This is a genomic window from Microlunatus sp. M237, from assembly GCF_056896895.1.
Genome location: NZ_JBXHBL010000001.1, coordinates 1016561 through 1073174 on the forward strand (window position 1 = coordinate 1016561; position 56614 = coordinate 1073174).

The following is a 56614-nucleotide window of genomic DNA, read 5'->3' on the forward strand; positions in this document are numbered from 1 at the left end:
TGGTCCTGGCGGCCGCGCCCGTCTGGATACGGCTGGGCTCCCGGATAGGGCTGGGCTCCCGAATAGGAAGGGCCCGCATACGGAGCTGCCGGATAGGGCTGTCTCGGATAGGAAGGGCCCGGATAGGAAGCGCCTGGATAGCCAGGTGCAGGACTGGGCGGCGTCGGCGCAACGGAGACCTCCGGCCGGCTCGGACGCCCGGACGGCGCCCCGGGCGGGTAGAACTGCGGCGGGCCGGACGGCACCGGAGGTGATGACATGAGACCAGCCTAGGTGGATCGATCGGAGCAACGACCACGCCGGCGGCCCAGCCGCAGCCGGCCGCCTCGGGAGCGGCCGGCGATGGTTCGGTCAGCGATGGTTCGATCAGCGATGGTCGGCGCCACCCGAAACCGGACCCAGCAGGACCCGGGCGACGGCGCTGCCCGAGGCCAGACCGCCGCCGGGCTGCAGGACCCACCGGACGTGCTCGACAACGAACAGCTCACCGGTGCCGAGGTCGACGGTCTCACCCGCGCGCGGGATCGGATCGAGCGCGGTGACCACCAGGTTCACCCGGCCGTCCCCGGTGGCGAACTGGACGCTGGTGTTCCGCTCGGTGACCACGAACGACCCGTGGATGGGCTGGCTCATCGGTTCTCCTCCCCTGCGCGACTGCACGACTGCGCGACTGCGCGACTGCGTGCCGCGTCGGGCGAGATTGTGTCACCGCCCGCTGCGGTGCAGATAGCGCAGGCACTCGCCATAGGACTCCACCACGCTGCAGATGCGGAACGGCAGCCCGACCCGGGCGCAGTGCGCCACGATGATCGGCTGGGCCAACGCCAGATGCGGCCGCGGCATGCTGGGGAACAGGTGGTGCTCCACCTGGTAGTTCAGACCACCGAGCATGAAGTCGACCAGCGGCCCGCCGGACACGTCACGTGAGGTGAGCACCTGCTTGCGGAGGTGGTCCAGCCGGGAGCCGGCCTCCGGCATCGCCATCCCCTTGTGGTTGGGAGCGAAAGCCGCGCCGAGGTTGAGACCGTAGAGACCGCGGTGGATCAGGACGAACAGCACCGCGAGCTGAGGACCGAGGCACGTCACCAGGACGCCGAGATACACAGCGAAGTGGACAACGAGCAGACCCGTCTCAAGGATCCGTGAGGCGAGTGGCCGGGACCGCAGCGAGCGGAAGCCGGCCATTGTCAGGTTCCAGCCCTCCAAGGTCAGCAGGGGGAAGAACAGCACCGCCTGATGCCGGGTGAACCAGCGGGCGAAGCCGGTCTTGCGCTGCGCCTGTGCCTCGGTCCAGGCGATCACCCCTTCGCCGACGTCCGGGTCGAGCCCTTCGTGGTTGGGGTTGGCGTGGTGTCGCAGGTGCTTGTCCTGCCACCAGCCGTAGCTGATGCCGACCAGCAGGTTGGCGCAGGCCAGGCCGATGACGCGGTTGGTCCGGCGCGAGTCGGAGATCTGCTGGTGCCCGGCGTCATGGCCGAGGAAGCTGATCTGGGCGGAGATCAGCGCGGCCGGCACTGCCAGCAGAAGCGCCCAGCTGGTTGCGCCGAGCAGGGTGAGTCCGGCCACCAGGGCGATCAGCGCCAACCCGATCAGTAGCCCGACGCGGCCGTAGTAGTCGAGTCGGCGCTCCAGCAGCCCGGCGGCTCGGATCTCGGCGGCCAACGGGCCGAAGTCGCTGGCGGCCCGGCCCGGTTGGGCGCTTGGTCGGCCTGAGGGGAGGGTGGGAAAAGTCATGACCTCAGCCTGTCGACGCGACCGGCCCGGCACACGCCGCCTCACACCCGTCTTCGGCCGGGGGGTATCCCCTCCCCCGAAGCGGGGTCAGCCGAAGTGAGTCCTCCCCTGCGGCGGCGCAGGCGACATCTCCGCATCCGCCGCGGTGAACGGCCGGCCGCCGCCGACGAGCTGGGTCAGCCGCGCGCCGTGCACCACCCGGTATGGGAAGGCCGAGCTGCCCGCCCGCCGGGCCAGCTCTTCGATCGGCAGCGGCGCGGACGAGCCCTGGATCAGCACGTTGCCGAAGCGTCGTCCCTTCAACGTGGCGGGCTCGGCGCTGAGCACGGTGTGCTCGAACACCGCAGCGACGCCGGCCAGCACCCGGCGACCGTAGTCGAACGGTGCCCGTTCGGTCAGGTTGATCAGGATCGCCCCCGTGTCGACCAGCACTCGGTGCACGTCGGCGAAGAACTCGACCGTCCCCAGCTCAGCGGGCACCCGGGCACCCTCGAACGCGTCAACGACGACCAGATCGGCGAAGTCGTCGCGCAGCTCCGCGATCCCGGAACGTCCGTCGATGCCGCGGACCTTGATGCCGCTGCGCTTGGGCAGCGGCACATGCTCGCGGACGAACTCGGTCAGCTCGGTGTCGGGCTCGAGCACGATCTGCGCGGACTGCGGCCGAGTGACGCTGACATAGCGCGGCAAAGTCATGGCGGCACCGCCGACGTGCACCACCCGCAGCCGTTGCCCGGCCGGGGCGTGCGCGTCGACGGCGTCGGCCATCCGTTGCACGTAGTCGAACTCAAGCCGCAGCGGGTCGTCGAGGTCGACGTACGACTGATCGGTGCGGCCCATCCGCAGGGTGTACGCCGAGGCGTACGCCCGGTCGGGGATGAGCCGCACCCCGTCGTCACCTGGGCGGAGCACCAGGTCGGTGTCTGACAACGGTCAGGCCTTGACCAGCTCCGGCGAGACGATGGTGATGCCGTCCGCTGCCGGATCGAGGTCGAACGCGACATGATCGCCCTCGGCGACCTCACCCGCCAACACCTTGCGAGCCAGCTGGTCCTCGATCGTCGACTGCACCAGACGGCGCAGCGGCCGGGCACCGTAGACGGGGTCGAACCCGGTCAGAGCCAACCAGTCACGGGCTGCCTGGCTGACCTCGACGTGGATCCGCCGCTCGGCCAGCCGGGCGTTGAGCCGATCCAGGTTGATATCGACGATCCGTGCCAGGTCGTTGGTGCCAAGCGGGTCGAACAAGACGATGTCGTCCAGCCGGTTGAGGAACTCGGGCTTGAACGCATTGCGCACCACGCCCATCACCGCGTTGCGCTTCATCTCCGCCTCCAGCGTCTGGTCGGCCAAGAACTGCGAACCGAGGTTGGACGTCAAGATCAAGATGACGTTGCGGAAGTCCACGGTACGGCCCTGGCCGTCGGTCAGCCGGCCGTCGTCGAGCACCTGAAGCAGGATGTCGAAGACCTCGCTGTGCGCCTTCTCCACCTCGTCCAGCAGCACCACGGAGTACGGCCGCCGCCGAACCGCCTCGGTCAGCTGGCCACCTTCCTCATAGCCGACGTAGCCGGGAGGGGCACCGACCAGGCGGGACACCGAGTGCTTCTCGGAGTACTCGCTCATGTCGATCCGAATCATGGCTCGCTCGTCGTCGAACAGGAACTCCGCCAGGGCCTTGGCCAGCTCAGTCTTGCCCACCCCGGTCGGGCCGAGGAACAGGAACGACCCGGTCGGTCGGTTGGGGTCGGAGATGCCGGCACGTGACCGGCGGACGGCGTCGGACACGGCGACCACGGCCTGCCGCTGACCGATCAGCCGCCGACCAAGGCCTTCCTCCATCTTCAGCAGCTTCTCGCTCTCGCCCTGCAGCAACCGACCGACCGGGATACCCGTCCAGTTGGCCACCACCTCGGCGATGTCGTTGGCGCCGACCTCCTCGGAGACCATCGACGCGGTCTCCGACTCGGCCTTGTCGGCCTGTGCCAGCTCCTGCTGCAGGGCCGGGATCTCACCGTAGGAGATCTCGCTGGCCCGGACCAGGTCGCCCTCGCGCAGGGCACGCTCGGCCTCGCTGCGCAGCTCGTCGATCTTCTTCCGCAGGTCGCCGACCCGGTTCAGGCCCTCCTTCTCGGCGGCCCAGCGCGATTCCAGCGACCGCAGCTCCTCCTGGGCGTCGGCCAGCTCGGCGCGCAGTCGGTTGAGCCGCTCGACGCTGCCTGGGTCCTGCTCCTTCTCCAGCGCCAGCTGCTGCATGGTCATCCGATCGACGTGGCGGCGCAGCTGGTCGATCTCCTCCGGTGAGGAGTCGATCTCCATCCGCAGCCGAGACGCCGCCTCGTCGATCAGGTCGATGGCCTTGTCCGGCAGCTGCCGGGAGGTGATGTAGCGGTTGGACAGCGAGGCTGCGGCGACCAGGGCGGTGTCGGTGATGGCGACCTTGTGGTGCGCCTCGTACCGCTCCCGGAGACCGCGCAGGATGGCGATGGTGTCCTCGACCGACGGCTCGCCGACGAAGACCTGCTGGAAGCGGCGCTCCAGCGCCGGGTCCTTCTCGATCCGCTCGCGGTATTCGTCCAGCGTGGTCGCGCCGATCATCCGCAGCTCGCCTCGGGCCAGCATCGGCTTCAGCATGTTGCCGGCGTCCATCGAGGAGTCGCCGCTGGCACCGGCGCCGACCACGGTGTGCAGCTCGTCGATGAAGGTGATGATCTGACCCTCCGCGTCGCGGATCTCGGTCAGCACGGCCTTCAGCCGCTCTTCGAACTCGCCGCGGTATTTCGCGCCCGCGACCATCGCCGGCAGGTCCAGCGAGATCAGCCGACGACCCTTCAGCGAGTCCGGGACATCACCCGCGACCAGCCGCTGGGCCAGTCCTTCGACCACCGCGGTCTTGCCCACTCCAGGTTCGCCGATCAGCACCGGGTTGTTCTTCGTCCGCCGGGCCAGCACCTGGATCACCCGACGGATCTCGGTGTCGCGGCCGATGACCGGGTCGAGCTTGCCCTCGCGGGCGCGCTCGGTGAGGTCGAGGCCGTACTCGTCGAGGGCAGAGGAGGTGGCCTCGGACTCCGCGCTGGTTACCCGCTTGTCGCCGCGGGCGGCGTTGAAGGCGTCGGTCAGGGCCTTGGCTGTCACGTTGAGACCGGTGAGCACCGTCTTCGCGTCGGAGTCCACGGTGGCCAGCGAGATGAGCAGGTGCTCGGTCGCGACGAATGCGTCGCCGAGCTGCTCGGCCCGGGTCTCGGCGTCGGCCAGCACCCGGGCGAGCGCACCGGAGAGGGTGGGCTGACTGACCGAGGAACCGCTGGCCGAGGGGAGCTTCGCGATGGCGCTCTGAGCGGCGGCGTCGACCGCGGCGGGATCGGCACCGATCGCACTGATCAGCGGGGCGACCGTGTTGCCGGGAACCATCAGCAGCGCGTGCAGCAGATGGGACGGCTCCGCGCTCGGGTTGCCGGCGGTGAGGGCGTTGCGCAGCGCCGCCGAGACGGCGTCGCGGCTCTTGGTGGTGAGTTTCTCTGCGTTCATGGTTGTCCTTGTGTGGTGCGTTGTCGGGCGAGATGTCGTTCGTCCGCCGCGGCCCACTCGGAAAAGTCCTGAGTGCCGCGGGTGAATGGGAAGTGGGGTCAGCCGGAGGCGCGGCTGGGCAGTGCTTTCGGCGCCCTCCAGACCTCGCCGCGGACAACATGAACCCCGCCGACGGGGTCTGCGGTGAAGACCCGGGCTCCGGGCGGCGCCGCCCGGCTCGCGGCCAGAAGGGCCATCAGGTCCTCGACCTGGGACCGGAGCTCGCGCAGCTCGTCCTCCATGGCCAGGATCCGGCGGATGCCCTCGAGGTTGATGCCCTCGTCCTGGGACAGCCGCTGGATCAGCCGGAGCCGAGCGATGTCACGGGCGGAGTAGCGCCGCCCCCGACCTGCTGTTCGCCGGGGCGACACCAGACCCATCCGGTCGTAGCTGCGCAGGGTCTGCGGGTGCATCCCGGCCAGCTGGGCAGCGACCGAGATGACGAAGACGGGGGCGTCCTCGTCGATCTGCGACGGAAGGTCGCCGAAAGCCATCACCAACGCCTCCTCAGGACCGCCCGGTCGACGCCTTGGTGAACAACCTGCTCCGCGGGTTCACCGTGCCGACCGTCTCGGCGTAATGGGCCAGGGCCGAACGTGCCTGGTCGGTGAGCGACTCCGGGACGACCACGTCGGTGGTGACCAGGAGATCACCCCTGGTGCCGTCGCGTCGGGCGACGCCCTTGCCCCGGACCCGGAAGGTACGCCCGTTCGGCGTACCGGCGGGAATCCTCAGCCTGACCGACGGGCCGTTGAGGGTGGGCACCTCGATCTCGGCCCCCAGGGCGGCTTCGGTGAAGGTCACCGGCACGTCCAACGTCAGGTTGTCGCCCTTGCGGCCGAAGACCGGGTGCGGACGGACCTGGACCGTCACGTAGAGGTCGCCGGCCGCGCCACCGTTCTCACCGGCGCTGCCCTTGCCCTTGAGCCGGATCCGCTGCCCGTCGGTCACACCGGCCGGGATGCGAACCTGCATGGTCTTGGTCGAGCGCGCGCGACCGGAGCCGCTGCAGACCGGGCAGGGGTCGTCGACCACCATGCCCCGGCCGCGGCAGTCCCGGCACGGTTCGGTGACGGCGAAGACGCCGCCCGAGGTCGAGGTCTGCATGCCACTGCCCTGGCAGGTCGGGCACACGTGCGGCACGGTCCCGGCCTTGGCGCCGGTGCCGTGGCACGCCGCACAGGCCGCCTCCGACACCATCTGCATGGCGACCGTGACTCCGTCGATGGCGTCGACGAAGTCGACGCTCACCTCGCCCTCGACGTCGCTGCCGCGGCGTGGGCCCCGACTGCTGCTGCGGGAGCGCGTGGGCCCGGTCGCGCCGTTGTTGAACAGCCCGCCGAACAGGTCCGAGAAGCTGCCCTCGCCCTGCTGGGCCTGCCGGAACAGATCGTCCACCGGGCTGCCGGCCTGCGCGCCGCCGCCTCGGGGGAAGCGGAACCCGCCTCCGCCGAAGAGGCGACGCGCGTCGTCGTACTCCTTGCGCTTGCTTTCGTTGGACAACACGTCGTTGGCCTCCGACACCTCCTTGAAGCGCTTCTCCGCCTCAGGGTTGCCGGGGTTCTGGTCCGGGTGGTTGGCCCGGGCCAGCTTCCGGTAGGCCTTCTTGATGTCCTCGGGCTTGGCGTCCTTGGGCACCCCCAGGACCTTGTAGTAGTCCTTCTCAATCCAGTCCTTGGTGCTCACGGACGCCTCCCCTCCACCTTCATCTCGTACGGTCCTTCACTGCAAGCCGGTCTTTCGTGTGCTGTCGTGCGGGCCGCGCCTGCCGTCAGGAGGCGCTGCCGTCGTCGGCGACCGGCTCGGTGCCCGACTCAGACCCGGGGCTCGACTCGGGCTGGGGGGCCGGCGCCTCGCTGGGCTCCGCCACCGCCACCCGCGCCGGACGCAGGATCTTCTCCTTGATCTTGTAGCCGGGCTGCAGGATCTCCACGCAGGTGGGACCGGCGATCCCCTCGGCGTGCGCGTGCAGCAGGGCCTCGTGGATATGTGGGTCGAAGGGGTCACCCTTCTCGCCGAAGGCCTCCAGGCCGTACCGGCCGGTCACCCGCTCGATCTCGTCGGCGACGGCCTTGAAGCCCGGGGTGAGCTCCTCGTGCAGCCGCGCCGACCGGAGGTCGTCGAGCACCGACAGGAGATCGCGAAGGACCCCTTCGACACCGGCGGTCCGGGCCACGTCGCGGTCCCGGTCGACTCGGCGCTTGTAGTTGACGTACTCGGCCTGGAGCCGCTGCAGGTCAGCGGTCCGCTCGGCCAGGGCAGTCCTCAGCTCGGTCACCTCGCTCGGCTCCACCGGCGCTGCGGTCTCCGCCTGCTCGGCCGGACCCGTTGCGCCCTCGGGGGCGGGAGCCGCCGTCGGCGACTCCCGCACCTCGTAGGTCTCAGGGTCGATCCGGCGCTTGTCCCGCACCGTCGGGCCCGTGGGTTCCTGGTCGTGATCGCTCACTTGGCCTCACTCGGCTTCTCGTCGTCCACGATCTCGGCGTCGACCACGTCGTCCTCGGAGGCCGAGGCACCGTTGGCATCGGCGCCGTCACCGGGCTGGCCGGCCTCGGTCGGAGCCTCGTTCTGGGCAGCGGCCGCCGCGTACATAGCCTGACCCAGCGCGGCACTGGTGGTGTTGAGCTTCTCGACCGCGCTCTTGACGGCGTCGTTGTCCTCACCCTCCAGAGCGGTCTTGACCTCGGCCAGGGACTCCTCGACCGGCGTCTTGACATCGTCACCGATCTTGTCGGCGTTGTCGCTGAGCAGCTTCTCCGTGCGGAAGACCAGGTTCTCGGCCTCGTTGCGGAGCTCGACGGCCTCGCGGCGCTTGCGGTCCTCCTCGGCGTGCGCCTCAGCCTCGCGCACCATCCGATCGATGTCGTCCTTGCCCAGGGCCGACCCGCCGGTGACGGTCATCGACTGCTCCTTGCCAGTGGCGAGGTCCTTGGCGTGCACGTGCACGATGCCGTTGGCGTCGATGTCGAAGGCGACCTCGACCTGCGGAACCCCGCGGGGTGCGGGCGGCAGGCCGGTCAGCTCGAAGTTGCCGAGCGACTTGTTGTCGCGGGCGAAGTCACGCTCACCCTGATAGACCTGGATCATCACCGATGGCTGGTTGTCGTCAGCGGTGGTGAACACCTCGGCCCGACGCGTCGGGATGGTGGTGTTCCGCTCGATGATCTTGGTCATCACGCCACCCTTGGTCTCGATGCCCAGGCTCAGCGGGGTGACGTCCAGCAGCAGGACGTCCTTCACCTCGCCCTTGAGCACGCCGGCCTGCAGGCTGGCGCCGAGGGCGACGACCTCATCCGGGTTGACACCCTTGTTGGGCTCCTTGCCGCCGGTCAGCTCCTTGACCAGGTCGACGACGGCGGGCATCCGGGTGGAGCCACCGACGAGGATGACGTGGTCGATGGCGCCGACGGAGATCTTGGCGTCAGAGACGACGGCGTTGAACGGGGTACGGCAGCGGTCGAGCAGGTCGGAGGTCATGCGCTGGAACTCCGACCGGGTCAGCCGCTCCTCCAGGTGCAACGGGCCGGACTCACCGAGGGTGATGTAGGGCAGGTTGATGGAGGTCTCGCTGGCCGAGCTCAGCTCGATCTTCGCCTTCTCGGCCGCTTCCTGCAGCCGCTGGCGGGCGATCTTGTCCTGGCTCAGGTCGGTGCCGTTCTTGTTCTTGAACTGCTTGACCAGCCAGTCGACGACGCGGGAGTCCCAGTCGTCACCACCGAGGCGGTTGTCACCCTTGGTGGCCTTCACCTCGAAGACGCCGTCACCGATCTCCAGCAGCGACACGTCAAAGGTGCCACCACCGAGGTCGAAAACGAGGATGGTCTGGTCGGTGCCGGCCTTGTCGAGGCCGTACGCGAGAGCTGCAGCGGTCGGCTCGTTGATGATGCGGTCGACCTGCAGACCCGCGATCTCGCCGGCCTCCTTGGTCGCCTGACGCTCGGCGTCGGAGAAGTACGCGGGCACCGTGATGACCGCGTTGGTGACCTGCTCACCCAGGTAGGCCTCGGCGTCGCGCTTCAGCTTCTGCAGCACGAACGCGCTGATCTGCTGCGGGCGGTAGTCCTTGTCGTCGATCTTCACCTTCCAGTCAGTGCCCATGTGGCGCTTGACGGAACGGATGGTCCGGTCGACGTTGGTGACGGCCTGGCGCTTCGCGACCTCGCCGACCAGCACCTCACCGCCCTTAGCGAAGGCAACGACCGAAGGAGTGGTACGCGCACCTTCGGCGTTGGGGATGACGGTGGGTTCTCCACCTTCGAGTACGGCGACGACTGAGTTGGTCGTTCCGAGGTCAATACCGACTGCACGAGCCATGTGTGGTTCCTCCGTGAGCTTGCTGGTGTGTTGTTCAAGTCCATGGTGCCCTCGGTGGTATCCACCTTGAGCGTCCTGTACTCAACTATGCCCCATGAGTCACCTGTTATCAACTTTGGGGTTGAGTCTTCTTGACTCAACTTTGCCGGACAGTCACAGCCCGTTCGGTGCCGCGGTTCTCTGCGGTGTCACGGCGTGGGGTCCCCGACGCCACCCGCTGGGGTGCGTAGCGTGGTCGCAGTTCCACCGCGGGCAGACCACAGGAGAAAAGACGTCATGGCCAAGTTCTTGCAGGTCTTTCGAGACCTCTGTCTGCTGATCGCCCGGATTGGTCTGGGTGGCATCCTGATCGCCCACGGGTACCGGCGCTGGCAGGGTCTGGGTATCGCCAGCCAGGTGGACTATCTGACCCAGTTCGGCACCCCGTACGCGGAGGTCGCGGTCTATGGCGCCATCGTGCTCGAGCTGGTCGGCGGCATCTTCCTCATCGTCGGGGCACTGACCCCGCTGGTGGCGCTCGCGGTCCTGGTCCAGCAGATCCTCACCATCTGCTACACGAACTACTACCGCGGCATCTACCTCACCACCGAGCAGGGCGCGTGGGTCGGCGGGTATGAGTACAACGTGGCGCTCGGCTTGCTGGCTCTGCTGTTCGTCGCCTTCGGCGCCGGCCGGGCGTCGATCGACCGGCTGTTCCGGCGGACCAAGTCCGAGGACGATCCGGCCGACGACCCGGCGCACGACCGGGCCAGCGCCAGCCGCGTCTGACCCTTCACAAGAACCGCACAGGTCCGCCATAGCCGCGACCGACACTGCGGTGCGACGCTAGGTGCATGCCCCGCACCGACACCTCGAAGACGCCGCTGACGCGGCCCGACGGGACTCCCATCCGGATCCTCGCCGTCGACGACGAGCCAAGCCTGACCGAGCTGCTCTCGATGGCCATGCGCTATGAAGGTTGGCAGGTCACCACCGCGGCGTCCGGCACCGAGGCTGTCAAAGCCGCGCGCGAGACCCGGCCGGACGCGATCGTGCTCGACATGATGCTGCCCGACTTCGACGGGCTGGAGGTGATGCGCCGTATCCGCAACGAGGATCCGGACGTACCCGTCATCTTCCTCACCGCCAAGGACGCCGTGGCGGATCGGATCAGCGGACTCACGGCCGGCGGCGACGACTACGTCACCAAGCCGTTCTCGCTCGAGGAGGTCATCGCGCGGCTGCGGGCACTGCTGCGGCGCACCGGCGCCGCCCTCACCAAGAGCGACTCGACCCTGGTGGTCGGAGACCTGACCCTGGACGAGGAAAGTCACGAGGTGACCCGCGGCGGCGTCCCGATCAATCTGACAGCTACTGAGTTCGAGCTGCTCCGCTATTTGATGCGCAACCCGCGCCGGGTGCTGAGCAAGGCACAGATCCTGGACCGGGTCTGGAACTACGACTTCGGGGGCCAGGCGAACGTGGTCGAGCTGTACATCTCGTATCTGCGGAAGAAGATCGACGCCGACCGGCCGCCCATGATCCACACCATGCGCGGGGCGGGGTACGTCCTCCGGCCGGCGGCGGAGTGAGTCCACCCCTGCCCTACCCCGCTCCCGCGCCGACCTCGGCGATGGGTGGCGGGACGCTGGGACGACGGCTGGTGCTGCGGGTCACAGCCCTGGTCGCCGTGGTCGCCATCCTGCTCAGCAGCGCCACCGCTCTGGCGACGTGGCAGCTGCTGATGAACCAGACCAACACCCAGCTGAACGCGGTCACCGACCGACTGCGCCGCTCGGGCGGCTCCAGCAGTCGCGGCCCCGGTGACGGACTGCTGCAACCCGGTCAGCCGATCGGGACCATCTACGCGGCATTCGCCGCTGACGGCACTCCGATCCAGTCCGGCATCCTGATCGAGCGGGGAAGCCCGCCGCAGCTGGGCGCGGCCGTGTCCGGGCAGCTGAGCGATGTGCCGGCCGATCAGAGGAAGCGTTCCATCCGACTGGAGCAACTGGGCCGCTACCGCGTGGTGGCATACCAGGGGCGGATCCAGACCAGCGGCACGATCTTCGATGGCACCGTCGTGGTCGGGGTGCCGTTGTCGGAGGTGGACAAGACGATGCTGGCCCTCGTCGGGCTCGAGTCGATCTTGTCGTTGCTCGCCATCGGCGCGACCGTGGCCGCGGTGACTCGGGTGGTGGAGCGGAGTCTGCGACCGCTCCGCCGGGTCGCCGCAACCGCCCAGCAGGTGTCCCAGCTGGAACTGGACCGCGGCGAGGTGGCGCTGGCGGTCCGGGTGCCGCCCTCGGATGCCGATCCCACTTCCGAGGTCGGTCAGGTCGGACAGGCCATCAACCACATGCTGAACAACGTCGCCGGCGCTCTGGCCGCGCGGCAGGCCAGTGAGATGAAGGTTCGCCAGTTCGTCGCCGACGCCTCGCACGAGCTGCGCAACCCGCTGGCCGCGATCCGGGGCTACGCGGAGCTGACCCGACGGAGCCGAGACGCGATGCCCCCCGACGCGGCGTACGCGATGTCGCGGGTGGAGGCGGAGGCGGATCGGATGTCCACCCTGGTCGAGGACCTGCTGCTACTGGCCCGGCTGGACGCGGGGCCCGCGCTCGACCGGCGACCGACCGACCTGACCGAGCTGGTCATCAACGCGGTCAACGACGCGCGGGCGGCCGGGCCGGACCACCACTGGTCCCTGCGGCTGCCCCCGGAACCGGTGGAGGCCGTGGTCGACCCGCACCCGATCTATCAGGTCGTCGCCAACCTGCTGGCGAACGCACGGACACACACCCCGCCGGGCACTCGGGTCGCGACCGGGCTCAGCGTCGGCGCCGGACAGGCCATCATCACCGTGACCGATGACGGCCCCGGCATCCCGGACGAGATCCAGCACCAGGTCTTCGAGCGGTTCACCCGGGCCGACACCAGCCGGGTTCGGGCCGCAGGCGGCAGCGAGGGCGGCAGCACCGGACTCGGGCTGGCCATCGTCGCCGCGGTGGTCGAGGCCCACGCCGGGACGGTACGCGTCTCCAGTCGACCCGGCCACACCGAGTTCACCGTCACCCTGCCGCAGGCGGCGAGCTCGGCCGCCGGCTGATCGGCCTCGGCCGCGCAGCGCGGGTGCGCCCACGCGCAGCGGGGTCGCACGGCAGCGCCGTACGACCCCGTCTGTTTCCTGCTAGCTCTCCCAGCAGACGCCGGGTGGCGTCAGCGGGTCCGACCCTCGGTGTCGGTGTCGATCTGCTCCTTGCGGACCTCGTCGGTGACCGTCTCGCTCTCGGTGACGGTCTCCTTGTCCAGCCGGACGCGCTCGACCGGCACGGCCTCCTTCTCCACCACCGGGCGCTCCTCATGCAGGACCACCTCGTGCTCCTCCTCGCTGATGGCCGGACCGTCCTCGGCTGCGCCTCGGTTGGCGTCGGTGATCGGCTCGCGCTCGATCCGGACTTCCTCGTGGCTGACCGGCACGGTCTGGGTCACCTGCTCGGTGACCACATACTTCTTCAACCGGGCCCGGCCGGCCTCGCGCCGCTCGGTGCCGACGTGGAGCTGCTCCTCGGAGCGGGTCATGGCCTCGTCGGTCGTCGGGCCGGAGGTGTCGTGCCCGACGGTGCCCCGGTCGTTGCCGACCGTGCGGTCACCGGTGCTGCCGTAGTCGACGTCGTCCTGGCCGATCCCAGACACGCCAGCCGTGCCCACCGTGGGATCGCCGGTGCCGCTGGTGGTCGTGCCGCTGGTGGTCGTGTCGTAGTCAGCGCCGCCGGTGGTTGCGATGCCGTAATGCGAATACAGCCGGTCCTCCTCCTCGGGGCTGAGCGAGCCGTCGGGATCGACACGGGGCGCATTCTTGACCCGATCCTTGTCGAAGGTGACGACGATGTCGTTGCCGCTCAAGCGGGCCCCCTCGAGCGGCACGAACGACTCGGAGGTGCCGAACAGTCCCGTCTTCACCGTCACCCAGGTCGGGTCGCCGGTGGTGTCGTCGACGTAGACCTGGCCAACTCCCCCGATCTTGTCGCCATGCTCGGTGAGGACCTTGCCGTTGTCGAGGTCAAGCGCCTGGATCTGGCTCGTCGTGATCGTCATACGATTACTCCCTTTGCGTCCGGTGGGACACAGCTCGTGACTGTGCTGCGCGGAACTGGTTGCGGTCAAGCCGTGGGTACCCACGCTGTTTACGCGGTAAACCTCGACACGCTCGAATCTTCGCCCGACCCGCACCAGGTGTGCGGCAGGTCACTTGATCCCGGTGGTGGCGATTCCCTTGATGAGGAACTTCTGGCCGAACAGGAAGGCGAGAAATACTGGCAGCAGGGAGACGATGGACATGGCGAACATGGCGCCCCAGTTGCTGCCGCCGGTGGAGTCGATGAACGAGCGCAGCGCCAGCGGCACGGTGAACATGTCCGGTGAGGTCAGATAGATCAGCGCCGAGAAGAAGTCGTTCCAGGTCCAGATGAAGGTGAAGATGGCCGTCGTCGCGAGCGCGGGCACCATCAGCGGCAGCATCACGTGCCAGAAGATCTTGGCGTGGCCGCAGCCGTCCAGGCGGGCCGCCTCGTCCAGCTCGCGGGGGATGCCGCGGATGAACTGCACCATCAAGAAGACGAAGAAGGCGTCAGTGGCCAAGAACTTCGGCAGCACCAGCGGAAGGAAGGTGTTCACCCAGCCCAGCTGTGAGAACAAGATGTATTGCGGCACCACCACGACGTGGAAGGGCAGCATGATGGTGAGCAGCATGACGGAGAACCACAGTTTGCGTCCGCGGAACCGCAGCCGCGCGAACGCGTAGGCGGCCAGCGAACAGGAGAAGAGGTTCCCGAGGATGGAGCCGACCACCACGACGGCCGAGTTCAGCAGGTAGCGGCTGAAGGGCTCGGACAGAGCGGTCCAGCCGTTGCTGTAGTTGCTCGTCTCCAGTGTGGTCAGCCACAGGCCGGGCTGACGGAAGATCAGCTCATTGGGCCGCAGCGAGCTCACCACCATCCAGAGCAGCGGATAGAGCATCACGATGCCCGCGGCGATCAGCACGGCATGCTTGACGACCGAGCGGATCCGCGCCCCAGCGCCGCCTCGGCCGCCCGGCCGGTCGGGCTCGACGATCGCCTGTCGCGAATCGGTGACCGGTGCGGTGTTCGACGCGGAGCGGGGGTTGTCGAGGTCAGTCATCGTAGAACACCCAATACTTCGCGGCCAGGAAGTTGATCGCCGTGAACGCGGCGATGATGACGACCAGGATCCAGGCCAAGGCGGAGGCGTAACCCATGTCGAACTGGGCGAAGCCCTTCTGGTAGAGGTACAGCGTGTAGAACATGGTCGAGTCCGACGGGCCGCCGCTGCCGCCCGAGACGATGAACGCCTGGGTGAAGGACTGGAAGGCGCCGATGATCTGCAGCACCAGGTTGAAGAAGATGATCGGCGACAACAGCGGCATCGTGATCCGCAGGAACCGCGTCCAGGTGCCCGCACCGTCAACCTCGGCGGCCTCGTAGTACATCCGTGGGATCTGCCGCAGGCCGGCCAAGAAGATGATCATGGGCGAGCCGAACGTCCACACGTGTAGCAGGATGATGGTGCTGAGCGCCGTGTCCGGATTCGAGATCCACCCGGGAGGCGAGGCATAGCCGACGTACCCCAGCAGCTGGTTCACCAGGCCGTCGCCGCCGAAGATCTGGCGCCACAGGATGGCGATGGCGACCGATGAGCCCAGCAGCGACGGCAGGTAGAAGATCGAGCGATAGAAGGCGAGGCCGCGCATCCCTCGGTCCAGGACCAACGCGATCAGCAACGCCAGCGCCAGCTGCAGCGGCACCGACACGAACACGTAGATGAAGGTGACCTTCAACGAGTTCGCCAGCCGCGCGTCCCCCACCGCCCGGGTGAAGTTCTCCAGGCCCACCCACTCCGGCGCCTGGATCAGGTTGTAGTCGGTGAAGGACAGATACAGCGACGCGATCATTGGACCGAGGGTGATCGCGAACAGCCCGACCAGCCACGGGGCGAGGAACACATACGCCGTCTTGTTGTCCGGGTTCTTCTCCTTGAACTCCGCCCGCTTCTGGCCCTTGGGCCGTCGCATCGAGCTGAGTTCGCCGATGACGCTCATGGCTTCCTCCCGGTCAGATGGTGCAGGACGCGCGTCGAGCGCGGCTGGGTGCGCTCGCCTCTGGAGCTCATGAGGAGATGTTCGACTTCACCTCGTCGACCAGCTTGGTGGCCGCGTCCATCGACGACTGTCGCCCGAACATGACGTCTTGGGCGTAGCGCAGGACGACGTCGGGGAAGTTGCCGGTGCCGACCAATGGCGGCTTCGGTGCCTCACCCAGCTCCGGCTCGATCGTGTCCAAGAACGTGATGACCTTCTTGTCAGACGCACCCAGCTTGGGCGCGATCGCCTCGCGGACCTCAAGGTTCGGCGGCACACCGCGTTCGGTCAGCCCGGCTTCTCCGGCCGTCCGCGAGTTGGCCAGGAAGCTGATGAACTTGCCGGCCGCCTCCGGGTTCTTGGTCCGGGCCGACGCCGACCAGAACATCGACGCCTTGTACCAGAGGTTGGCGCCACCGGCCTCGCCCGTCGTGCTCGGGTAGCGGAGGATCACCAGGTCCTCCCCGGTGGTCTTGTCGAGCGCGTTGACCTGGTTGGACCACAAGAAGCCGAACCCGAGCTTGCCGGTGGCGAAAGAGCTCTGGTCGAGTGCCTTGCCGGAATCCTCGACGATGGTGTCAGCGGGCGGCAGTCCCTTGCCGCGGATCAGCTCCATGTTGTAGTCGAACCACTCAGCGATGTCGGCGGGCGCGAACCCGAGCTCGGTATCGGTGAACAGGGCCTTGCCGTGCTGGCGCAGCCACGCCCCGATGGCGGCGTCGTTGGACATCGGCGACCCGGTGCCGAACGTACCGGTCGGGCTCTTCGCCGTCAGCTCTGCGGCGATGTCGCGAAAGTCGGTCCAGGTCCACGTCTTGTCGTCGGGCAGCTCGATCTTGGCCGCCGCGAAGACCTTTGGGTTGGCCAGGATCACCGGCGCGTTGATGCCGGCGTTCAGCCCCATCAGCCCGTCGGCGCTCTGCCCCGCCTCGACCGTACCGGGGGCGAACTTGGCGGTATCGACACCGTACTTGGACAGGTCGAGCAGAGCCCCGCGGCCGCCGTACTCCCGGATGTACTTCTCGTCCATCTGGATGATGTCGGGGGCGTCGTTGGCCGCCACCTGAGTGGCCAGCTTGTCCCAGTACCCCGACCAGTCGCCCGTCTCCGGCTTGATGGTGACGTCCGGGTTCTCCTTCTGGTACGCCTCGATGATGGCCTGCGTATTGGCGTTGCGGGTGTCGTTGCCCCACCAGGTGAAGCGCTGCTCGACCTTGCCGCCGGCGCCCGCGCCACCGCTGTCGCCGCCGCAGCCGGCTGTCGTGAGTGCCAGGGCCGCCGTGGCGCCGAGTCCCAGGCCCAGGGCCGCCCTACGAGTGATCGCCGGATGATGAGTCGTCATTGACCTTCACTTCCTGTCGAACGGTGCCGCGCAGTGGTGACAGTCCCGAGAACAGGCCGGCATCGACGGACAGCACCGCGGTGGATCGTGCGGTAACCGCTTTCTATCAACCTCCATCTGCGGTGTCAAGGGACCTGCTCGTCGCCACTGCTGTGCATCCCGCCGTTGGAAAGTGCGACCGACGCCACGCTGGGGAACCGGTTTCTCAGCCGCGGCCGGGAAGGTGACTGGTGGGGTTATCCCCACCCCACTTCGGGCTGCCGGCCGGATGGTTGCGCCCCGGCCCGGTGGCCAGGGTGGAGACATGACCTCAACGACTGCAACCCATCCCCACTCAATCCTCGATGCGAGCATGCCCATGACAGGCCACAATGACCTGGTGAGCAGCGATCCGCCGGACATCGACTCGCCCCCCGGCGGCTATCTCGCCTCCACGCCCACCGGCAACCTGATCGCCCGTACCGGGCGCGACCTGGGCTATCTGGTGTCGGCCTTCTTCGTCTCGGTGGCCGGGTTCGTCGTCTGCCTGCCGGTGTTCGTCCTGGGCCTGTCGCTGTCCTGGGCGGTGATCGGCCTGTTCGTGCTGGTCGCCGCCGCGAGGGTGGCCGGTGGGTTCGCCCGGTTCCACCGCAGCCTGCTGGAGCACGCCGGGTACGCCCCCCTACCGCGGCCCCGTTACCCCGTCGGCGGTACTGGCCTTCGTGGTCGGCTGCGGCGGTTGGCCTACGGTCAGTCCTGGCGCGACCTGCTGCACGTGCTGGTGGCCTTCGTCCTCAGCCTGGTCACCTTCCCGCTGGCCATCAGCTGGCTCGCCAGCGCGATCGGCGGGCTCACGTACTGGTACTGGAGTCAGTTCCTGCCGGCCGGCAGCGAGGGTCTGGCCCAGTTGCTGGGCTATCCGGGACATCTCGCCGACGTGGCGATCAACACCGCGCTCGGCTCGCTCTGCCTGGTGACAGCGCCGTGGCTGATCCACGGCTTGGTGACGGTCCATCGTGGTATCGCTCGCGCGCTACTGGTCGACGAGACGTCCGCCCTGCGCCAGCAAGTCAGCGACCTCACCGTCAGCCGCGCCGCCGCGGGCGACGCGGAGCTGCACACCCTGCGGCGGCTGGAGCGCGACCTGCACGACGGCCCCCAGCAGCGCCTGGTCCGCCTCGGGATGGACATCACCGCCGCCGAGCGCCGGATGGACTCCGACCCGGCTGAGGCGCGCTCGATGCTGGGCGATGCCCTGCGCCAGTCGCAGGACGCGCTCAGCGAGATCCGCACCCTGTCCCGCGGAATCGCCCCGCCCATCCTGACCGAGCAGGGTCTGTCGGCTGCCGTCACCGCCCTGGCCGCCGGCGGCAGCGTCCCGACCGTGGTGGACGTCACCCCGATCGAGGTGAGCGAGACCGCGTTGACCGCTGCCTACTACGTGATCGCGGAGTCACTGGCCAACATGGAGAAGCACAGCGGTGCCACCCACTGCTCGATCGAGGTGTGGCAGGTCGGCGACACGGCGGTGGTCAAGGTGTCCGACGACGGGGTCGGCGGCGCCTCGGTGGCCAAGGGACACGGCTTGGCGGGGCTGGTGCACCGGCTCTCCGGCGTGGACGGGACCCTGGCGGTCTCCTCCCCCGCCGGCGGTCCGACCCGCATCAGCGCCACGCTTCCGGCGATCCGCCGATGAGCCGACAGCGAAGCGAGGCGGGCCGGTGCGGGTAGTGGTGGCCGACGACTCGGTCCTGCTGCGGGAGGGCCTGGTCCGGCTGTTGACCGAGGTCGGCTGCAGCGTCGTGGCGGCGGTGCAGGACGCACCGTCGCTGGTCGCGGCGGTGACCGAGCACCGCCCCGACGTCGCGGTGATCGACATCCGGATGCCGCCGACCATGACCGACGACGGCCTGCGGGCGGCGGTGCAGGTCCGCGCCGAGCAACCCCAGCTGGGCGTGCTGCTGCTGTCGGCCTACATCGAGCTCTCGTACGCCGATGCCCTGCTCTCGGACGGACGCGGCGGGGTGGGCTATCTGCTCAAGGACCGGGTCACCTCACTGGACACCTTGGCCGACGCACTGCGGAGCATCGACACCGGCGGCACGGTGCTCGATCCCGAGGTGGTGGCGCAGCTGCTGGTCTCGCGCCGCTCCGACCCGCTGACCCGGTTGACGGCGCGGGAGCGCGAGGTGATGGCGCTGATAGCCGAGGGCCGCAGCAACTCAGCCATCGCCTCGGCGCTGGTGGTCAGTGCCGGGGCGGTGGAGAAGCACGTGTCCAACATCTTCGCCAAGATCGGTCTGCCCGATGTGGGCGCCGACAACCGCCGGGTGCTGGCCGTGCTGGCCTGGCTCAAGGCACGCTGAGCCTTCGGGCCCTGAGGGCGATCCGCGTATGCCGGGTCAGTCCTTGGCCTGACCGTAGTCGTCCACGCAGGCGATCCCGAGGGCGAACTCCACCGGGAAGGTGCCGAACATCAGCCGTCCCGCTGTCGCGGCCGCCGCCCGGACCGCCTCGGTGACCTGGTCGGCGAGGTCGGCCGGGGTGTGCACCATCACCTCGTCGTGCAGGAAGTAGACCAGCTCGGCCCGTCCGCCGGCACCGCTGTCCGACAGCTGCGCCAGCCGTTGGCGCAGGTCCGCCATCCAGCACAGCGCCCACTCGGCGGCGGTGCCCTGGACGACGAAGTTGCGGGTGAACCGCCCCCAGTCGCGGGCCTGCTGCCGGGCTCGGCGCTGGTCGGCGATCCCGGCTTCCAGCTCACCGGCGCGAGCCTGTGTCGCGTGCCAGGCGGCGGGCGGCTCCGGTGAGCTGCGGCCGAGCCAGGTGGTCACCACCCCGCCCCGCTCGCCGATCCGTGCGGCCTCCTCCACCAACCCGGTCGCGGTCGGGTACGCCTTGAGCAGCCGCGGCATCAGCAGGCCGCCCTCGCCGGAGGTCGCGCCGTAGAGGGCGCCCAGCATCGCGACCTTCGCATGCGGTCGGGTGTCGACCACGCCGTCGTCGACCAGGGCCTGATAGAGGTCACCCCGCCGACTGGCCCGGGCCATCGCCTCGTCGCGTGACATGGCAGCCAGGACCCGGGGCTCCAGCTGGGCGGCGTCGGCCACCACCAGCTTGTGACCGGGCTCGGCGACGACGGCCGAGCGCAGCTGCTTGGGCAGCTGCAGCGCACCCCCGCCCCGGGTGGCCCACCGACCGGTCACCACGCCGGCCGGGAGGTAGTCGGGGTGGAACCGCCCGTTCCGGACCCAGGAACGCATCCAGGACCAGCCGTTGGCGGTCAGCACCCGGTTGAGCTTCTTGTATTCCAGCAACGGGGCGATCACCGGGTGCTCCACCCGCTCCAGCTCCCACTGCCGGGTGCTCTCCACCTCGATGCCGGCCGCACGCAGGCACCGCAGCAGCTCCGGCTGGGAGTCGGGGTTGAGGGTGCGGGCGCCGAGCAGCTCGCGGACCGTGGCCGCCAGCTGCTCCAGCCGCGCCGGGCGTCCGCCACCCACCGGCCGCGGGCCCAGCAGCGCGGTCAGCTGCCGATCGTGGACCTGCTCATCCCATGGCAGCCCGACGTGCTTCATCTCCGCCGCGATCAGGGCACCGACCGACTCCGCCGCCAGCAGCAGCCGTAGCCGACCGGCCTGCGGTGACGTCGCCACGGCGGCGTTCTGCTGGTCCAGCTGCGCCGCCACCTCGGCCATCGGCAGGTCGTCGGCCGCCCCCGGCAGGTCGAGCAGGCTCGGCTCGGTCTCGGCCGGGACGGCGTCGGCCGTCCGCCAGCGCGGGTCCGGTGGCAAGGGCGTGGCGAGATAGCGCGACCGCCGCAGGATCGCGTGCCCGAGCCGGAGGTCGTACGCCCGGCGTACCCGGATGCCGTGGTCGAGCAGGAACGGCGCGAAGGTGGTGGTGTCCGCCCACACCCACCGCGGGCTGTGCGCCTCCAGCGCGCGGACCCGCTCGGGCAGGTCGTCCCAGGAGACCACCTCGGGCGGCGCATCGGGGCGGTCCGATCGAGCCAGCTGCACGACGCCGTCGTCCGACACCAGCAGCACGTCCATCGGGTGAGCGTAACTGTCGGGAACGACAGACCCGCGCGGCGTCGACCCGGTTGGCGCTCAGCGGCACCCGGGCCGCCGCCTCGGGCTACGCTCATGCCGTGGCAGAGCGGATCGATTTCGAGGTCGGCGACCGGGTGGTCAAGATCAGCAACCCCGACCGCGTCTACTTCTCGGCGCGGGGGGAGACCAAGCTCGACCTTGCCCGGTACTACCTATCTGTCGCCGACGGGATCGTCAACGCGCTCTACCACCGCCCCTGCATGCTGCACCGCTTCCCCGACGGGGTGGACGGTGAGAAGGTGCACCAGAAGCGGCTGCCGAAGGGCGCGCCGGAGTGGGTGGAGACCGTCCGGGTTCACTTTCCGCGCTACAACCGGCACGCCGACGAGCTGTGCGTGAGCCATCCCGCCGACGTGATCTGGGCTGTGCAGATGTCGACGGTGGAGTTCCACCCCTGGAACTCCCGCCGCGACGACGTCGAGGTTCCGGACGAGTGGCGGATCGATCTCGACCCGATGCCGCAGGCCGGCTACGCCGAGGTACGGCAGGTGGCGTCGATCACCCAGGAGGTGCTGGCCGAGCTCGGAGCCGTCGGCTTCCCGAAGACCTCCGGCGGCAAGGGTCTGCACATCTATGTCCGGATCGTGCCCGAGCACGGTTTCGGCGACGTGCGCCGGGCCGCGTTGGCCTTCGCCCGGGAGGTGGAGCGCCGCGCCGGCGGGTTGGTGGATCTGACCTGGTGGCGCAAGGACCGCGATCCGGCCTCGATCTTCGTCGACTTCAACCAGAACGCCCGGGACCACACCATCGCCAGCGCCTACTCGGTCCGCGGTACGCCCGAGGGCATCGTCTCCGCGCCGTTGCGGTGGGACGAGATCGGCGACGCCGAGCCGGGTGACTTCACCATCGCCACGATGCCGAAGCGGTACGCCAAGATCGGCGACCTGCACGCCGAGCTGGACGAGCACCCGTACCGGCTGGCGGAGCTGCTGGAGTGGGCTGACCGGGACGAGCGCAACGGCGCCGAGGTGCCCGCGGTCCCCGACGCGGACTGACCCGGCATCGATGGGCCGGCATCGATCGAGCCGCAGCTAGCGGACGATGCCGCCCAGGTTGACGTTGCGATACTGCCCGGGGCGGGCGTCGTAGAGGTAGACCGACCCGTTGCTGGACCTGCCGAACATGATCCAGGTGCCGTTCTCGCGGGTCACGACATCGGCCGCCGAGTTGTAATAGGCACTGATCGCCTGCACCTGGGCGCCACGGTCGACCACGGCGTTGCGGTCGGACCCGCTGGACACACCGACCAGGCCGACCCCGGTGCGGGTGTCACCCAGGGCCCGCGCCGACCACAGCGTGAGCGCCGGTCGGCGAACCCAGCTCGAGCCGTTGGCGGTGGCGGTCACGGTCCGCTCGAAGGCGTAGCCGTCGGTGCCGCGACCGGTCAGCGTGGTGACCTTGGTGGACACGTTCGCCGACGCGCCGATCGCTGAGGTGAAGACGCCACCGAGCTGCTGCCAGCCCGACCAGGCGCCGTTCGCGTAGTGCTTGCGCGCGGCCCCGTACGGGGCGGAGCCGCGGACGTACACGTCCAGGGTGCCATCGCCGACCGACGACGCGGTGGGGGCGGCGCTGACGTAGCCGCCGAGGTCCCGCTGACCGGCACGGGTGCCGTTCAGCCACCAGGTGTGCACCACCGACCCGCTGGCGCTGCGCGTCATCAGGTCGATTCGTCCCGCCGCCGACGACGTCACCGACGGCGCGCTGCTGCTGGTCACCCCGGCGTCGGCCCAGCCGCCCCAGGTGGTGCCGTCGTCGGTGCTCCGCTTGTAGTAGACGCGGTCGTCGGTGCTGCGAACGAAGAGATAGAGCTGCGTGCCGGTACGGGCCGCCGACACCCCGACCGGGGAGACGTCCATCCCGGCCCGGTACGCGGGCAGCGGTGCGGACGGGGTGATCTTGGCGATGACGTCGTTGCCGCCCCCGTTGGAGGTGGTGAAGTAGAGCGCGCCGTCGGGACCCTGCTGGACGGTGCGGATCCTGCCGTAGCCCTGGGCCGCCGCCAGCTTCTCCACCTTGGCCACGTTGCCGCCCGCGTCGAGGAAGAGCAGCCGGACCCCGTTGTCCTTGAGCACCGCGACCGCCAGAGCGCCCTGCCATCGTCCCCACGCCTGACCGGTGAGGAAGCCGGCACCACTGGTCGCGATGGTCGGGTTGCCGGAGGACCACTTGGCCCGGACCGCGTTCGGGAACTTCTGCAGATCCGTCATCGGCGTGCTCTCGTCGTAGCCGGGGACGGGGTCCCAACCGTAGTTGCCGCCGCGTCGGATCAGGTTGACCTCGTCATCGCGGCCGCTGCCGTGCTCCGCCGTCCACAGCTCGCTGGTGCCCGGTCGCAGGGCAAGACCCTGCAGGTTGCGGTGTCCGTACGTCCAGACGTAGCGGGCGTTGCCGCCGCGACCGTAGAACGGGTTGTCGGTGGGGATGGTCCCGTTGGACCTGATCCGCAGCACCTTGCCGCCGAGCGAGCTCAGGTTCTGCGGGTTGGTGCCCTGTGCCGCGTCCCCGGTCGCGATGTAAAGGAAGCCGTCGGCACCGAACCGCAGCCGGCAGCCGCTGTGTCGCCCGTTGCTGACCGGGATGCCGCGGACCAGCGGGTTCGTGCCGTCGGCCACCGCAGTCGTGTCCGACGTCAACCGCCAGCGGCGGACCTGGACGTTGTCGGTCGCCTCGTCGGTGGTCTGACAGGTGTAGAAGATCTTGTTCGTGGCCGCTGCCGGGTCGGCCACCAGTCCGAGCAGGCCGCCTTCACTGCTGACCAGTGTGGGCGGCAACGCGAGGCCCACTCGCCGTGGGGCGGCGGAACCACGCTTGGACCAGAGCTGCCCGCCCCGCAGGTCGTAGAGCATCAGGTCGCCGACCCAGGTGAGGTCCCAGGGGATGTTCAGCCCTTCGACCACCCGAGTGATCTTGATCGACGGGTCGGCCGCAGCCGATTGCGGATGCACACCGGACAGGCCGAGTCCACTGATGGATACCAGCAGCGCCAACGCCGCGATCCGCAGGGACCGGGGGGCAGAACGAACTGACGACACGGGTCCTCCAACCAGGCACGCCCCGAGCGTGCGCTCAGACTACGGGCCCGGGGCCTCCCCGCCTAGAGGTCAGATCAGACCCTTGGTGGTCAGGTATTCGGTGGCCACCTGGTCGGGGTCCATCTGGTCGACGTCGACCTTCTTGTTCAACGCCATCAGGTCCTCGGTGGTCAGCGCGTCCTGCACAGCCTCGATGGCCGCCACCGCTGTGGCGTTGCCGCCCACGTCGGCCGACATCAGCGGGATGACGTTCTGCGGCAGGATCATCGCCTGAGGATCCTCAAGCGGGACGAACCCGTTGTCGCCGATGGCGCTGTCGGTGGTGAAGAACTCCCCGACCTGGATCTTGCCCTCCTTGAGGTCCTTGACCTTGATCGGCGGCGAGTCGTAGGCCTTGACCTCCTTGAACTTCGCCCCGTAGATGGACTCCAGACCCGAAGGACCGTACGGCCGGTCCTTCAGCTCCGAAGGTCCGCCGAGGACCGAGTTCGCCGAGACCTTCTTGAGGTCGGCCAGCGAGGTGATCCCATTCTGCTCGGAGAACTCCTTGGTGACGACATAGACGTCCTGGTCGGCGGCCTTGGACGCCTTGCCGACCTTGAGCTCGCCGACGGCCTCCGGCAGAGCGGTCTCGAGCTCGGCGGCCGTAGTGGCGGTGGCGTTCTTGTCGAAGTACGTCAGCAGGTTGCCGGTGTATTCGGGCACCACGGCGATGGACTTGTCCTGCAGGGCCTTGATGTAGACCTCACGGGAGCCGATGCTCAGCTTGGTGCTGGCGTCGACACCCTTCGCCTTCATGGCCTGGGCGTAGAGCTCGGCCAGGATCTGGTTCTCGGTGAAGTTCGCCGAGCCCACCACGACAGGGCCGGAGGCGGCCGAGTCCGAGGGCGAGGAGGACGTGCTGCCGAGCGGGTCGCTGCCACCGCCGCAGGCGGCGAGAGCGAGGGTGGTCACCGCGACGCTGGCGGTGACGAGGATCTGCTTGAATCTCATGGTGCTCCGTTCAGGAGTTCGGACTGGGTCAGGCAGCAGCCGCGACGGTGGCCGGGGAGGTCCTGCGCTTCGGACGAGCCCGCCGACCCGCCGCGTAGCCGAGACCGCCGATGATGACGTCTAGAACGATAGCCAACACCGCAATCAACAGGGCTCCGGCGAACATCTCCGGATAGTTCTGACTGCGCTGACCGTCGACCAGCAGCCGGCCGAGGCCGCCGCTCGGGGTGAACGCCACCACCGTGGCGGTGGCCACCACCTGCAGAGTCGCGCTGCGCAGACCGGAGACGACCAGCGGCAGCGCAAGCGGCCACTCCACCTGGCGGACGATCTGTCCACCGGTCATGCCCATGGCGCGGGCCGCGTGCACCGCTTCCGGGTCGGCGCCGGCCACACCGGCGGAGGTCGCGGTCAGGATCGGCGGAATGGCGAGCACCCCGAGGACCAGCACAATCGGCGCCAGGTTGGTGCCCAGCAGCAGGACGACGAGCACCAGCAGGCCAAGGCTCGGGATCGCCCGGGCGGCGTTGCTGGTGCCGATCACCACGAAGGAGCCGCGCCGGGTGTGCCCGATGAGGATGCCGAGCGGGATGGCGATGACCGCGGCGAGCACCACCGCCAAGGCGGTGTAGTAGAGGTGCTGCACCAGGTAGGTGGTGATGCTGCCGTCGCCCCGCCAGTTCTGCGGATCGAGGAGATAGTCCAGGAGGTTCATGCGATCCGCTTCCCTCGCGCCCAGGGCAGCACCCCGCGCTGGATCAACAAGATGATGGCGTCGGCGATCAGGGCGAGCACAACGGTCAGCACCAGTCCGACGATGATCGGGGTGTAGAAGTCGCGGTTGAAGCCGATGTCGAACAGCTTGCCGAGCGAGCCCAGGCCGATCACCACCCCAACGCTGACGAGGGCGATGTTGGACACCGTGACCACCCGGAGGCCGGCGAAGATGACGGGCATGGCGAGCGGCAGCTCGACGGTGAAGAACCGACGGAAGCCGCCGTAGCCGATGGCGGACGCAGACTGCTTGACGTCGTCGGGCACCGACCGGAGGCCGTCGACCACGCTGCGGACGAGCAGGGCGACGGAATAGATCGTGAGTGCCACGGCGATGTTGATCGGACTCAGGATGCCCGTGCCGAGCACGATCGGCATGACGACGAACAGCGCCAGCGACGGGATGGAATAGATGACGCCGAACACCGCCAGCAGGAAGTTCGCCGCCTTCTTGGTCCGAAACACCAGATAGCCCAGCGGGATGGAGATCACAAAGGCGACCAGCACCGGCAGCACGGCGAGGATGGAGTGCTCCAGCGTGAGCTGGCCGATCATGGCCCGGTTGCGCTCCAACCAGTCCCAGTTCAAGGACTCGTTGCGGATCCAGTCGATCACGAGGTCCTCGTCCCCGCTGCCTGCTCAGCGTCGCTGTGCTCGCCCTCGGCGTGCTCGCCCTCTTGCTCGTCCTCAGCCGAACCGAGCTGGTGCGAGCCGGCGGGTCTGATCGTGGTCGGGGTGTCGTCGGCGGGTGCGGAGCCGGCCTCGTCCTGCTCGTCGGCGTCGTCCGCGGCAGGGCTCTCATCCGTCGCGTCGTCCTCGGCGAGCGCCGCATCGGCACCGGGCCCGTCGACGTCAGCGGACCCGTCGGCGGGCACCATGATCGGCTGCTCTCGCACCATGGTGACCTGGTCTGCCTCGTCCGGTTCGCCCTCGTCCGGTTTGTCCGCGCTGTCCTGGGCACCTGACTCGTCGGCAGGGCCCTGCGGCGCGGAGTCCTGGGCCGGACCGGCGGCAGCCGCGGCCTGCTCCGCCTCGCGGATCGAGACCGACTCGGCAACGGCGACCCGGGCGTCGGTGACCTGGGACAAGATGTCGGCCGCGGTGACCACCCCGGCGTAGCGGCCGGTGGCCGACGACACCGCGACGGCCAGGCCGACCGGGGAGGTCAGAGCCGCGTCCAGCGCGGACCGGAGCGTGTCGTGCTCGGGGTCGAACGTGGCACCGAGCGCATAGAGCTGACCTGAGCGGTGGACGTCGACCCAACCGAGCGGTCGGGCGTCGGCGTCGACCACCAGGTGCGGTTCGCCGGGCGAGGCTGCTTCGGGGTCCCGGACCACCTTGACCCGGCCGAGCGACAGGTTGCCGGCGGACAGGAATGACAACGCGCGATAGCCGCGGTCCCTGCCGACGAATCCCTCCACGAAGTCGTCCGCCGGCTCGTCCAGCAGCTGCTGCGGGGTGCCCACCTGGGCGAGGTGGCCGCCGACGCGGAGGATCGCGACCTGGTCGCCGAGCTTGATGGCCTCGTCGATGTCGTGGGTGATCAGCACGATGGTCTTGCTCAGCTGGCGCTGCAGACCGAGGAAGAGCTCATGCAGCTCGGCGCGGACGACCGGATCCACCGCAGAGAAGGGTTCGTCCATCAGCATCACCAGCGGGTCCGCGGCCAGTGCCCGCGCCACGCCGACCCGCTGCTGCTGGCCACCGGAGAGCTGAGCCGGGAAGCGGTCGGCCTGCTTGCGGTCCAGACCGACGCTGTCGAGCAGCTCCAGCGACCGGCGCCGCGCCTTGGTCTTGTCCCAGCCCAGCAGGCCGGGCACCGTGCCGATGTTCTCCAGCACCGTCCGGTGCGGGAACAGGCCACCGCTTTGGATGACGTAGCCCATCTGACGGCGGACCGCGGTCTTGCGCTTCGAGCGCAGTGGCGCACCGTCCCAGAGCAGCCGACCGCTGGAGGGCTCGATCATCCTGTTGATCATCCGCAGCGTCGTCGTCTTGCCGCAGCCGGAAGGACCGACGATCACGGTGATCTTGTCCGAAGGGACTGTCAGGTTCAGGTCGACCACCGCGGTCGTACCGTCTCGAAACGTCTTGCTCACTGACTCGAACTCGATCACACCGAACTCCATCTTCGTCTGCCGTCGACCACGCACGGCGCAGCGAACCCACTGGTGGAGGGTCACTTCGACCCTAGTCGCCAGTTCTGACAATTCGAGGAGGTCGCCCGGCGTGGCCTCCGATTGACCGGCGGGGCCCAAGTTACCCGCTGGTAACATTGGCCCGGCGCCGTGTCTGCCGGCATGACGCCAGGCACTAGCGTGTGGGCAGAGCTGCGACGCGGAGCGCGGAGCTCGCCCGATCCCGGATGGAGCCGCACGTGAAGATCGTCGCCATCGTCGTCGCCCTCGCCGTCTCGGTGGTGGGTGTCGCTCTCTTCGCCCGCGCCGCGGCTTCGATCGTGGGCGTGGTCAGGCTCGGCCGGCCGGTTCTCGGGCGAACCGACGACAAGCTCGCCCGCTGGAAGCACCTGCTCGCCGAGACCCTGGGCCACACCCGGATGCTCCAGTGGACCCGGGTCGGCATCGCCCACTGGTTCGTGTTCGTCGCGTTCGGCGCGTTGTTCTTCACCCTCGTCACCGCGTACGGCCAGCTCTTCGACCCCCGCTTCGCGTTGCCGCTCATCGGCCACTGGCTGGTCTATGAGTGGGCGAGTGAGCTGATCGCCTGGTTGGGGCTGGGCTCCATCGCGTTCTTGATGGCGACCCGGTTCGTCGCCCGCCGATCCGGCCGACAGTCCCGCTTCTTCGGCTCGCGCACCTGGCAGGGCCTCTACGTCGAGTGGACGATCCTCGGCATCGTGGTCTGCGTGCTTGCGCTTCGGGCGCTGGAATATCAGCTGCTCGGCGCCGAGACGTCGCGGCTGCACTTCCCCCTGACCTGGTTCCTGCTGCCGCCAGGCCTGCCGGCCGGCGGTCTGGAGCTCGCCATCGTGGTGGTGGCTGCCGTGAAGATCGTCATCTCGATGGCCTGGTTCGCGACCATCGGCCTGAACACCACCATGGGCGTCGCCTGGCACCGCTTCACCGCCTGGCCGAACATCTGGTTCAAGCGGGAGTCCTCCGGCAAGCCGGCTCTCGGCGCCCTCGCGCCGCTGGTCGTCGAGGGCAAGCAGGTCGACTTCACCGACATCGAGGACCTCGACGAGGACTCCGCGCTGGGAGTCGGTCGCGTGGAGGACTTCACCTGGAAAGGACTGCTGGACTTCACCAGCTGCACCGAGTGCGGCCGCTGCCAGAGCCAGTGCCCGGCGTGGCACACCCAGAAGCCGCTGTCGCCCAAGCTGGTGGTGATGGACCTTCGTGACCACGCGTACGCGAAAGCGCCATACCTGCAGGCAGCCGAGGCGGCCCGCGAAGACCTGCCCGAGGCGGTTCGGACCGAGGCTGCCCGCCCACTCGTCGGACCGATCCAGGTGGAGAACGGACTGGCCGGCATCATCGACCCGGACGTGCTGTGGTCGTGCACCAGCTGCGGGGCCTGCGTCCAGCAGTGCCCGGTCGACATCGAGCACGTCGACCACATCATGGACCTGCGGCGCTTCCAGGTGATGATGGAGTCGGAGTTCCCCAGCGAGCTCAACGCTCTGTTCAAGGGACTGGAGTCGAAGGGCAACCCGTGGAACATGAGCGCCCGCGGTCGGATGGACTGGGCCAAAGGTCTCCCGTTCGATGTCCCCGTGGTGGGGGAGGACCTCGAGGACCTGACCAGCGTCGACTACCTGTTCTGGGTCGGCTGCGCCGGAGCGTACGAGGACCGCGCGAAGAAGACCACCCAGGCGGTGGCCGAGCTGCTGAACACCGCCGGCGTCTCGTACGCCGTACTCGGCAACGGTGAGACCTGCAGCGGAGACCCGGCCCGCCGAGCGGGCAACGAGTTCGTCTTCCAGCAGCTCGCACTGGAGAACGCCGAGACCCTCACCCAGGCCAAGGCCAAGGCTGTCGTCACCACCTGCGCGCACTGCCTCAACACCTTGAAGAACGAGTATCCGCAGATCGGCGTCGAGCTGGAGGTGGTGCACCACACCCAGCTGCTCAACCGGCTCGTCCGCGACGGTCGCCTGACCCCGGTGGCGCCGCCCTCGGGCTCGGTGGCCGGGCGCACCATCACCTATCACGACCCCTGCTTCCTCGGCCGGCACAACGAGATCTACGACCCGCCGCGTGACCTGCTCACCGTCCTTCCCGACGCCACCGTGGCCGAGATGCCACGCAACCGCCAGACCTCGTTCTGCTGCGGCGCGGGCGGCGCGCAGATGTGGATGGAGGAGAAAATCGGCACCCGGATCAACCTGGACCGGACCGAGGAGGCGCTGACCACCCTGCGTGCCGCCGGCGCCGGCGCGACCCCCGCAGCGATCGCCACCGGCTGCCCGTTCTGCCGGGTGATGCTGTCCGACGGACTGACCGCCAAGCAGGCGGACGGCTCGGCCCCGGCGTCGGTCGAGGTGCTCGATGTGGCTCAACTACTGCTGGAGTCCGTCCACCGTTCATCGCCGTGATGTCACTACCGCTTGTCATGACGCCATTCTGATGTCATGCTGGCGTCATGGACCTTTCTCCGTATCTCGAGTCGGTGCGTCAGGGCGTGGCGAACGCCGCGTCCCTGGCCGACGACAACACCCAGCAAGTGGCGCACCGCCTGGGCACCGCGATCGAGTCATCGACCCGGCTGGCCCTCATCTCGGCGCTCTCCGACGCAGCCGGCAGTATCAGCGCCGACCTGGCCCCGGCCTCGGTCGAGGTGCGGATGGTCGGCCAGAATCCAGAGCTCGTGGTGCAGCTGCCGCCGCCCGGCGCGGAGCCGACGCTGCTGCTCCCCCACCCCGAGCCGGACGCCGCCCCGCCGACCGACCCGGAGCCCGACCTCGACGACGAGCCGGTGGCGCGGATCAGCCTGCGGATGCCAGCCTCGGTCAAGGCCAAGGTCGACGAGATGGCCGACGCGGACGGCATTTCGACCAACGCCTGGCTGCTCCGTGCCGTGATGGACGCCCTCGGCGACCGTCGCCGGGGCGACACCGGACCGGTACCGCCGGTGCCGCCGGTCCCACCGGTCCCGCCGATCTTCGGCGACGACGGCCCGTTCGGACCCAACGGTGTGTTCGGTCCCGGCGGCGTGTTCGGGGCGGGTGGCGTGTTCGGCGGCAACAAGGAGGAGCGTCGCTCTGCTCGGAACCGGGATCGCAGCATCGGCGGCAAGGTGCAGGGGTGGGTCAAGTGAGCGTCCGCAGCTTCGTCCTGGACAACATCCGCCACGTCAGTGTCGTCGGCGTGGGCTCGGGCTCCATCGCCGTCGAGGCCGGACCCGCCGCCAACAGTGTGGAGGGCAGCCTCAACGCGGACGACTCCGACCTCCTCGATGCCATTGAGGTACGTCAGGACGGCGACCGGCTCCGGATCGAGGTGCCGAACCACGCCGGGCGTTCTTCGCGGATCCGGATGCGGCTCGGCGTCCCGCCCGGCCTGACCTACGACGTGACCACCGGCTCCGCCGACGTGACCATCACGGCCGCCGCCGAGCGGTGCAAGATCGTCACCGGTTCCGGAGACGTCGTGGTCGATCGGGCCGTCGACCTGACCTGCTCCTGCGGGTCCGGAGACATGCGGATCGGCGAGCTCGACGGCAGCGGCGCCCGGCTGTCGTCGGGGTCCGGCGACGTCACCGTGGAGGTCGCCCGTTGCCCGGTCTCGGCCAAGTCCGGCTCGGGTGACGTGGTGATCCGTACCCTCCATGGGGCGGCCCTGCAAGCCAGCTCGGGTTCGGGCGACATCTCGGTGCCGTCCACCAGCGGCTCGGTCGACCTCCGGTCGGCCTCGGGCTCACTGACGGTCGGGGTGGCCGACGACCTGCCGGCCTGGCTGGACCTGAACTCGATCAGCGGCCGGATCCGGATCGCACTGGAGCCGAGCGCCGAGCCCTCCGGCGGCGAGCCGTTCGTCTCCATCCGGGCGCGTACGGCCTCCGGCGAGATCGCGATCTATCGAGCCTGATCATCAGATCGGTGCGCCCCCGGCGCCGGGATCAGATCGGTGCGCCCCCGGCGCCGGGATCAGATCGGTGCGCCCCCGGCGCCGGGATCAGATCGGTGTGCGGTGGAAGTTCAGGTGCGACAGGCTCTGCGTCGGCCCACGCTGACCCTGGTAGCGCGAACCGTAGACCGAGGACCCGTAAGGGTGCTCCGAGGGCGAGGTGAGCCGGAAGAAGCACAGCTGGCCGATCTTCATCCCCGGCCACAGCTTGATCGGCAGGGTGGCCACGTTGGACAGCTCCAAGGTCACGTGCCCGGAGAATCCCGGGTCGATGAACCCGGCCGTCGCGTGGGTGAGCAGACCGAGCCGGCCGAGGGAGGACTTGCCTTCGACCCGGGCGGCAACGTCGTCGGGCAACGTGACGACCTCATAGATGGAGCCCAACGCGAACTCGCCGGGATGCAGGATGAACGGTTCGCCCTCGGCCGGCTCGACCGGACGGGTCAGCTCGCTCTGCTCCTCGGCCGGGTCGATGTGCGGATAGCGATGATTCTCGAAGACGCGGAAATAGCGGTCGAGGCGTACGTCGATGCTGGAGGGCTGCACCATCTCCAGGTCGTACGGATCGAGCCCGATGCGACCGGCACTGACCTCTGCCTTGATATCGCGATCCGAAAGCAGCATGGCCTGACCCTACTGCCTCAGTCGACCCGGACGATCTCCAGCCAGTGGTCCCCCAGCGACACGATGTTTCCCGCGCTGACCTGGACCAGGTCCCCGGGCGGGCAGGGGGTCGAGACCCCGGTGGCGTCGGTCACGGTCGACCCGTTGGTGGAGCCTCGGTCCATCACGTACATGCCGTTGGCGTCGACGCCCAGCGCGAGGTGGGTCTTGGACACTGTCCGGGTCTCGTCGGCGAGCTTGATCAGCTCCGCGTCATCCTCGCCCGGACGACCCTGCGGGTTGCGACCCAGCAGCACCAGGCCGGTGATCGGCAGCTCGCGCCCGTCATCCAACCGCGCCACCCACCCCTCGTCGAGTGGTCGGTGGTCGACCTCAACCGGCGCGGCCGGGGTCGGAACCGGTGTCGGGGTCGGGGCGGGAGCCGGCAGCAGTCGGGAGTCCGGGTGCGCCGGGTGCGCCCCTGCGCTCGCCGGCGGCGCCTGCTGCTGCTCGGGATAGCCACCGACCGGCGCGCCGGTGGTGGCGGGCTCCTCGAGCTGAGCGGCGTACGGGCTGGTCCGTGGGCCGTAGATCGGCTGCGAGCCGCCGCTCGGCGTGGACTGGCTGGGCAGCGACTCGCGCGCGACGTCAGGCCGCGCCTGCGGCGGAGCGAGCACCCGTTCCTTGATCACCACCGAGCTGACGGCCAGGTCCTGCAGCGCCTGACGACGCGGGTTCTGCAGCAGCAGGACCACCATCACGATCACGCCGAGCCCGCTGCCGGTGAGGACGCCCACCACCAGGGCGCGAAGCAGAAACCGCAGCCAGCCGATCGGCCGGCCGTCGGCGAGACCGACGAGCTGCAGCTTCATCAGCCGCATCCCCGGACCGGCGGCCTTGGTGGCGAACATCCACCACACCAGCACGAACCAGGCCAGCGACACCAGCGTCTGGACAATGGCCAGCACCACAATGGCCGTCGTGGTGTCGACGGTGAGGGCGATGGCCTGGCAGATCCCGATCACCACGGCCGGCACCAGCGAGTCGATCAGATGGGCGACGAAACGTCTGCCGAGGCCGCCCGGCTCCACGCCCGGTGGCAGGCCGGTGTTCCGCAGCTGGGGCGAGGGCTGGGGCACTGGCTGGGTGGAGTACATGAGACGTTGCTCCTATCGGCGGACGTTCGGGTCTTCGGTCGGAGAGATCAGCAGGTCGTTGGGGTGCGGCCGTCGGGTCCGGGGGTCACCGGGGCGCCTCGACGACCAGGGCGACGCCGTCGCCGATCTCGAGCACGGATCCGGGTTCGACCACGACGGCCACCCCGGGTTCCAGTCGTCGGGGCGGGTCGCCCGGACTAGCCGGCACCAGCAGGGTCCCGTTGGTGGAATGCAGGTCGGTCACCGCGACCTGCCAGCCGTCGGGCGCCACCTGCACGTGCGTCCGGCTGATGTCGTGGCTGGGACTGGGCACCCACATCAGCCGCGGGTCCATTGCCTCGCTCCGGTCACTGGTCGGCGCGCGGCCCACCAGCACCGGCCGGTCCACGTCGACGGCGACGCCGTCGGGACCCCGGAGCCGGGCCAGCACCGGCACGGTGACCAGCCGCGGGCTCTGCGGCGGGATGGGGCTGCCACAGAGGCGGCAGTGGCCCGCCCTGGGCGGGTTGGTGTGTTGTTGCGGACAGAACGCCGCCAAGATGAGTGACTCGCCGGCCATCCCGAGGTCGGCGGCCGCCGGCGGCAGCTGCGCGGTGGGTGGCAGCGCCATCAGCTCGGTGTCGGCGTTCTCCTGCTCCGGACCGCCGGCACCGGGCGGCGCCGAGGTGCCGCCCGCCCAGTCAGGCCAGTCGGTCTCGGCGCCCAGCTCCTCGATCGCACCCGGTGGTGGGACGGGATCGGCGGCGTGGTCGGCCTCAACGTCGAACGGCTCGGTGTCCTCGCCGTCCTCGCCGACAACGTGCTCGGACTCGCCGAATCCGAGGTCGCTCACCGGGGTGGTGAGCTCGGCGGACGCTGGGCCGGCGGCCTGCGGCGAGGTGACCCGCGACTCCACCCGGGCGTCCAGCACGACCGAGGATGCCAACACGGCGCCGATGACGACCGGCAGCTCGATCGGCGTCGGGTCGTCGGCATGCTCCAGGTCGACCCGCACCTGGTCCACGCCGCGCAGCCCGATCTCGCTCCAGGTCTGGACCCCATCACCGTCGGCCACGACCCGGCCATCGACCAGGTCGCGAACCGTCACCGCGCCCCGGACCAACGAGCGCATCCCGTCGCCGGTCCAGAAGAAGGCAGCGAAACTCGGCATGGTGTCGATCCGATATGTGGCCAGCCGCGCCGCGACCTCGGTGATCGAGGCGGAGGCAAGCACCTCGTCCCACAGGGTGCCGACCAGAGACGACCAATCCTCCGAGGCCGGCTCCAACACGACCAAGGACGTGGGCCCGGACAGCACGATCCAGTCACCGGGCGAGTAGGTCGCCCGCCACTGCCCCAGCTCGCCGGTCATCAACGTGTCCCCTCGTCGGTCGCGCGGACTCGATCGCCGGGCTCTTCGGGCCCCGGTTCACCGGTAAGGATAAGGCCACCCCGCACAAGCTGCCGCGGAATGAGCCGCCGCTGACCGCGCGGGCGCCCGATCAGCTCGCGGCAGCGGCGGCCTCCTCCTCCTCCATCGCCTTGGTGAACTCGCCCTTGGTCGCCTGCCAGCGATCTTCGGTCAGGCCGGTACGCCAGTAACCGGAGATCGACACCCGGGACCGCTCGAGACCCTGCTCGAGGAAGAGATAGCGACGCAGGGCCTTGACCATTTCCGCGTTGCCGTGCACGAACGCCTCACACCGACCCGGCGGCAGCTCGGCCGCACGTACGGTCGCCGTCAGCGCCTCGCCGTAGCCGAGGCCGTGCTCGTCGCGGTGCACCCAGGTCACGGTGGTCCGCGACGTCACCGGCAGCGGCTGGTGGTGGTCGGCGCCGGCAACCTCGAGATAGACGTCGGCCCGCGCGTCGGCGGGCAACCACTCGAGTGCGGTCGCGATCGCAGGGATGGCGGCCTCGTCCCCGACCAGCAAGAACGTGTCGGCATCCGGCGACGGCGCCCACGCACCGCCGGGGCCGAAGAAGCCGATGGTCTGGCCGGGCTGGGCCTGCGCAGCCCACGGGCCAGCGAGTCCGGTGTCGCCGTGCAGCACGAAGTCGATGGCCAGCTCGTTGCGGGCCCGGTCGAAGGAGCGGATGGTGTACGTACGGGTGACCGGCCACCGCTCGGCCGGCTCGGTCTCCCGGATCGCCTCGGGGTCGAACGGCCACCGATAGTCCGCCCCCCGCGGCGGAAAGAGAATCTTCACGTAGTGGTCGGTGTAGGCGAGCTCGGGCAGCCCCCGGAGATCCTCACCGGTGAAGAACACGCGGACCATGTCCGGGGTGAGCTGCTCGGTCCGGACCACGGTCGCACTGCGGGCCACGCGCTTGCGTGGAGAAGGCTGGGACAAGTTGGTTCCTCTGGCTCGGTCGCTGCGCTGGCGAGTAAGGATAGCCTTACTCAGCGCTCGGTGCGGCCCGGGTCCGACACAATGGCGGACGTGACCAGCCCCGACGACAACTCAGCCCAGGATCATCAGCCCAGCTCCGATCCCGATGCGATCGACCGGATCATCCTTGCCGAGGCCGCTCCGCTGCTGACCGCCGGCCAGACCCGCGTCGTGGTCCTCGACGACCTGACCGGTGGCCTCGTCACGGGCGTGGACGCGGCGGTTCCGGTCCGGCTGTACTGCGACTCCCTGCTCGCCGAGCGCGCCAGCCGGGCCGCGGCTGAGCGTACGCACCGCGCGGTCGAGGTCCACGACGCCCTCGACGAGTCGCTCCTGGGCGGGGCCCAGGTGGTGCTGCTGCGGTTGCCGAAGAGCCTCGCCGCTCTCGACGAGATCGCCGAAGCCGTCGGGCGGTACGCCTCGCCGGACGCTGTGTTGATCGCCGGCGGTCGGGACAAGCACATGAGCCGCGGGATGAACGCCGTCCTCGCCGACCACTTCGACCTGGTGCAACCGAGCCTGGGCCGCCAGAAGTGTCGAGCGCTGCTCGGCCGCGGACCCCGTCGTACACCGTCCTCGACGTATCCGCGGCGGGTCGAGCACTCCGACCTCGACCTCACCGTCTGCGCCCACGGCGCCGCGTTCGCCGGCACCGGGGTGGACCTGGGCACCCGCTTCCTGCTCGGCTTCGCCGACCGGATGCGCCCGGCGACCCGCGCCCTGGACCTGGGCTGCGGCACCGGCATCTTGGCCACCACGCTGGCGCGGCGCACCCCCACCGCCACGGTGATCGCGGTGGACGAGTCGTGGGCGGCCTGCCGTTCAGCCCGGGCGACGGCGGAGGCCAACGGGGTGGCCGCCAGGGTGGACGTCCATCGCGGCACCGACCTGAGCGAGGTCGCGGACGCCTCCATCGACCTGGTTGTGTGCAACCCGCCCTTCCACCGCGGGACCACCCGCGACAGCACCGATGCCTTCGCGATGTTCGTCGAGGCGGGTCGGGTGCTGGTCCCGGGTGGTGAGCTGTGGACTGTCTACAACACCCACCTGCCGTATCGGGATGCGCTGCGCCGAGCGGTGGGCCCGACCGGCATCGTCGGCCAGAACCGCGCCTACACCGTGACTCGCTCGACGCGTGGCGAGCAGGACTCGAGCGCCTTGGAGCAAGGATAAGAAAGGGCACCCGCAGGGGGGTGGCAGGTGCCCTTTCGATCGAGAGGGTCGTCAGTGCGACGACCGCAGTGACGGGTCACGCAAGGGCGCGGGACACCGTCGGCCGTCCGATCAAGACACGGTGGGCACCCGATGCGCAGGATCCCTGTCTCAGAACGACCCGGGAGCAGTGCATGGCCAAGATCCACGATCTCGACACCAGGGCACAAGAAAGCCGCCCGGCACCCGGTCGTGAGACCAGACGTCGCCCCCGAAGACGACGTCGGAAATCTAGCACCTCCACCGATCCGATGGTGAATTCGCGAGCCGATGTTCTGCGGCGGCTCCTCACCCGAGCACGGCCGCACGGACGGACAGCACATCCGGCAGATGGCCGGCGATCTGGCGCCAGTCCTCGCCACCATCTGTACTGAGAAAGACGGACCCGTCCCGAGCGCCCAGATAGACTCCGGCCTGCTCCGCGGCATCCGTGCTCATCGCGTCGCGCATCACGGCAGCGTAGAAGTTGTCGGGCAGCCCGCTCGACGAGCTCTGCCAGCTGGCGCCGGCGTCGTGGGAGCGCCACACCCGCGCCCGACCGCCGGGCGGAATCCGTTGACCGTCGGCGATCAGCGGGAAGACGAACACGGTGTCCGGGTCGTGCGGGTGCACGACGATCGGGAAGCCGAAGTCGGCCGGCAGCCCGTCCGCGATCGAGACCCAGGAGCTGCCGGCGTCATCGGAGCGGTAGACACCGTGGTGGTTCTGAGCGAACATCCGCTCCGGGCGGGCCGGGTGCGCGGCGACCTTGTGCACACACTGCCCGAACTCCGGCCACGGATCGGGGAAGAAGTACGCCTTGATCCCGACGTTGGCAGGCTCCCAGCTGGACCCCGCGTCGGCGGTGCGGTACACCCCACCCGTCGACATGGCGACGGTGAGCCGCTGCGGGTCGTCGGGGTGCGGCACGATCGTGTGGATCGCCTGGCCGCCGTACCCGGCCCCCCACTGGGTGCGATGCGGGTGGTCCCACAGCGACCGCATCAAGGTGAAGGACTCGCCACGGTCGTCGGAGCGAAAGAGTGCCGAGGGCTGGGTGCCGGCGTAGACCACGTCCGGCTCGGCAGGTCCGCCCGGCTGGATCTGCCAGACCCGTTCGACGCTGGCGCCGAGGTCGTCGGGGAACCGGACGGCAGCGCCCTGGGTCTCCACCCACGTCCGGCCGAGGTCGTCAGAGCGATACACCCCCGGTCCCCAGTGCTCGCTGGTGGCGGAGACGAACAGCCGTGGTCGCTCGCCGCGGGTGTCGATGCAGGTGCCGTAGATGCCCTCCATCAAGAAGCGCGGCTCCGACCACTCCCAGTCGCGGCGCTCGGCATCGGAGCGGCCCACCCACAACCCTTTGCGCGTCCCGACCAATACGACTGCCTCACTCATCAGCCCGCCCCTCTTCCAGCACCGTTGCTGCACGCGAGACCCGGTCACCCCACGCTGTTCCTAACAGGAATAGTACGGTGACGGTTGTGAGTCAAGACCTGTCGACGACCGCCTACGCTCTGCTCGGCCTGCTGGTCTTCGACGGCACGCCGACCCCGGGGCTCACCGGGTATGAGCTCAAGCAGCGCGCCGATAAGACGCTCCGGTTCTATTGGGTGTCGCCGGCCATGAGCCAGGTCTACACCGAGCTGGACCGGTTGATGCTGCTGGAGCTGGTCGGGGCCGTCGACGCCCACGCCGGCCGCCGTACCCGTCGCTTCACCATCACCGACCTCGGTCGACAGCAGCTCCAGGAGTGGCTGGTCCAGCCCGACACCGAGTTCCCGATGCTGAAGCACCCGGTCGCCCTGCGGCTGCTGATGGCGGGACTGGTCGGCCCGGAGCATGCCAGGTCGCTGCTGCAGCGCTATCTCGAGCAGCTCGCCGAGCGCCGGACCGACCTCCAGCAGGTACGCGACTCGCTCGGCAGCGTCGAAGCGGTGCGCTATCCGGCCCTGGTGGCGGACTGGGGGCTCGGCTACTACGACGCCGAGGCGCAGATCGTCGCCGACCTGATCGAACGACTGCCACAGTCCTGAGCTCAGGTAGCCGGCGGAGCCAACGGTCGGCCGATCCCGGCCGACCACCACTGCGACGTCACCGCCAGGCCGGCTTCCGCCAGGGCCGCGGTGCGAGCCGAGTCGGGATAGGGGCAGGTGACCACAATCTGGCTGGCGCCGCGGCGGGCCGCCAGCACAACGGCCCGGCGCAGCAGCGGTACGCCGACCGTCGGCCACAGGTCATCGGTCGCGACGGCGAAGTCATCGACCAGGCAGGACGGCCCGCCCGGGTCGTAGACCGGTGGCGCATCGACCAGCGTCGCGAGCAGGAACCCCCGCACCTCCGCTCGGGCCGGCTCGGGCTGGGCCACCTCCACCAGCGCGATCGCCGCCGGGTCGGTGATCAGCCGTTGCAGGTGGGGCGTGTGCAGGCTGCGGGCGTTGGCAGCGGGTCGGAAGAAGCGTGGCTGGTCACGCGCCCACGCGCGCCTGGCCTGGTCGGCCAGCAGGCTGATCGACTGCAGGTCGCTCAACCGGGCCGCGCGGATCGCGCTCATGCGCCAAATCGTAGGGGGTCAGCCCGCCGCTCCGGCGAACAGCGGCGGGAGAACCAGCACCATGGTGAGCGACCAGGTGAGGTGGGTGAGGATCGGGGCGAGCACGCCACCACCGGCCCGGCGTTGCAGCCCGACGACCGCGCCAACCACGATCGCGGCGAAGACCAGCACCGGGTTGCCGCCGGCCAGGGTCGCCAGCGCATACAAGGCGGTGGAGATCAGCACCGGATGATGGACGCCGATGGCGGCGAACAGGGCACCGCGGAAGAACAGCTCCTCCGCGATCCCGTTCACCAAGGTGATGGCGACCACCAGGGGCAGGTTGCCGAACCTGGCGTAGCCCAGCACGTCCTCGGTGAAGCCGGCCAGTGGCGGGATCTCCCGGATGACCAGGGCACCGAGGACGAACACCCCCGACAGGACCAGTCCGACCAACACCGGTGTGATCACCGGTCGCCGCAAGGTGCCACCGATGGCGATGTGACCCAGGTGCAGCGGGCCGGAGGCCAGACTGCCGACCAGCCAGGTCGCGGCCAGGCCCAGGGTCAGCGGATAGAAGGCACTGTCGCCCGGTGCGGTGGAGAAGGAGAATCCGAGCAGCGTGGCCCCGGCGAGCAGGGTCACGGCCACCACGATCCGGCGGCGGGCGAAGGCGCGGTCGGACTCGCGGTGGTCGCGGTCGACCTTGTCGACCAGGACCGGGCGCAGAACCCCGACCATCCGCCCGACCAGACGGGTGCGGTTCTCGCTCACCCTCGGCTGTCCACCGGCTCGCGGGCGGCGAGGGCGAGCCGTACTGCGTCGTCGTAGCCCAGCGGCTCACCCGGTACGAGCTCGGTGATCGACCAGTCGTGCACGATGACCTCGTTCGACATCGAGTCGATCAGGTTGCGGCCGGTCCGGACGTCGACGTCGGTCACGAAGGACAGCCAGCGCGACGACAGACCCGGGGTGAGCAGCGGGATGAGCAGGATGGGCAGGGCCCGGTCGTAACGGATCCGCGCCACCCGGCGCAGCATCTCGGCGTAGTTCAGCACGTCGGGACCACCGACCTCGAAGACGCGACCGAGGGCTGCGTCGCTCTCCAGCACACCGACGAGATAACGCACCACGTCGACCAGCGCGATCGGCTGCGTCTTGGTCGTCACCCAGCGCGGCGCCACCATGGCGGGCAGGTGGTCGACCAGCTGCCTGGTCATCTCCCAGGAGATTCCCCCGTGGCCGACGACGATCGCGGCCCGCAGCACGGTCACCGGGACGCCACCCTCGCCCAGCAGCGACTCGACCTCGCGCCGCGACTGCAGATGCTCCGAAAGGTGCTCGGACTCGCTGCCCAGTCCGCCGAGATAGATGATCCGCTGGAGCCCGGCCTCGGCGGCAGCCAGGCCGAAGGCCCGGGCGGCGTCGGCGTCTTTGCGGGCGAAGTCGTCGGAGCCGAGCGAATGCACGAGGTAGTACGCCGCGTCCATCCCGCTCAGTGGTTCACGCAGGCTGTCGGCGTCGAACACGTTCCCGGCCACCGGAGCGCCCACGCCGTCGAACGTCTCGGGGCGCCGGGTCATAGCGCGAACGTCGTGACCCGCCTCCACCAGCGCGGCGCACAGAGCCGACCCGACGAAGCCGGATGCTCCCGTGACCAGGACACGAGACGGCATGGGTACCTCCGTAGAACCGTTCCTCGGACTCTACGCGGAGCCGGCAAGATCCCTGGCGGCGTGGCGTCGCCGGACCGTCAGGTAGAGCCGGTGGGCCGTGATCACCGCAGCCACCCACGCCAGGCCGAGTGTCCAGCCGACGGCGACATCGGTCAGCCAGTGGTGGCCGAGGAAGACGCGGCTGAGCCCCATGGTCACCATCCACGCCACGGCCAGCAGCACCGTCAGAGCGCGGGCCCAACCGCCGTGCAGCCGGCGCAGCACGAGGTAGGCCACCAGCCCGGCGATCACCGTGCTGTTCAGGGTGTGCCCGCTGGGGAAGGACGGCGAGCTCTCGAACGGCGGCACCGCATCGGAGATGGGCGGGCGGGCACGACCGACCAGCTCCTTGCCCACCGTCGTCATGGCCAGTGAGCCGGCCACCCCGATAACAAGCAGCAGCACCGGGGTCCGCGAGCGCCAGCGAACCACCATGACGACCAGCACGACGAGGGTGATCACGCTCATCCACAGCGGCCCGCCGAGATGGGTGAAGATGGTGGCTACGCGGGTGTTGGTCGCGGTCCGCAGGTCGATGGCGGCATCCAGCGCGGGGCGGTCCAGCCCGGCGATCCCGTCCCCCTCGTCGACCGCCTCGTAGACCTCGGAGCTGACCGCGGTCAGCGCCAGGACCAGCACCGCCCCCACCAACGCCGAGACGACCAGCACAGCGTTCGCGGAGGCGAACCGAGCCAACCGCAGCGCCATCCGGGCCAGTCCGCGACCGAGGGCGGTCGGCCAGCGGGTCAGGTCTCGGTCACCGATGCGCTCGTCTTGGACCGGGTCATGTCGCAGCCACATCCCGTCAGTGTCGCAGGCTGGTCGCACCGCCCGCCCCTGTGGTTGGGTGGGCTGGCAACTGCAGCGACCAGCGACCAGCGACCTGAGGACGGTGCCATGAGCGAGGCCACCAGCCGGACAGACGATCTCCTCGACGAGTCCGGCCCGCCGCCGAAGTGGAAGCTGGTCGGACCCGGGCTGCTGGTGGCCGCCACCGGGGTCGGCGCCGCCGATCTGGTCGCCACCCTCGTCGCCGGGCAGAAGTACGGCTACGCGCTGCTCTGGGTCGCCGTGCTGGGCTGCATCCTGAAGATCATCCTGGTCGAGGGCGCCGGCCGATACTCGCTCGCGACGCAGAAGTCGATCTTCGAAGGCTGGCGCTCGCTGGGCCGGTGGACCTCGATCTATTTCGTCCCGTACATCATCGTGTGGGGCTTCGTCTACGGGGCCGCGGCCATGTCAGCCACCGCTCTCCCGCTGGCGGCGCTGCTGCCGGACGTGCCGTTCAATGTCTTCGCCATCGGCTCAGGCCTGATCGGGCTCGCCCTGGTCTGGTTCGGCCGATACGCGTTCTTCGAGAAGATCTGCGCCGTGCTGGTCGCGGTCATGTTCGTCACCGTGGTCGGCGCGGCAGTGATCACCGTGCCGAACCTCGGTGACCTCGCGCTGGGGCTGATTCCCCGCATCCCGGACGGCTCCATGATCAACGTGCTCAGCGTGGCCGGTGGCGTCGGCGGCACGATCACGCTGGCGGCCTACGGATACTGGCTGCGCGAGAAGGGCTGGCATTCGCCGAGGTGGATGAAGGTGATGCGCCTGGACAACCGGATGGCGTACGTGATGACCGGCATCTTCGTGGTCTCCATGCTCATCGTGGGCGCCGAGCTGCTCCACTCCTCCGGCATCGCGGTGCGGACCGGTGACCGCGGTCTGCTGGACCTGTCGAACGTGCTGTCCGAACGTTACGGGCCGGTCCTCGGCAAGGTCTTCCTGGTCGGCTTCTGGGCGGCCTCGTTCTCGTCGCTGATCGGGGTCTGGAACGGCGTCTCGCTGATGTTCGCCGACTTCGTCGGCCACGCTCGGCACCTGGAGTCGGGTCACCCCGACACCCGGACCGGTGGCCGCTACTTCAAGGCGTACGTGTTGTGGCTGACCCTGCCGCCGATGCTGCTGTTGCTGCTGGGGCAGCCGGTGGCGGTCATCTTGGCGTACGGGGTTCTGGGGGCCTTGTTCATGCCGTTCCTGGCCATCACCTTGATGATGCTGCTGAACACCGACCGGACGCCTCGGGCCTGGCGCAACAAGGCCGTCAACAACGTCGGGCTCGGCGCGGTCACGCTCTTCTTCGTGGCGCTCGCCGCCTATCAGCTCTACGACACCATCGCCGGCTGACCCCCGCCGCCACTTCGCCGTGGCCCCTGGCGCCGGGCGTACCCTGTGCTCACCGACCAGGAGGGATCGACCGTGCCGAGCACAGACAACGACATTCTCAGGGCCTCACAGGCCCTGATGGAACGGCTGACGCCAGGCGACCTGGACGCCACGCTGCGCAACATCACCGCGGCCGCGGTCGAGGTGCTGCCTGGAGTGCACTACTCGAGCATCACCATGCGCCATCCCGACCAGACGCTCGACTCGTACGCCCTCACCGACGACCTGCTGCAGACGTTGGACGAGCAGCAGTTCACACTGCAGGAGGGCCCCTGCTACGACGGGACCACCAACGACCCGCTCGTCGTCAGTCGCGATCTGCTGGTCGACTCGCGCTATCCGAACTACGGCCCCGTCGCCGCCGCGGCGGGCGTCCGCTCCCAGGCCGGCGTCCGGCTGTTCGAGAACAGCCGGACCATTGGTGGACTCAACCTCTACAGCCGCGATGTCGCCGCCTTCGAAAGCGCCGATGCCCTCGGCCGGCTCTTCGCCCACCAGGCCGCGGTGGCGCTGAGCTACAGCATCGAGATCAAGAACCTGCGCGATGCGCTCCAGACCCGGACCCAGATCGGTGAGGGGGTCGGCATCGTGATGGAGCGCTATCAGGTCTCCGAGCAACAGGCCTTCGCGTTCTTGACCCGCCTCTCGCAGACCCGCAACGTCAAGCTGCGTCACCTGGCCGAACAGCTGGTTGCGGCTGCCGACAACCCGCGTCCCGCACCAAATCGATAGTCACTCCACTAATTGTCCGCGCGGGCCGCATAATTGCCGATTCCACGGGTACGGGTTGCAGCAGAGGCCGGGACCCGCTTGGCCGCGGACACGCAGGTAGGGAGATTGCTATGAGTCTCATGCAGTTCGGACCTTTCGGGGACCCCTTTCGCCAGATGGACCGACTGACCAGCCAGCTGCTGTCGGGCACCCGCACGCCGATCGGGATGCCGATGGACGTCTGGCAGTCCGACGACGGCTATCACGTCTGTCTCGACCTCCCCGGGGTCGATCCGGGATCGGTCGAGGTCACCTCCGAGAAGAACCTGCTGACCGTACGGGCCGAGCGCAAGCCGGAGTTCGGCGACGACGCCAAGGTGTTGGTGGCTGAGCGCAGCCAGGGCAGCTTCACCCGTCAGCTACAGCTCGGCGACGCGGCAGACGCCTCGAACGTGCAGGCGTCCTACACCAACGGCGTCCTGTGTCTCACCATCCCCCGGGCGGCGGAGAGCCAGCCGCGACGCATCGAGGTGCAGCAGGGCCAGAGCCAGGAGTCGATCGAGGTGGCCGGCAGCAAGCAGAGTGATGGCACCAGTGCGCAGTGATCCACCGGCCGCCAGCTGGCCAGGATGTCTCGTGACCGGGTGACGGAAGAGGGATCACCGTCACGTCACGTCGCAGCCGCTGGTCGGCCGCGACGCCGAGGGGTCAATCTGGGCAACACGCTCGACACACTCGACGGTCCGGCCAGGCCTGTCACCCACGTCCTGGTCGATATGGCGCACCAGGATGGCTTCAACACCGTCCGGCTACCGGTCCGATGGTCGACCCACGCTGATCATCGGCCCCCCTTCGCCATCGACGCGGATTTCGCCGCCCTCGTCGACCGGGCCTTGGACCTGGCGGAAGAGCGTGGGTTGCACGCCATCGTCAACCTGCACCACTACACCGAGCTGATGGTCGACCCGGACGCCCACGTCGAGCGGTTTCTTGCGCTCTGGCAGCAGATCGCCAGCCGGTGGAACCTACTCCTGCAACGGGCGTGGGCGGCCGTGCGAGCCTCCAACCCGGATCGAGAGATCATCGTCGGCACCGCACCCATGAACGACCCTGCTGGGCTCGACCACCTGGTTCTTCCGCCTGATCCGAACGTCACGGCCACCGTGCACTACTACGAGCCCTTGAGCTTCACCCACCAGGGGGCCGACTGGGTGCCCGGGCCAGTACTGCCGCTGGGGACCCGATGGGGCACCCCGGAAGACCACGCCAAAGTGAGCGACGACGTGGCGCGAGTCCATGCCTGGTCACTCGAGCATCGGGTGCGGGTGCTGATGGGCGAGTTCGGCAGCTTCGAACGGGCGCCGTTCCCCGACCGGACTGCCTGGACCCGCCACGTCCGCAGCGAACTGGACCGGCTGCAGCTGGACTGGTGCTATTGGGATCTCGCCAGCGACTTCGGTGTGCACGAGCCTCGGACGGGATCCATCCGAGCCTCCCTGCTTCAGGCCCTCCTGGGGGAAACTGCTTGAGACTGTGTGACGCCACGTTGTCGTGGGACAAGGTCGATCCCATCATGATGGGTTCCATGGAGGTCACCAAGGACGGGCGAGGCTGGCGGATCGGCACGGCCGGCGATGTCGCCTGGATCGCCGGCAAGACCACGGAAGGTCTCTGTGTCACCACAGCGATACCGCCGGTGTTCGACGCCTACGCCACCTTCTACCCGCCCGACGGCGTGAGTGTCCAAGCCCATGAACGCGCTGTGATCGACGTACTCAGCCAGCGCACGCCTGACCAGCCCTGGTGGCTGGGCTATCTCGACACAGGCGCCCACGACATCGTCTTCCCCTTCGCTTCGAAGGTGTCCCTCTACTGGAACTGGCGCTATGTGCTGGTCCAAGCAGGACCCGACCAAGCCCTCACCTGGCGGACCGGTCACATGCGCGCGGGACAAGGATCGTTGCCCGATCTGTTCTTCCCTGCAGATCACTCCTGGCTCATCTCCGCCCTCTGGGACGACACCTGGACCGACATCGGCGGGACCGCCGCACTGATCACCGCCCTGCACGACAATCCATTGGTCAACGCTCGCCGGGTCGGGACCGACGAAGACGCCCTTCCGCCAGGGCCCACGCGCGACTAGCCCCACGCGCGACCGAGGATCAGTGGCTGGTAAGAAATCCGCTGTCGACCGGCCGGGTGTGACCGGTGATCCAGGCAGCGTCGGCGGAGGCGAGGAAGGCCACGGCGGCGGCGACGTCGTCGGGTTCGCCGATTCGGCCGAGGAAGCCACGTGGAGTACCACGCCAGGGTGGTCCGGAATCGACTCGAGATGGAGCGGGTGACGAGAATCGAACTCGCACTATCAGCTTGGGAAGCTGATGTTCTGCCATTGAACTACACCCGCGCGCTGCCCTGCAGGACACGCCGAGGAGTCTAACCCAAACTCCTCCCAGGAATTGACTCTCCCCCAGGCTGAGGGTTTCTCAGCCCACTCACGGGAGATGGCCCTCCCTGGCCCTAGCGTCCTCAGCATCGGCCCGGGTCCCCGGGTCACCTGTCTCCCGAAGGAACCCCATGAAGCTTGTCCGCAAGATCGCAGCGTCAGCCGCCGCTGCCACCCTCGGCGCTGTCGGCATCGTCGCCGCCACCGCCGGTACCGCTTCCGCCGGATGTCCGAACGAGATCCTCTACAGCCTCAAAGCCACGTCGACCCACGTGCCCTTCAAGGGCATCCCGACCTTCAAGGACGGGCGAGGCGGCACCATCAGCGTCACGAAGGACTACACCAAGACGGCGAGCTATCAGGTCACCGCCGGGGCGGAGAGCGAGGTCGGGGTGATCCTGGCCAGGGCGAAGGTGTCGGTCAGCGCCTCGCTGACCAAGACCAACTCGTCAACGGTCACGCACAACTACAGCCACAAGATCAGCAAGGGCAAGTACGGCCATGCTCAGTACGTCTCGTGGGGCAAGACCATCCACTGGCGCAAGTCTCGGGTGACGTCACAGTGCAAGACGGTCCTTCTCTCCACCGGCACCATCAAGTTCCCGAGCAAGTCGGAGGGCTGGCGCTACTGGGAGACCAAGAACTGATCGCCGCCGGCGAACCCGGTCGCGGCAGTGACCGCGGCCGGGTGCGCTGGTAGCACCCGCAACGCCTGAATCCGCTCAGGGATGACCCGCGATCGTGCCTGGTGCGGCCCTGAAAGGGTGGCTTGACGGTCGCCGTTGCCGTGCGCTGGGCCGTAGATTGGGCGCGTGACCGACGCCCTGCCCGAACCTCGACCCACCGATCCGGTACGCCCGAGCGCCACGACCCCTGGCCAGCTGGGAAGTCTCCGCGCCTCAGACGCCGATCGCGACCAGGTGGCCACCGTGCTCAGCACCGCGTACGCAGAGGGCCGGCTGACCCGCGAGGAGCACGACGAGCGGCTCGAGCAGGTGCTCGCCGCCCGAACCTTCGATGACCTCCTCCCGATCACCAGCGACCTGGTGCCGGTCACCGCTGCTCCGACGCACCTGGCCACCACCCCACCGGCGGGCTTCACCGTCGACACCTCCAAGACGACCGACCAGACTGACCGGCTCGTCGCCGTGTTCGGTGGCGCCAGCCGTAGCGGACGTTGGCGGGTACGCCGCTCCACCCAGGCCCTGGCGCTGTTCGGTGGCGTGGACCTCGACCTGCGGAACGCGATCTTCGAGAGCCAGGAGGTGGAGATCTCGGGCATCTGGTGCTTCGGCGGGCTGGACATCAAGGTCCCAGCCGGGATCGAGGTCCGAGACCAGACCGCCGGCATCTTCGGCGGCACCGACATCCGTGACATCGGCGACCCCCTGCCCGGCGCGCCGGTGCTGGTGATCAAGGGCCTCTCGCTGTTCGGTGGGGTGTCGGTGCGCGGCCCGAAGCCAGAGAAGAAGCGCCGTCGATGACCAGCGAGAACCTCCGGGCATCCGACGCCGACCGTGACGCCGTGATCGAGCTGCTGCACGCCGCGTACGCCGACGGCCGCCTCACCGCCGACGAGCACACCGAACGAGTCGAGGTGGCCATCGCCGCCCGGACCTTCGGCGCGCTGATGCCCCTGACCGCCGACCTGGTGCCGGTGGCACCGGAACACCTCGCCGACTACACCGCGCCCGGCCCGATGGTCGTCACCGAAGGGGCCGACGCCCAGACGGACCGGATGACCGCAGCCCTGTCGGAGGTGAAACGGGTGGGCCCGTGGCGGATGCGCCAGCGCAGCGTGGCCCAGTCGTTCATGGGCACCATCCACCTCGACCTCACCGAGGCGACCTTCGATGCACCGGTGGTGGAGCTGAACGCGACCCAGGTGATGGGCAGCCTGTTCCTCCGGGTCCCGATCGGAACACGGGTCGTCGACGAGACGACCAACGTGATGGGCAGCACCTCGATCAAGGGGATCGGCGAACCCGAACCCAGCCACCCGACCATCGTCATCCGCGGGACGAACGTGATGGGTGACATCAAGGTTCGCGGGCCCAAGCAGGCGAAGGGTTGGCGCAAGGCCCTAGCCTGACCCTGTCATGGAAGAACTCTTCGCACCGCCCGCCTACGAGTGGAAACGCTTATCGCCGGCCTACCGCTCGCTGCGACGGCTGACCACCGTGCTTGTCGCCCCGATCCTGTTCAGCATCCCCGCCGTCCTCGTCGGGGTGCTGGCCGGACTGTGGTGGCTGTCAGCGATCCTGTGGGGCATCGCCGCGGTGATCGTCGTCACCCGGTGGGTTCTGGTGGAGCGCACCTGGCGCTCCTGGGGCTACGTGGAACGCGAGGACGACCTCTACATCACCCACGGGGTGCTGTTCCGCTCGCTGATCGCCGTGCCGTACGGGCGGATGCAGCTGGTCGAGGTGGGCACCGGTCCGCTGGAGCGAGCCTTCCACCTCGCCTCGGTCACCCTGCACACCGCCAGCGCCAGCACCGACGCCACCATCCCAGGGCTGCATCCCGACGAGGCGGCCCGGCTCCGCGATCGGCTCACCGAGCTCGGCGAAGCCCACCAGTCAGGGCTATGAGCCAGCCAGAGCCCCCCGAGGTCTCGCTCGCCCCGGCCCTGCCGGGCGTGCCCACGGTCAAACAGACTGAGCGCCCGCACCCCCTGACGCCGTTCATCCGGGGCTGGCTGGTCCTGGTGGCGATCGTCTTCGGCTTCTCCCGAGAGCTGGTCCCCGACGGTTCCGGGGAAGGCGGCTTCGACGTCGACGACCTTCGCTTCGTCCTACCCGCGCTGGGCGCGGCGGTCCTGCTGGCCGCACTGGCCGGCTTCGTCTCCTGGTATTTCACCCGCTTCGTCATCGACGACGAAGAGCTACGGATCGAGACCGGGGTGGTGTTCAAGAACTCGAAGAAGGTGCCGTTCGAGCGGCTCCAGTCGATCGACATCATCCAGCCGCTGGCGGCCCGGATGTTCGGGCTGGCCGAGCTCCGACTCGAGGTGGGAGCCGGCGACACCGCCATCCGGCTGCGCTATCTGAGCCGCTCCAACGCCACGTCGCTGCGCGACTATCTGCTGGCCCGCGCCCACGGCGAGCAGGCCAGCCGCGCCGCCGCCGGCGGCCCGGTGGCGAGTGCCTTCACCGACCTCAGCGCCGATGACGTACCGCTGGTCACCGTCACGCCGCAGCGGCTGGTCGTCGGCTTCCTGCTGTCCGGTGAGTTCTTGATCACCGCCCTGATCACCGTGGTGGTGCTCGGGGTGGCGGCCAGCTACGAGGTGGTCGGCTACGCCCTACCCGGCCTCATCCCCTTGATCATCGGTGGGGTCTCCATGGTCGGCCGCCGGGTGATCAGCATGTTCCACTTCACCTTGGCCCAGTCGGCCCGAGGGCTCCGCGTCACCCGCGGCCTGACCAACCTCACCAGCCAGTCGGTTCCGGTGGACCGGATCCAGGGCATCAAGATCAGCCAGTCCGCGCTGTGGCGCCCCCTCGGCTGGTATCGCGTCGACGTCGACATCCTCGGCTACGGCGCCTCCAGCGGCGAGAACAACGAGTCCGACGCCACCAGTGTGCTGCTGCCCATCGCCGACGCGGCCCAGGTCGCGGTGGCGCTGGGGCAGGTGCTCCCGAGCGTCGACCTCTCCACGGTCGAGCTGCGACGGGCGCCGGCCCGCGCGCGGCGGCTGCACTGGGTCGGGGCGCACACCCTGCGCTACGGCTGGGACGATGCGGTGGCGATCACCGAGCACGGCCTGCTCACCCACGTCCGCAACATCGTCCCGCACGCGAAGACCCAGTCGGTCCGGATCGAACAAGGACCGCTGCAGCGGCGGCTACGGCTGGCCAACGTCCATCTCGACACCCCCAAGGGTCCGGTCGATGCCGTGGCCCGCGAGCTCGACGAAGCCGACGCCCGCGCCTTCGCCCTCAGCCAACTGGACCGTGCCCGTGCCGCCCGCGCCGCCGACCGGGAGCGTCGGGCCCGAGCCGCCGTCGCCGGATCCGAATCCGACGGGTCGGAAGCTGCGGTGCTCGCCGCCTTCGGCATCGAGGCCGGGTCGCTGCTCGGCGAGGGCAGCGAGAGTCGGGTCTTCGCCCTCGGCGCCGACCGGGTGCTGCGGTTGTACCGATCTGGCCACGAGTCCCCTCTGCCGGTGGCCGAACAGCTGCGAGCGCTCTATGACACCTGGGCCGCGGCGTCGCTGCCGTTCGACGTTCCCCGCATCCTCGAGGTCGGGAGCTCGCACGGGCGGATCTGGACCGTGGACGTACGGATGTCGGGGCGTACGTTCTCCGGCTGGCTCCCCACCGCCTCGACCGAGGACCGCCGCGTCGCCCTGGCCAGCTATCTGGACGTCGCCGCGGGTCTGCAGGCCCTGCCCGCGCCGGTCACCGGCTTCGCCCGGTTGGTCGGCGACGACGCGCCCCAGTCCTTCCCGACCCTGGTCGACCTGCTCAACGCCCAGCTACGGAGCCGCGTCGGCGCCAGCGCGGCCCGGCTGCAGCCGGACGTGCCCGAGCTGCCGGCGATCTGGGACCGGCTGCACGCCGACCTGACGGCCAGACAGTGCCGCCCGGCGGTCGTCCACGGCGACCTGTGTCCCCCGAACGTCTTCTGCAGCCGCGGGCCGCAAGGCCAGGTGGTGGTCACCGGAGTCGGCGACTTCAGTCCGCACACGCTGCTGGCCGACCCGGTGATGGACCTGGCCGCGGCGGTCAGCTTCTTGGAGCTGGACGGGTACGACGGTGCCGCCGCGGACGCCGCCTGGCTGACCGAGCGGCTGGTCGCGATGTACGGACCCCAGATCCGGCACTGGCTGGACGTCTACCGCTGCTACTACGCGCTCTACTACGCCCCGGCGCAGGGCGAGGACGAGCTGTACGCCTGGTGCGTGGCCACGCTGCGCGCCGTGGGTCAGACCGTCGGCCGCTGAGCCGCCCAGTCCTCCAGCCGGTCCAGGGTCTGCTCAATGGAGCGCCGGTTCCGCTCCGCGGCCCCGATCAGCCGCAGGAACGCCGGCGCCCGCGACGTGCTGGCGTCGAACTCCTCGCGCACCAGGGTCGTCCGCGCATCGATCGGCTCCAACAGATAGCGCCAGACGTGGCCGCCGAAGTGCCGCCAGGCGATCCGCCGACCCTCCTCGAACTCGACCACCTCGTTGAGGATCTTGTAGGACACACCCCAGTGCATCTGCATCCCGAACCTCGACCCGGCGGTCAGCCGCTGCGGCGTGCCCGGCTGAACGGCGGTCACCGTGCCCGACCCGTCGAACGTCGCGTGCGAGGCCGGTCGGGCCAGCAGCTCGAAGATCTCCGCTGCCGGCGCAGCAATGGTGCGGGATGCTTCGACGACCGCGGGGGTACCCATGGCGTTAGCGTAGCCAGCCGCCCCTCGCCGTCGGAGGTCTTTCTGGATAGGCTCCGAACATGACCGAGCGACCCGTACTGGGCATTGACATTGGCGGCAGTGGCATCAAGGGCGCCCCGGTCGACCTGACCACCGGGACGCTCGCCACCAAGCGACTGCGGATCGAGACGCCGGCGAAGTCGACCCCGGAGAACGTGGCGGAGGTCGTCGCGGAGATCGTCGAGCACTTCAGTGAGCAGATCGGCGACGGTCCGATCGGCATCACCATTCCCTCGGTCGTGACCCACGGCATCACCCGGTCCGCCGCCAACATCGACAAGTCCTGGATCGACGCACCGGCCGAGAAGATGTTCGAGAAGCGGCTCGGCCGCGACATCTATCTGGTGAACGACGCCGACGCGGCCGGCGCCGCCGAGGTGCACTACGGTGCGGCCAAGGACCACCCCGGTCTCGTCATCGTCACCACCTTGGGCACCGGCATCGGCAGCGCCCTGATCTACCGCGGCGTGCTGGTGCCGAACTCGGAGCTGGGTCACCTGGAGATCGACGGCCACGACGCCGAGAGCGAGGCGGCGGCCAGCGTCAAGGACCGGCTGGACATCTCCTACGCGAAGTACGCCAAGCGGCTGCAGCGCTACTACGAGGAGATCGAGAAGCTGTTCTCCCCCGACCTGATCGTGGTGGGCGGCGGTGTCAGCAAGGACGCCGCCAAGTTCCTGCCGCACCTCACCCTCAAGGCCGAGATCGTCCCGGCGAAGCTGCTGAACACGGCGGGCATCGTCGGCGCCGCCTGGCTGGCGGTCGACCGGGTGGCGAACCCCAACCTGCTGCTGTGACGGCCCCGCCGGCAGCAGCCGGCATCACATCCGCTCGAGCGCCTCGATCCCCAGCATGTCCAGACCGGCGGCGAGAACCCGCTTGGTCGCCAGGCAGAGCGCGAGCCGCGAAGTCCGGATCTCGCCTTCCGACTTGAGCACCGGGCACTGCTCGTAGAACACCGACAGCGCACCGGAGAGCTCGTAGAGGTAGGTGCAGAGCTTGTGGGGCTGGAGCGTGACCGCGACCTCGTCGACCACCTCACCGAACCGGGACAGCAGCAGGGCCAGCGTCTGCTCGGCCGGCTCATCGAGCACGGCCACCGCACCCTGCTCCCCCAGCCCGTCGGCCTCGGCCTTGCGGAGCACCTGGCACATCCGGGCGTGGGCGTACTGCAGGTATGGACCGGTGTTGCCGACCGTGGCGACCATCCGGTCGACGTCGAAGACGTAGTCCTTGTTGAGCCCGGTGGAGAGATCGGCGTACTTGATGGCAGCGAGTGCGATCGGCGGCGCGGCCTTCTCCTCGGCCGCATCCAGCAGGCTGTTCAGCGTGACGGCGGTGCCCTCCCGGGTGGAGAACTTCTTGCCGTCGGCGCCGAGCACCTGGCCGAAGGCGACGTGCTCGGCCGAGACCGAGTCGGGCAGGAAGCCGGCCTTGCGGGCGACAGCGAAGACCTGCTCGAAGTGGAAGGTCTGCGGCGAACCGACGACGTAGATCAGCCGGTCGGCGTGGAACTCGCGGACCCGGCGCCGGACTGCGGCCAGATCGCTGGTGGCGTAGCCGAAGCCGCCGTCGCGCTTGCGCACGATCATCGGCGAGTTGAAACCCTCGACGAACACGCAGAGCGCGCCGTCGTCGACGACCGCGGTGCCGTCGGCCTCCAGCTCGGCCACCACCTTCGCCAGGTCGTCGTTGTAGGTCGACTCACCGGCGAGGTGCTCGTCTCTCAGCTGGACGCCGAGGCGGGCGTACGCCTGGTTGAACCCGACCAGGGAGATCTGGATCAGCTGCCGCCAGACCTGCAGCGTCTGCTCGTCTCCTGACTGCAACGCGACCACCCGGCGACGTGCCCGGGCGGCGAAGTCCTCGTCGGCCTTGAAGTGCGCGTTGGCCCGCAGGTAGGTCTGCTCGGCCGAATACAGGTTCAGGGTCTGCGGATCGACGCCCTCCTCGAGGATCTGCTCGACCAGCATGCCGAACTGGGTGCCCCAGTCGCCGATGTGGTTCTGCGGGATGACCTCGTGCCCGACCGCCGCCAGCACCCGACTCAGACAGTCACCGATGATCGAGGACCGGAGATGACCGACGTGCATCTGCTTGGCGACATTGGGTGAGGAGTAGTCGATCACCACGACCTGTCGCTGGGCTGCCGGGACCACGCCCGCGGCGGGGTCGGCGAGCTGGGCGGTGACCGACTCGGCCAGCACCGAGGACCGCAGCCGCAGGTTGAGGAATCCCGGGCCCGCGATCTCCACCGGCTCACAGACATCGTCGAGGTCGAGCTCGGCCACGATCCGCGCCGCCACCTCGCGCGGCGACCTGCCCTCGGACTTGGCCAGGCGCAACGCGACGTTGGACTGGAAGTGACCGAACTGCGGCTTGGTGGCGGGCCGAAGCTCAGGGTCGATGCCGGCGACGGCCTCGATCCGCGAGCTCAGCAGCGAAGGAAGGGAGGACACAAGAGTCAAGTATTTCACCTCCGCTACGGTGGTGTCGCCGGGATTCGCATCCACCATGCGGACTACCCCGGATTACGAGGGGCCAGGGTTGGTTACACCTCCGGGTGGCCGGCCAACGTCTGGCCGCTCGTCACCCATGACACCCGACCCTCAGGAGTCCCCATGACCCAGGTGCCCACCATCACCTTGAACGACGACACCACCATCCCGCAGCTGGGCTTCGGCGTGTGGCAGGTCTCGACCGACGACATCGTGCCCGCCGTCAAGAAGGCGCTCGAGGTCGGCTACCGCCACATCGACACCGCCGCCATCTACGGCAACGAGGAGGGCGTCGGCCGGGCGATCGCCGAGTCGGGCATCCCGCGTGACGAGCTGTATGTCACCACCAAGCTCTGGAACGCCAACCACGCCCACGACGACGCGATCGCCGCGGCGAAGGAGAGCCTGGGCAAGCTCGGACTCGACTACGTCGACCTCTACCTGATCCACTGGCCGACCCCCGCGAAGGACAACTACGTCGAGGCGTGGAAGGCGCTGGAGGAGATCCAGGCCAACGGCTGGACCCTGAGCATCGGCGTCTCGAACTTCACCGAGGAGCACCTGCGCCGGGTGGTGGCCGAGAGCAACACCGTGCCCGCGGTCAACCAGATCGAGCTGCACCCGACCTTCGGCCAGTCGGCCCTGGTCGCGGTCAACGACGAGCTCGGCATCAAGACCGAGGCCTGGAGCCCACTGGGCCAGGCCGAGGACCTGACCAACTCCACGATCACCGGGCTGGCCGAGACCCTTGGCCGGACCCCCGCTCAGGTGATCATCCGCTGGCACCTGCAGAAGGGCTACATCGTCTTCCCGAAGTCGATCACCCCCTCGCGGATCGAGGAGAACTTCAACGTTCTCGACTTCGAGCTCAGCGCGGACGACGTCGCCGCGATCGACGCCCTTGACCACGGCAACCGCATCGGTGGGGATCCCGAGACGCTCAACTGATCGACCGTGCTCGCGTGATCGACTGAATCACTCGGGAGCGCCGGTGCCGCTTCGGCGGCGCCGGCGCTCTTGTCCCCCGTCCCGCCGTGCTCAGACGAAGCGGAGCTGATCGACATGTCTGCTGCCCGTCAGCCGTTTCTGCACGAGCTGGTCACCACGTTCGCAGCCCCGACCCAGGTGTTGTCGGCGCAGGACGGCGACCTCGTCCCCGCCGGCGAACGCCCCAGCGCACAGGGCGTCATCCACGCCGACGTCCGCGTGGTCAGCACCTTGCGGGTCCGGGTGGACGGGCAGCCGCCGGAGCACCTCGCCACCTCCTCGGGCACCCGGTCGACGACGTTCTCGTCGCTACTGCGCTATCTGAACGCCGACCTCGCGGCGGCGCCCGACCCGCAGGTCCGGCTCGATCGCATCCGCGAGGTGTCACCAGGTGTGGTCTCCGAGACCCTGCGGCTCAGCTCGCTGGCCGCGCAACCGGTGGCGGCCACCGTCACCGTCGAGCTCGCGAGCGACTTCGCCCCGATCGAGCAGATCAAGTCCGGGGCGCAATCCCCGCCGCGGCCGCTGTCGCTGTCGCGCCGCGACGACACCCTGAGGTGGGGCACCAAGGACGTGACGGTGACCATGCGCGCCCCCGGCGCGGACGTGGCCCTGACCGAGGAGCAGACAGCCGTCGTGCTGACCTGGCCGATCACGATCCCCGCCGGCGGCGTGACCGAGGTGGGCC

54 protein-coding genes and 1 tRNA gene (1 of these 55 only partly in view) are annotated in these 56614 nt (G+C 69.2%); 24 read left to right on the forward strand and 31 right to left on the reverse strand.

The genetic code is table 11. The features are described from left to right. Window positions 1–366 precede the first annotated feature (366 nt). The 8 genes from AC1XX3_RS04885 to dnaK all read right to left on the reverse strand — a co-directional run bounded on the left by AC1XX3_RS04885 (window position 367) and on the right by dnaK (window position 9618). Window positions 367–633 (reverse strand): hypothetical protein, encoded by a 267-nt coding sequence (locus tag AC1XX3_RS04885; RefSeq protein WP_483319942.1) that lies wholly within the window; start codon window positions 631–633, stop codon window positions 367–369. Between the two features lie 72 nt (window positions 634–705). Further along, window positions 706–1734: a fatty acid desaturase family protein gene (locus AC1XX3_RS04890; protein WP_483319943.1), complete on the reverse strand. Its 1029-nt coding sequence runs from the start codon at window positions 1732–1734 to the stop codon at window positions 706–708. Between the two features lie 87 nt (window positions 1735–1821). Then, a complete protein-coding gene (locus tag AC1XX3_RS04895) occupies window positions 1822–2574 on the reverse strand; it encodes a spermidine synthase (RefSeq protein WP_483320214.1) in 753 nt (250 codons plus the stop codon). A gap of 93 nt (window positions 2575–2667) precedes the next feature. Further along, on the reverse strand, window positions 2668–5265 hold the full coding sequence (gene clpB / locus AC1XX3_RS04900) for an ATP-dependent chaperone ClpB (RefSeq protein WP_483319944.1): 2598 nt from the start codon (window positions 5263–5265) through the stop codon (window positions 2668–2670). Between the two features lie 98 nt (window positions 5266–5363). Continuing rightward, the gene (locus AC1XX3_RS04905) at window positions 5364–5798 is read right to left on the reverse strand and encodes a heat shock protein transcriptional repressor HspR (RefSeq protein WP_483319945.1); all 435 of its coding nucleotides are present in this window, start codon (window positions 5796–5798) and stop codon (window positions 5364–5366) included. 13 nt (window positions 5799–5811) lie between these two features. Continuing rightward, window positions 5812–6990 (reverse strand): molecular chaperone DnaJ, encoded by a 1179-nt coding sequence (gene dnaJ, locus AC1XX3_RS04910; protein WP_483319946.1) that lies wholly within the window; start codon window positions 6988–6990, stop codon window positions 5812–5814. Window positions 6991–7075: 85 nt separating this feature from the next. After that, window positions 7076–7750, reverse strand: a complete 675-nt coding sequence (grpE, locus tag AC1XX3_RS04915; protein ID WP_483319947.1) for a nucleotide exchange factor GrpE — start codon at window positions 7748–7750, stop codon at window positions 7076–7078. Next, window positions 7747–9618 carry a molecular chaperone DnaK gene (dnaK, locus tag AC1XX3_RS04920; protein ID WP_483319948.1) on the reverse strand — a complete coding sequence of 624 codons (1872 nt, stop codon included), beginning with the start codon at window positions 9616–9618 and terminating at the stop codon, window positions 7747–7749. Before dnaK ends, grpE begins: the two co-directional genes overlap by 4 nt. Before the next feature lie 276 nt (window positions 9619–9894). Between dnaK and AC1XX3_RS04925 the strand changes: the two genes are divergently transcribed. From AC1XX3_RS04925 to AC1XX3_RS04935, 3 genes are all read left to right on the forward strand, one after another. After that, window positions 9895–10386, forward strand: coding sequence for a DoxX family protein (locus AC1XX3_RS04925; protein ID WP_483319949.1), 492 nt, complete (start codon window positions 9895–9897; stop codon window positions 10384–10386). Between the two features lie 65 nt (window positions 10387–10451). Next, the gene (locus AC1XX3_RS04930; RefSeq protein WP_483319950.1) at window positions 10452–11189 is read left to right on the forward strand and encodes a response regulator transcription factor; all 738 of its coding nucleotides are present in this window, start codon (window positions 10452–10454) and stop codon (window positions 11187–11189) included. Next, on the forward strand, window positions 11186–12706 hold the full coding sequence (locus AC1XX3_RS04935) for a sensor histidine kinase (RefSeq protein WP_483319951.1): 1521 nt from the start codon (window positions 11186–11188) through the stop codon (window positions 12704–12706). Before AC1XX3_RS04930 ends, AC1XX3_RS04935 begins: the two co-directional genes overlap by 4 nt. Before the next feature lie 110 nt (window positions 12707–12816). Here AC1XX3_RS04935 and AC1XX3_RS04940 read toward each other — a convergent pair whose 3' ends face one another. The 4 genes from AC1XX3_RS04940 to AC1XX3_RS04955 all read right to left on the reverse strand — a co-directional run bounded on the left by AC1XX3_RS04940 (window position 12817) and on the right by AC1XX3_RS04955 (window position 17096). After that, window positions 12817–13695 (reverse strand): DUF2382 domain-containing protein, encoded by an 879-nt coding sequence (locus AC1XX3_RS04940; protein WP_483319952.1) that lies wholly within the window; start codon window positions 13693–13695, stop codon window positions 12817–12819. A 150-nt stretch (window positions 13696–13845) separates the two neighbouring features. Next, window positions 13846–14778, reverse strand: coding sequence for a carbohydrate ABC transporter permease (locus tag AC1XX3_RS04945; protein ID WP_483319953.1), 933 nt, complete (start codon window positions 14776–14778; stop codon window positions 13846–13848). Then, complete coding sequence (locus AC1XX3_RS04950) at window positions 14771–15715, reverse strand: carbohydrate ABC transporter permease (protein ID WP_483319954.1); 945 nt, start codon at window positions 15713–15715, stop codon at window positions 14771–14773. The genes AC1XX3_RS04945 and AC1XX3_RS04950 overlap by 8 nt, the downstream gene beginning before the upstream one ends. A 67-nt stretch (window positions 15716–15782) precedes the next feature. Further along, on the reverse strand, window positions 15783–17096 hold the full coding sequence (locus tag AC1XX3_RS04955) for an ABC transporter substrate-binding protein (protein WP_483319955.1): 1314 nt from the start codon (window positions 17094–17096) through the stop codon (window positions 15783–15785). Between the two features lie 379 nt (window positions 17097–17475). Between AC1XX3_RS04955 and AC1XX3_RS04960 the strand changes: the two genes are divergently transcribed. After that, on the forward strand, window positions 17476–18771 hold the full coding sequence (locus AC1XX3_RS04960; protein WP_483319956.1) for a sensor histidine kinase: 1296 nt from the start codon (window positions 17476–17478) through the stop codon (window positions 18769–18771). A 25-nt stretch (window positions 18772–18796) separates the two neighbouring features. Then, window positions 18797–19441: a response regulator gene (locus AC1XX3_RS04965; protein ID WP_483319957.1), complete on the forward strand. Its 645-nt coding sequence runs from the start codon at window positions 18797–18799 to the stop codon at window positions 19439–19441. Window positions 19442–19477: 36 nt separating this feature from the next. Here AC1XX3_RS04965 and AC1XX3_RS04970 read toward each other — a convergent pair whose 3' ends face one another. Then, the gene (locus AC1XX3_RS04970) at window positions 19478–21130 is read right to left on the reverse strand and encodes a bifunctional 3'-5' exonuclease/DNA polymerase (RefSeq protein ID WP_483319958.1); all 1653 of its coding nucleotides are present in this window, start codon (window positions 21128–21130) and stop codon (window positions 19478–19480) included. A 98-nt stretch (window positions 21131–21228) separates the two neighbouring features. On the opposite strand from AC1XX3_RS04970, the gene ligD reads away from it, so the two are divergent. Further along, complete coding sequence (gene ligD / locus AC1XX3_RS04975; protein ID WP_483319959.1) at window positions 21229–22185, forward strand: non-homologous end-joining DNA ligase; 957 nt, start codon at window positions 21229–21231, stop codon at window positions 22183–22185. A gap of 36 nt (window positions 22186–22221) precedes the next feature. Here ligD and AC1XX3_RS04980 read toward each other — a convergent pair whose 3' ends face one another. From AC1XX3_RS04980 to AC1XX3_RS05000, 5 genes are all read right to left on the reverse strand, one after another. Further along, complete coding sequence (locus tag AC1XX3_RS04980) at window positions 22222–24225, reverse strand: PQQ-dependent sugar dehydrogenase (protein WP_483319960.1); 2004 nt, start codon at window positions 24223–24225, stop codon at window positions 22222–22224. 69 nt (window positions 24226–24294) lie between these two features. Then, window positions 24295–25218: an ABC transporter substrate-binding protein gene (locus AC1XX3_RS04985; protein ID WP_483319961.1), complete on the reverse strand. Its 924-nt coding sequence runs from the start codon at window positions 25216–25218 to the stop codon at window positions 24295–24297. 28 nt (window positions 25219–25246) lie between these two features. Continuing rightward, entirely contained in the window at window positions 25247–25933 is a 687-nt protein-coding gene (locus tag AC1XX3_RS04990) for an ABC transporter permease (protein WP_483319962.1), read from the reverse strand. Continuing rightward, on the reverse strand, window positions 25930–26607 hold the full coding sequence (locus AC1XX3_RS04995; protein ID WP_483319963.1) for an ABC transporter permease: 678 nt from the start codon (window positions 26605–26607) through the stop codon (window positions 25930–25932). The genes AC1XX3_RS04990 and AC1XX3_RS04995 overlap by 4 nt, the downstream gene beginning before the upstream one ends. Further along, window positions 26604–28175 carry an ABC transporter ATP-binding protein gene (locus AC1XX3_RS05000; protein WP_483319964.1) on the reverse strand — a complete coding sequence of 524 codons (1572 nt, stop codon included), beginning with the start codon at window positions 28173–28175 and terminating at the stop codon, window positions 26604–26606. The genes AC1XX3_RS04995 and AC1XX3_RS05000 overlap by 4 nt, the downstream gene beginning before the upstream one ends. Before the next feature lie 194 nt (window positions 28176–28369). On the opposite strand from AC1XX3_RS05000, the gene AC1XX3_RS05005 reads away from it, so the two are divergent. From AC1XX3_RS05005 to AC1XX3_RS05015, 3 genes are read left to right on the forward strand one after another with little or no spacing between them, the layout of a single operon-like run. Next, entirely contained in the window at window positions 28370–30550 is a 2181-nt protein-coding gene (locus AC1XX3_RS05005) for a (Fe-S)-binding protein (protein WP_483319965.1), read from the forward strand. A gap of 47 nt (window positions 30551–30597) precedes the next feature. Further along, window positions 30598–31272 (forward strand): hypothetical protein, encoded by a 675-nt coding sequence (locus tag AC1XX3_RS05010; protein WP_483319966.1) that lies wholly within the window; start codon window positions 30598–30600, stop codon window positions 31270–31272. Beyond that, window positions 31269–32042, forward strand: coding sequence for a DUF4097 family beta strand repeat-containing protein (locus tag AC1XX3_RS05015; RefSeq protein WP_483319967.1), 774 nt, complete (start codon window positions 31269–31271; stop codon window positions 32040–32042). Before AC1XX3_RS05010 ends, AC1XX3_RS05015 begins: the two co-directional genes overlap by 4 nt. 87 nt (window positions 32043–32129) lie before the next feature. On the opposite strand, the gene dcd is transcribed toward AC1XX3_RS05015, so the two are convergent. The 4 genes from dcd to AC1XX3_RS05035 all read right to left on the reverse strand — a co-directional run bounded on the left by dcd (window position 32130) and on the right by AC1XX3_RS05035 (window position 36174). Continuing rightward, complete coding sequence (gene dcd / locus AC1XX3_RS05020) at window positions 32130–32705, reverse strand: dCTP deaminase (RefSeq protein ID WP_483319968.1); 576 nt, start codon at window positions 32703–32705, stop codon at window positions 32130–32132. 17 nt (window positions 32706–32722) lie between these two features. Then, window positions 32723–33841 (reverse strand): RDD family protein, encoded by a 1119-nt coding sequence (locus AC1XX3_RS05025; RefSeq protein ID WP_483319969.1) that lies wholly within the window; start codon window positions 33839–33841, stop codon window positions 32723–32725. Window positions 33842–33926: 85 nt separating this feature from the next. Next, window positions 33927–35192, reverse strand: coding sequence for an FHA domain-containing protein (locus tag AC1XX3_RS05030; RefSeq protein WP_483319970.1), 1266 nt, complete (start codon window positions 35190–35192; stop codon window positions 33927–33929). 130 nt (window positions 35193–35322) lie between these two features. Then, window positions 35323–36174: a siderophore-interacting protein gene (locus tag AC1XX3_RS05035; protein WP_483319971.1), complete on the reverse strand. Its 852-nt coding sequence runs from the start codon at window positions 36172–36174 to the stop codon at window positions 35323–35325. A gap of 90 nt (window positions 36175–36264) precedes the next feature. Here AC1XX3_RS05035 and AC1XX3_RS05040 point away from each other — a divergent pair, with 90 nt between their 5' ends. After that, on the forward strand, window positions 36265–37386 hold the full coding sequence (locus AC1XX3_RS05040; protein WP_483319972.1) for a class I SAM-dependent methyltransferase: 1122 nt from the start codon (window positions 36265–36267) through the stop codon (window positions 37384–37386). A gap of 327 nt (window positions 37387–37713) precedes the next feature. On the opposite strand, the gene AC1XX3_RS05045 is transcribed toward AC1XX3_RS05040, so the two are convergent. After that, the gene (locus tag AC1XX3_RS05045) at window positions 37714–38802 is read right to left on the reverse strand and encodes a WD40/YVTN/BNR-like repeat-containing protein (RefSeq protein WP_483319973.1); all 1089 of its coding nucleotides are present in this window, start codon (window positions 38800–38802) and stop codon (window positions 37714–37716) included. Between the two features lie 86 nt (window positions 38803–38888). On the opposite strand from AC1XX3_RS05045, the gene AC1XX3_RS05050 reads away from it, so the two are divergent. Further along, window positions 38889–39440 (forward strand): PadR family transcriptional regulator, encoded by a 552-nt coding sequence (locus tag AC1XX3_RS05050; RefSeq protein ID WP_483319974.1) that lies wholly within the window; start codon window positions 38889–38891, stop codon window positions 39438–39440. A 2-nt stretch (window positions 39441–39442) separates the two neighbouring features. Here the strand turns inward: AC1XX3_RS05050 and AC1XX3_RS05055 are convergent, their stop codons facing one another. Genes AC1XX3_RS05055 through AC1XX3_RS05070 form a run of 4 tightly spaced genes read right to left on the reverse strand, consistent with a single transcriptional unit; the run spans window position 39443 to window position 42453 of the window. After that, entirely contained in the window at window positions 39443–39958 is a 516-nt protein-coding gene (locus AC1XX3_RS05055) for a hypothetical protein (RefSeq protein WP_483319975.1), read from the reverse strand. Between the two features lie 18 nt (window positions 39959–39976). Further along, window positions 39977–40711 (reverse strand): CPBP family intramembrane glutamic endopeptidase, encoded by a 735-nt coding sequence (locus AC1XX3_RS05060; protein WP_483319976.1) that lies wholly within the window; start codon window positions 40709–40711, stop codon window positions 39977–39979. Next, window positions 40708–41613, reverse strand: coding sequence for an NAD(P)H-binding protein (locus tag AC1XX3_RS05065; RefSeq protein ID WP_483319977.1), 906 nt, complete (start codon window positions 41611–41613; stop codon window positions 40708–40710). The genes AC1XX3_RS05060 and AC1XX3_RS05065 overlap by 4 nt, the downstream gene beginning before the upstream one ends. A gap of 30 nt (window positions 41614–41643) precedes the next feature. Next, the gene (locus AC1XX3_RS05070; RefSeq protein ID WP_483319978.1) at window positions 41644–42453 is read right to left on the reverse strand and encodes a phosphatase PAP2 family protein; all 810 of its coding nucleotides are present in this window, start codon (window positions 42451–42453) and stop codon (window positions 41644–41646) included. A gap of 96 nt (window positions 42454–42549) precedes the next feature. On the opposite strand from AC1XX3_RS05070, the gene AC1XX3_RS05075 reads away from it, so the two are divergent. The 5 genes from AC1XX3_RS05075 (at window position 42550) to AC1XX3_RS05095 (ending at window position 46717) form a co-directional block, all read left to right on the forward strand. Continuing rightward, window positions 42550–43824 (forward strand): Nramp family divalent metal transporter, encoded by a 1275-nt coding sequence (locus AC1XX3_RS05075; RefSeq protein WP_483319979.1) that lies wholly within the window; start codon window positions 42550–42552, stop codon window positions 43822–43824. A gap of 72 nt (window positions 43825–43896) precedes the next feature. Further along, window positions 43897–44595, forward strand: a complete 699-nt coding sequence (locus AC1XX3_RS05080; RefSeq protein ID WP_483319980.1) for a GAF and ANTAR domain-containing protein — start codon at window positions 43897–43899, stop codon at window positions 44593–44595. Between the two features lie 110 nt (window positions 44596–44705). Further along, window positions 44706–45179 (forward strand): Hsp20/alpha crystallin family protein, encoded by a 474-nt coding sequence (locus AC1XX3_RS05085; RefSeq protein ID WP_483319981.1) that lies wholly within the window; start codon window positions 44706–44708, stop codon window positions 45177–45179. 24 nt (window positions 45180–45203) lie between these two features. Continuing rightward, entirely contained in the window at window positions 45204–46103 is a 900-nt protein-coding gene (locus AC1XX3_RS05090; protein WP_483319982.1) for a glycoside hydrolase family 5 protein, read from the forward strand. Between the two features lie 56 nt (window positions 46104–46159). Beyond that, window positions 46160–46717: a hypothetical protein gene (locus tag AC1XX3_RS05095; RefSeq protein WP_483319983.1), complete on the forward strand. Its 558-nt coding sequence runs from the start codon at window positions 46160–46162 to the stop codon at window positions 46715–46717. A gap of 19 nt (window positions 46718–46736) precedes the next feature. Here the strand turns inward: AC1XX3_RS05095 and AC1XX3_RS05100 are convergent, their stop codons facing one another. After that, entirely contained in the window at window positions 46737–46937 is a 201-nt protein-coding gene (locus AC1XX3_RS05100; protein WP_483319984.1) for an SDR family oxidoreductase, read from the reverse strand. Beyond that, window positions 46908–46981 (reverse strand) — tRNA-Gly (locus tag AC1XX3_RS05105). Before AC1XX3_RS05105 ends, AC1XX3_RS05100 begins: the two co-directional genes overlap by 30 nt. A 170-nt stretch (window positions 46982–47151) precedes the next feature. Between AC1XX3_RS05105 and AC1XX3_RS05110 the strand changes: the two genes are divergently transcribed. The 5 genes from AC1XX3_RS05110 (at window position 47152) to AC1XX3_RS05130 (ending at window position 51968) form a co-directional block, all read left to right on the forward strand. Continuing rightward, the gene (locus AC1XX3_RS05110; protein WP_483319985.1) at window positions 47152–47667 is read left to right on the forward strand and encodes a hypothetical protein; all 516 of its coding nucleotides are present in this window, start codon (window positions 47152–47154) and stop codon (window positions 47665–47667) included. 165 nt (window positions 47668–47832) lie between these two features. Continuing rightward, a complete protein-coding gene (locus AC1XX3_RS05115) occupies window positions 47833–48504 on the forward strand; it encodes a DUF1707 SHOCT-like domain-containing protein (protein ID WP_483319986.1) in 672 nt (223 codons plus the stop codon). Beyond that, window positions 48501–49112, forward strand: coding sequence for a DUF1707 SHOCT-like domain-containing protein (locus tag AC1XX3_RS05120; protein ID WP_483319987.1), 612 nt, complete (start codon window positions 48501–48503; stop codon window positions 49110–49112). Before AC1XX3_RS05115 ends, AC1XX3_RS05120 begins: the two co-directional genes overlap by 4 nt. Before the next feature lie 7 nt (window positions 49113–49119). Further along, window positions 49120–49611 carry a PH domain-containing protein gene (locus AC1XX3_RS05125; protein WP_483319988.1) on the forward strand — a complete coding sequence of 164 codons (492 nt, stop codon included), beginning with the start codon at window positions 49120–49122 and terminating at the stop codon, window positions 49609–49611. Then, complete coding sequence (locus AC1XX3_RS05130; RefSeq protein WP_483319989.1) at window positions 49608–51968, forward strand: PH domain-containing protein; 2361 nt, start codon at window positions 49608–49610, stop codon at window positions 51966–51968. The genes AC1XX3_RS05125 and AC1XX3_RS05130 overlap by 4 nt, the downstream gene beginning before the upstream one ends. Here the strand turns inward: AC1XX3_RS05130 and AC1XX3_RS05135 are convergent. Beyond that, complete coding sequence (locus AC1XX3_RS05135) at window positions 51950–52402, reverse strand: SRPBCC family protein (RefSeq protein WP_483319990.1); 453 nt, start codon at window positions 52400–52402, stop codon at window positions 51950–51952. The genes AC1XX3_RS05130 and AC1XX3_RS05135 overlap by 19 nt on opposite strands. A 59-nt stretch (window positions 52403–52461) precedes the next feature. Between AC1XX3_RS05135 and ppgK the strand changes: the two genes are divergently transcribed. Further along, entirely contained in the window at window positions 52462–53238 is a 777-nt protein-coding gene (ppgK, locus tag AC1XX3_RS05140) for a polyphosphate--glucose phosphotransferase (RefSeq protein ID WP_483319991.1), read from the forward strand. Window positions 53239–53262: 24 nt separating this feature from the next. Here the strand turns inward: ppgK and argS are convergent, their stop codons facing one another. After that, the gene (gene argS / locus AC1XX3_RS05145; RefSeq protein WP_483320215.1) at window positions 53263–54900 is read right to left on the reverse strand and encodes an arginine--tRNA ligase; all 1638 of its coding nucleotides are present in this window, start codon (window positions 54898–54900) and stop codon (window positions 53263–53265) included. Between the two features lie 162 nt (window positions 54901–55062). Between argS and AC1XX3_RS05150 the strand changes: the two genes are divergently transcribed. Both AC1XX3_RS05150 and AC1XX3_RS05155 read left to right on the forward strand, forming a co-directional pair. Continuing rightward, entirely contained in the window at window positions 55063–55887 is an 825-nt protein-coding gene (locus tag AC1XX3_RS05150; RefSeq protein WP_483319992.1) for an aldo/keto reductase, read from the forward strand. A 114-nt stretch (window positions 55888–56001) separates the two neighbouring features. Then, window positions 56002–56614, forward strand: partial view of an amylo-alpha-1,6-glucosidase gene (locus AC1XX3_RS05155; protein WP_483319993.1) — the start only. It continues 1298 nt past the right edge of the window; only the first 613 of its 1911 coding nucleotides appear in the window; it begins with the start codon at window positions 56002–56004; the stop codon falls past the right edge of the window.

Excerpts from the sequence above, each read along its gene's own strand:
- AC1XX3_RS04885 (WP_483319942.1), bottom strand. The coding sequence starts at position 633 with ATGAGCCAGCCCATCCACGGGTCGTTCGTGGTCACCGAGCGGAACACC.
- AC1XX3_RS04890 (WP_483319943.1), bottom strand. The coding sequence starts at position 1,734 with ATGACTTTTCCCACCCTCCCCTCAGGCCGACCAAGCGCCCAACCGGGC.
- AC1XX3_RS04895 (WP_483320214.1), bottom strand. The coding sequence starts at position 2,574 with ATGGGCCGCACCGATCAGTCGTACGTCGACCTCGACGACCCGCTGCGG.
- clpB (WP_483319944.1), bottom strand. The coding sequence starts at position 5,265 with ATGAACGCAGAGAAACTCACCACCAAGAGCCGCGACGCCGTCTCGGCG.
- AC1XX3_RS04905 (WP_483319945.1), bottom strand. The coding sequence starts at position 5,798 with ATGGCTTTCGGCGACCTTCCGTCGCAGATCGACGAGGACGCCCCCGTC.
- dnaK (WP_483319948.1), bottom strand. The coding sequence starts at position 9,618 with ATGGCTCGTGCAGTCGGTATTGACCTCGGAACGACCAACTCAGTCGTC.
- AC1XX3_RS04925 (WP_483319949.1), top strand. The coding sequence starts at position 9,895 with ATGGCCAAGTTCTTGCAGGTCTTTCGAGACCTCTGTCTGCTGATCGCC.
- AC1XX3_RS04930 (WP_483319950.1), top strand. The coding sequence starts at position 10,452 with ATGCCCCGCACCGACACCTCGAAGACGCCGCTGACGCGGCCCGACGGG.
- AC1XX3_RS04940 (WP_483319952.1), bottom strand. The coding sequence starts at position 13,695 with ATGACGATCACGACGAGCCAGATCCAGGCGCTTGACCTCGACAACGGC.
- AC1XX3_RS04945 (WP_483319953.1), bottom strand. The coding sequence starts at position 14,778 with ATGACTGACCTCGACAACCCCCGCTCCGCGTCGAACACCGCACCGGTC.
- AC1XX3_RS04950 (WP_483319954.1), bottom strand. The coding sequence starts at position 15,715 with ATGAGCGTCATCGGCGAACTCAGCTCGATGCGACGGCCCAAGGGCCAG.
- AC1XX3_RS04955 (WP_483319955.1), bottom strand. The coding sequence starts at position 17,096 with ATGACGACTCATCATCCGGCGATCACTCGTAGGGCGGCCCTGGGCCTG.
- AC1XX3_RS04970 (WP_483319958.1), bottom strand. The coding sequence starts at position 21,130 with ATGGACGTGCTGCTGGTGTCGGACGACGGCGTCGTGCAGCTGGCTCGA.
- AC1XX3_RS04985 (WP_483319961.1), bottom strand. The coding sequence starts at position 25,218 with ATGAGATTCAAGCAGATCCTCGTCACCGCCAGCGTCGCGGTGACCACC.
- AC1XX3_RS04990 (WP_483319962.1), bottom strand. The coding sequence starts at position 25,933 with ATGAACCTCCTGGACTATCTCCTCGATCCGCAGAACTGGCGGGGCGAC.
- AC1XX3_RS05010 (WP_483319966.1), top strand. The coding sequence starts at position 30,598 with ATGGACCTTTCTCCGTATCTCGAGTCGGTGCGTCAGGGCGTGGCGAAC.
- dcd (WP_483319968.1), bottom strand. The coding sequence starts at position 32,705 with ATGCTGCTTTCGGATCGCGATATCAAGGCAGAGGTCAGTGCCGGTCGC.
- AC1XX3_RS05025 (WP_483319969.1), bottom strand. The coding sequence starts at position 33,841 with ATGTACTCCACCCAGCCAGTGCCCCAGCCCTCGCCCCAGCTGCGGAAC.
- AC1XX3_RS05030 (WP_483319970.1), bottom strand. The coding sequence starts at position 35,192 with ATGACCGGCGAGCTGGGGCAGTGGCGGGCGACCTACTCGCCCGGTGAC.
- AC1XX3_RS05045 (WP_483319973.1), bottom strand. The coding sequence starts at position 38,802 with ATGAGTGAGGCAGTCGTATTGGTCGGGACGCGCAAAGGGTTGTGGGTG.
- AC1XX3_RS05055 (WP_483319975.1), bottom strand. The coding sequence starts at position 39,958 with ATGAGCGCGATCCGCGCGGCCCGGTTGAGCGACCTGCAGTCGATCAGC.
- AC1XX3_RS05065 (WP_483319977.1), bottom strand. The coding sequence starts at position 41,613 with ATGCCGTCTCGTGTCCTGGTCACGGGAGCATCCGGCTTCGTCGGGTCG.
- AC1XX3_RS05070 (WP_483319978.1), bottom strand. The coding sequence starts at position 42,453 with ATGTGGCTGCGACATGACCCGGTCCAAGACGAGCGCATCGGTGACCGA.
- AC1XX3_RS05075 (WP_483319979.1), top strand. The coding sequence starts at position 42,550 with ATGAGCGAGGCCACCAGCCGGACAGACGATCTCCTCGACGAGTCCGGC.
- AC1XX3_RS05085 (WP_483319981.1), top strand. The coding sequence starts at position 44,706 with ATGAGTCTCATGCAGTTCGGACCTTTCGGGGACCCCTTTCGCCAGATG.
- AC1XX3_RS05090 (WP_483319982.1), top strand. The coding sequence starts at position 45,204 with ATGTCTCGTGACCGGGTGACGGAAGAGGGATCACCGTCACGTCACGTC.
- AC1XX3_RS05095 (WP_483319983.1), top strand. The coding sequence starts at position 46,160 with ATGGAGGTCACCAAGGACGGGCGAGGCTGGCGGATCGGCACGGCCGGC.
- AC1XX3_RS05110 (WP_483319985.1), top strand. The coding sequence starts at position 47,152 with ATGAAGCTTGTCCGCAAGATCGCAGCGTCAGCCGCCGCTGCCACCCTC.
- AC1XX3_RS05120 (WP_483319987.1), top strand. The coding sequence starts at position 48,501 with ATGACCAGCGAGAACCTCCGGGCATCCGACGCCGACCGTGACGCCGTG.
- AC1XX3_RS05125 (WP_483319988.1), top strand. The coding sequence starts at position 49,120 with ATGGAAGAACTCTTCGCACCGCCCGCCTACGAGTGGAAACGCTTATCG.
- AC1XX3_RS05130 (WP_483319989.1), top strand. The coding sequence starts at position 49,608 with ATGAGCCAGCCAGAGCCCCCCGAGGTCTCGCTCGCCCCGGCCCTGCCG.
- AC1XX3_RS05135 (WP_483319990.1), bottom strand. The coding sequence starts at position 52,402 with ATGGGTACCCCCGCGGTCGTCGAAGCATCCCGCACCATTGCTGCGCCG.
- ppgK (WP_483319991.1), top strand. The coding sequence starts at position 52,462 with ATGACCGAGCGACCCGTACTGGGCATTGACATTGGCGGCAGTGGCATC.
- AC1XX3_RS05150 (WP_483319992.1), top strand. The coding sequence starts at position 55,063 with ATGACCCAGGTGCCCACCATCACCTTGAACGACGACACCACCATCCCG.